At 52.8% G+C, this 52,217-nt stretch carries 83 protein-coding genes and 1 other annotated feature (1 of these 84 running past the window's edge); of the genes, 3 read left to right on the top strand and 80 right to left on the bottom strand.

The window, feature by feature from the left end:
- From P159_RS0107770 to P159_RS0107480, 57 genes are all read right to left on the bottom strand, one after another.
- Positions 1–58 carry the start of a phosphoribosylanthranilate isomerase gene (locus tag P159_RS0107770; RefSeq protein WP_029542952.1) on the bottom strand. It extends 557 nt beyond the left edge of the window, so the window shows 58 of its 615 coding nt (coding positions 1–58); its start codon is at positions 56–58; its stop codon lies off the left edge, out of view.
- Between the two features lie 113 nt (positions 59–171).
- Positions 172–435 (bottom strand) — a binding site (T-box leader).
- A 443-nt stretch (positions 436–878) separates the two neighbouring features.
- Positions 879–1,307 carry a hypothetical protein gene (locus tag P159_RS0107765; RefSeq protein ID WP_185753666.1) on the bottom strand — a complete coding sequence of 143 codons (429 nt, stop codon included), beginning with the start codon at positions 1,305–1,307 and terminating at the stop codon, positions 879–881.
- Between the two features lie 247 nt (positions 1,308–1,554).
- Positions 1,555–2,172 carry a hypothetical protein gene (locus P159_RS0107760; RefSeq protein WP_051650222.1) on the bottom strand — a complete coding sequence of 206 codons (618 nt, stop codon included), beginning with the start codon at positions 2,170–2,172 and terminating at the stop codon, positions 1,555–1,557.
- A 16-nt stretch (positions 2,173–2,188) separates the two neighbouring features.
- On the bottom strand, positions 2,189–2,683 hold the full coding sequence (locus P159_RS0107755) for a peptidoglycan recognition family protein (RefSeq protein WP_318253540.1): 495 nt from the start codon (positions 2,681–2,683) through the stop codon (positions 2,189–2,191).
- Complete coding sequence (locus tag P159_RS20605; protein WP_185753665.1) at positions 2,680–2,820, bottom strand: hypothetical protein; 141 nt, start codon at positions 2,818–2,820, stop codon at positions 2,680–2,682. The genes P159_RS0107755 and P159_RS20605 overlap by 4 nt, the downstream gene beginning before the upstream one ends.
- A complete protein-coding gene (locus P159_RS0107745; protein WP_051650221.1) occupies positions 2,817–3,251 on the bottom strand; it encodes a phage holin family protein in 435 nt (144 codons plus the stop codon). The genes P159_RS20605 and P159_RS0107745 overlap by 4 nt, the downstream gene beginning before the upstream one ends.
- A 1-nt stretch (position 3,252) precedes the next feature.
- Positions 3,253–4,302 (bottom strand): RNA-directed DNA polymerase, encoded by a 1,050-nt coding sequence (locus tag P159_RS0107740; protein WP_029542871.1) that lies wholly within the window; start codon positions 4,300–4,302, stop codon positions 3,253–3,255.
- A 322-nt stretch (positions 4,303–4,624) separates the two neighbouring features.
- Positions 4,625–4,999 (bottom strand): diversity-generating retroelement protein Avd, encoded by a 375-nt coding sequence (gene avd, locus P159_RS0107735; protein ID WP_221174084.1) that lies wholly within the window; start codon positions 4,997–4,999, stop codon positions 4,625–4,627.
- Positions 5,000–5,066: 67 nt separating this feature from the next.
- On the bottom strand, positions 5,067–6,467 hold the full coding sequence (locus P159_RS0107730) for an SUMF1/EgtB/PvdO family nonheme iron enzyme (protein WP_029542948.1): 1,401 nt from the start codon (positions 6,465–6,467) through the stop codon (positions 5,067–5,069).
- Positions 6,468–6,872 carry a hypothetical protein gene (locus P159_RS0107725; protein ID WP_029542947.1) on the bottom strand — a complete coding sequence of 135 codons (405 nt, stop codon included), beginning with the start codon at positions 6,870–6,872 and terminating at the stop codon, positions 6,468–6,470. It abuts the gene before it with no gap.
- A gap of 16 nt (positions 6,873–6,888) precedes the next feature.
- On the bottom strand, positions 6,889–7,326 hold the full coding sequence (locus tag P159_RS0107720; RefSeq protein WP_029542945.1) for a hypothetical protein: 438 nt from the start codon (positions 7,324–7,326) through the stop codon (positions 6,889–6,891).
- A 17-nt stretch (positions 7,327–7,343) separates the two neighbouring features.
- The gene (locus tag P159_RS0107715; RefSeq protein WP_029542943.1) at positions 7,344–7,790 is read right to left on the bottom strand and encodes a phage tail protein; all 447 of its coding nucleotides are present in this window, start codon (positions 7,788–7,790) and stop codon (positions 7,344–7,346) included.
- A gap of 13 nt (positions 7,791–7,803) precedes the next feature.
- Complete coding sequence (locus tag P159_RS19325; RefSeq protein ID WP_051650234.1) at positions 7,804–9,564, bottom strand: phage tail protein I; 1,761 nt, start codon at positions 9,562–9,564, stop codon at positions 7,804–7,806.
- Positions 9,557–10,675, bottom strand: coding sequence for a baseplate J/gp47 family protein (locus P159_RS0107705; RefSeq protein WP_029542941.1), 1,119 nt, complete (start codon positions 10,673–10,675; stop codon positions 9,557–9,559). Before P159_RS0107705 ends, P159_RS19325 begins: the two co-directional genes overlap by 8 nt.
- On the bottom strand, positions 10,672–10,980 hold the full coding sequence (locus P159_RS0107700; RefSeq protein WP_221174085.1) for a GPW/gp25 family protein: 309 nt from the start codon (positions 10,978–10,980) through the stop codon (positions 10,672–10,674). The genes P159_RS0107705 and P159_RS0107700 overlap by 4 nt, the downstream gene beginning before the upstream one ends.
- Positions 10,977–11,516, bottom strand: a complete 540-nt coding sequence (locus tag P159_RS0107695; RefSeq protein WP_051650233.1) for a phage tail protein — start codon at positions 11,514–11,516, stop codon at positions 10,977–10,979. The genes P159_RS0107700 and P159_RS0107695 overlap by 4 nt, the downstream gene beginning before the upstream one ends.
- A 4-nt stretch (positions 11,517–11,520) precedes the next feature.
- Positions 11,521–11,811, bottom strand: coding sequence for a PAAR domain-containing protein (locus tag P159_RS19915; protein ID WP_029542936.1), 291 nt, complete (start codon positions 11,809–11,811; stop codon positions 11,521–11,523).
- 14 nt (positions 11,812–11,825) lie between these two features.
- The gene (locus tag P159_RS0107685) at positions 11,826–12,242 is read right to left on the bottom strand and encodes a phage baseplate assembly protein V (protein ID WP_029542855.1); all 417 of its coding nucleotides are present in this window, start codon (positions 12,240–12,242) and stop codon (positions 11,826–11,828) included.
- Positions 12,232–13,245: a contractile injection system protein, VgrG/Pvc8 family gene (locus tag P159_RS0107680; RefSeq protein ID WP_029542934.1), complete on the bottom strand. Its 1,014-nt coding sequence runs from the start codon at positions 13,243–13,245 to the stop codon at positions 12,232–12,234. Before P159_RS0107680 ends, P159_RS0107685 begins: the two co-directional genes overlap by 11 nt.
- A 3-nt stretch (positions 13,246–13,248) precedes the next feature.
- Positions 13,249–13,455, bottom strand: coding sequence for a tail protein X (locus P159_RS0107675; RefSeq protein WP_029542932.1), 207 nt, complete (start codon positions 13,453–13,455; stop codon positions 13,249–13,251).
- Positions 13,452–17,621, bottom strand: coding sequence for a phage tail tape measure protein (locus P159_RS19320; protein ID WP_051650232.1), 4,170 nt, complete (start codon positions 17,619–17,621; stop codon positions 13,452–13,454). Before P159_RS19320 ends, P159_RS0107675 begins: the two co-directional genes overlap by 4 nt.
- Positions 17,622–17,996: 375 nt before the next feature.
- Entirely contained in the window at positions 17,997–18,329 is a 333-nt protein-coding gene (locus tag P159_RS0107655; protein WP_029542929.1) for a hypothetical protein, read from the bottom strand.
- A gap of 12 nt (positions 18,330–18,341) precedes the next feature.
- A complete protein-coding gene (locus P159_RS0107650; protein WP_029542927.1) occupies positions 18,342–18,869 on the bottom strand; it encodes a phage major tail tube protein in 528 nt (175 codons plus the stop codon).
- A gap of 15 nt (positions 18,870–18,884) precedes the next feature.
- Positions 18,885–20,330 carry a phage tail protein gene (locus P159_RS0107645; RefSeq protein ID WP_029542925.1) on the bottom strand — a complete coding sequence of 482 codons (1,446 nt, stop codon included), beginning with the start codon at positions 20,328–20,330 and terminating at the stop codon, positions 18,885–18,887.
- 16 nt (positions 20,331–20,346) lie between these two features.
- Positions 20,347–20,643: a hypothetical protein gene (locus P159_RS0107640; protein WP_029542923.1), complete on the bottom strand. Its 297-nt coding sequence runs from the start codon at positions 20,641–20,643 to the stop codon at positions 20,347–20,349.
- Complete coding sequence (locus tag P159_RS0107635; RefSeq protein WP_029542922.1) at positions 20,640–21,158, bottom strand: hypothetical protein; 519 nt, start codon at positions 21,156–21,158, stop codon at positions 20,640–20,642. The genes P159_RS0107640 and P159_RS0107635 overlap by 4 nt, the downstream gene beginning before the upstream one ends.
- Entirely contained in the window at positions 21,155–21,718 is a 564-nt protein-coding gene (locus P159_RS19315; protein ID WP_051650231.1) for a phage tail protein, read from the bottom strand. The genes P159_RS0107635 and P159_RS19315 overlap by 4 nt, the downstream gene beginning before the upstream one ends.
- Positions 21,715–22,065: a hypothetical protein gene (locus P159_RS0107625; RefSeq protein WP_051650230.1), complete on the bottom strand. Its 351-nt coding sequence runs from the start codon at positions 22,063–22,065 to the stop codon at positions 21,715–21,717. The genes P159_RS19315 and P159_RS0107625 overlap by 4 nt, the downstream gene beginning before the upstream one ends.
- Entirely contained in the window at positions 22,065–22,403 is a 339-nt protein-coding gene (locus tag P159_RS0107620; RefSeq protein WP_051650229.1) for a DUF2190 family protein, read from the bottom strand. Before P159_RS0107620 ends, P159_RS0107625 begins: the two co-directional genes overlap by 1 nt.
- 19 nt (positions 22,404–22,422) lie before the next feature.
- Positions 22,423–24,333 (bottom strand): prohead protease/major capsid protein fusion protein, encoded by a 1,911-nt coding sequence (locus P159_RS0107615; protein ID WP_051650228.1) that lies wholly within the window; start codon positions 24,331–24,333, stop codon positions 22,423–22,425.
- On the bottom strand, positions 24,299–25,738 hold the full coding sequence (locus P159_RS0107610; RefSeq protein ID WP_185753670.1) for a phage portal protein: 1,440 nt from the start codon (positions 25,736–25,738) through the stop codon (positions 24,299–24,301). Before P159_RS0107610 ends, P159_RS0107615 begins: the two co-directional genes overlap by 35 nt.
- 95 nt (positions 25,739–25,833) lie before the next feature.
- Positions 25,834–26,046, bottom strand: a complete 213-nt coding sequence (locus P159_RS18565) for a hypothetical protein (RefSeq protein WP_051650226.1) — start codon at positions 26,044–26,046, stop codon at positions 25,834–25,836.
- 54 nt (positions 26,047–26,100) lie between these two features.
- The gene (locus P159_RS0107600) at positions 26,101–27,921 is read right to left on the bottom strand and encodes a terminase gpA endonuclease subunit (protein WP_051650225.1); all 1,821 of its coding nucleotides are present in this window, start codon (positions 27,919–27,921) and stop codon (positions 26,101–26,103) included.
- A complete protein-coding gene (locus P159_RS0107595; protein ID WP_029542908.1) occupies positions 27,890–28,411 on the bottom strand; it encodes a hypothetical protein in 522 nt (173 codons plus the stop codon). The genes P159_RS0107600 and P159_RS0107595 overlap by 32 nt, the downstream gene beginning before the upstream one ends.
- A 129-nt stretch (positions 28,412–28,540) precedes the next feature.
- Entirely contained in the window at positions 28,541–28,765 is a 225-nt protein-coding gene (locus P159_RS20600) for a hypothetical protein (protein WP_185753669.1), read from the bottom strand.
- A gap of 306 nt (positions 28,766–29,071) precedes the next feature.
- The gene (locus P159_RS0107585; RefSeq protein WP_029542906.1) at positions 29,072–29,593 is read right to left on the bottom strand and encodes a hypothetical protein; all 522 of its coding nucleotides are present in this window, start codon (positions 29,591–29,593) and stop codon (positions 29,072–29,074) included.
- A gap of 223 nt (positions 29,594–29,816) precedes the next feature.
- A complete protein-coding gene (locus P159_RS0107580; protein ID WP_029542904.1) occupies positions 29,817–30,395 on the bottom strand; it encodes a hypothetical protein in 579 nt (192 codons plus the stop codon).
- Positions 30,385–30,636 carry a hypothetical protein gene (locus P159_RS0107575; RefSeq protein WP_029542903.1) on the bottom strand — a complete coding sequence of 84 codons (252 nt, stop codon included), beginning with the start codon at positions 30,634–30,636 and terminating at the stop codon, positions 30,385–30,387. Before P159_RS0107575 ends, P159_RS0107580 begins: the two co-directional genes overlap by 11 nt.
- A gap of 17 nt (positions 30,637–30,653) precedes the next feature.
- Positions 30,654–30,944, bottom strand: a complete 291-nt coding sequence (locus P159_RS0107570) for a dATP/dGTP diphosphohydrolase domain-containing protein (RefSeq protein ID WP_037377033.1) — start codon at positions 30,942–30,944, stop codon at positions 30,654–30,656.
- A gap of 130 nt (positions 30,945–31,074) precedes the next feature.
- Positions 31,075–31,356 carry a hypothetical protein gene (locus tag P159_RS0107565; RefSeq protein WP_185753668.1) on the bottom strand — a complete coding sequence of 94 codons (282 nt, stop codon included), beginning with the start codon at positions 31,354–31,356 and terminating at the stop codon, positions 31,075–31,077.
- Positions 31,337–31,651: a hypothetical protein gene (locus P159_RS0107560; protein ID WP_051650224.1), complete on the bottom strand. Its 315-nt coding sequence runs from the start codon at positions 31,649–31,651 to the stop codon at positions 31,337–31,339. Before P159_RS0107560 ends, P159_RS0107565 begins: the two co-directional genes overlap by 20 nt.
- Positions 31,652–31,999, bottom strand: a complete 348-nt coding sequence (locus P159_RS0107555; RefSeq protein ID WP_029542895.1) for a hypothetical protein — start codon at positions 31,997–31,999, stop codon at positions 31,652–31,654.
- A 12-nt stretch (positions 32,000–32,011) separates the two neighbouring features.
- A complete protein-coding gene (locus P159_RS0107550) occupies positions 32,012–32,263 on the bottom strand; it encodes a hypothetical protein (protein WP_029542893.1) in 252 nt (83 codons plus the stop codon).
- The gene (locus P159_RS0107545) at positions 32,260–32,529 is read right to left on the bottom strand and encodes a hypothetical protein (protein WP_029542892.1); all 270 of its coding nucleotides are present in this window, start codon (positions 32,527–32,529) and stop codon (positions 32,260–32,262) included. The genes P159_RS0107550 and P159_RS0107545 overlap by 4 nt, the downstream gene beginning before the upstream one ends.
- 147 nt (positions 32,530–32,676) lie before the next feature.
- A complete protein-coding gene (locus P159_RS20595) occupies positions 32,677–32,832 on the bottom strand; it encodes a hypothetical protein (protein ID WP_185753667.1) in 156 nt (51 codons plus the stop codon).
- A gap of 19 nt (positions 32,833–32,851) precedes the next feature.
- Positions 32,852–32,974, bottom strand: coding sequence for a hypothetical protein (locus P159_RS21225; RefSeq protein WP_318253541.1), 123 nt, complete (start codon positions 32,972–32,974; stop codon positions 32,852–32,854).
- A 2-nt stretch (positions 32,975–32,976) separates the two neighbouring features.
- The gene (locus P159_RS0107530; RefSeq protein ID WP_029542890.1) at positions 32,977–33,177 is read right to left on the bottom strand and encodes a hypothetical protein; all 201 of its coding nucleotides are present in this window, start codon (positions 33,175–33,177) and stop codon (positions 32,977–32,979) included.
- Positions 33,170–33,391: a hypothetical protein gene (locus P159_RS0107525; protein WP_029542888.1), complete on the bottom strand. Its 222-nt coding sequence runs from the start codon at positions 33,389–33,391 to the stop codon at positions 33,170–33,172. Before P159_RS0107525 ends, P159_RS0107530 begins: the two co-directional genes overlap by 8 nt.
- Before the next feature lie 26 nt (positions 33,392–33,417).
- On the bottom strand, positions 33,418–33,819 hold the full coding sequence (locus P159_RS0107520) for a single-stranded DNA-binding protein (protein WP_029542886.1): 402 nt from the start codon (positions 33,817–33,819) through the stop codon (positions 33,418–33,420).
- A gap of 95 nt (positions 33,820–33,914) precedes the next feature.
- The gene (locus tag P159_RS0107515) at positions 33,915–34,190 is read right to left on the bottom strand and encodes a hypothetical protein (RefSeq protein ID WP_029540357.1); all 276 of its coding nucleotides are present in this window, start codon (positions 34,188–34,190) and stop codon (positions 33,915–33,917) included.
- 13 nt (positions 34,191–34,203) lie between these two features.
- Entirely contained in the window at positions 34,204–34,803 is a 600-nt protein-coding gene (locus P159_RS0107510) for a DUF5651 domain-containing protein (RefSeq protein ID WP_029542884.1), read from the bottom strand.
- 45 nt (positions 34,804–34,848) lie between these two features.
- Positions 34,849–35,403 (bottom strand): Holliday junction resolvase RecU, encoded by a 555-nt coding sequence (locus P159_RS0107505; protein ID WP_051650223.1) that lies wholly within the window; start codon positions 35,401–35,403, stop codon positions 34,849–34,851.
- Positions 35,384–35,545, bottom strand: a complete 162-nt coding sequence (locus P159_RS20590; RefSeq protein WP_185753553.1) for a hypothetical protein — start codon at positions 35,543–35,545, stop codon at positions 35,384–35,386. The genes P159_RS0107505 and P159_RS20590 overlap by 20 nt, the downstream gene beginning before the upstream one ends.
- Positions 35,546–35,923: 378 nt before the next feature.
- A complete protein-coding gene (locus P159_RS0107495; RefSeq protein ID WP_029540359.1) occupies positions 35,924–36,748 on the bottom strand; it encodes a hypothetical protein in 825 nt (274 codons plus the stop codon).
- A 136-nt stretch (positions 36,749–36,884) separates the two neighbouring features.
- Positions 36,885–37,121 (bottom strand): hypothetical protein, encoded by a 237-nt coding sequence (locus tag P159_RS0107490; protein WP_051650011.1) that lies wholly within the window; start codon positions 37,119–37,121, stop codon positions 36,885–36,887.
- Between the two features lie 13 nt (positions 37,122–37,134).
- Positions 37,135–37,311 carry a hypothetical protein gene (locus P159_RS20585; protein WP_185753554.1) on the bottom strand — a complete coding sequence of 59 codons (177 nt, stop codon included), beginning with the start codon at positions 37,309–37,311 and terminating at the stop codon, positions 37,135–37,137.
- The gene (locus tag P159_RS0107480; RefSeq protein WP_029540362.1) at positions 37,311–37,811 is read right to left on the bottom strand and encodes a hypothetical protein; all 501 of its coding nucleotides are present in this window, start codon (positions 37,809–37,811) and stop codon (positions 37,311–37,313) included. The genes P159_RS20585 and P159_RS0107480 overlap by 1 nt, the downstream gene beginning before the upstream one ends.
- Before the next feature lie 75 nt (positions 37,812–37,886).
- Here P159_RS0107480 and P159_RS0107475 point away from each other — a divergent pair, with 75 nt between their 5' ends.
- The gene (locus tag P159_RS0107475) at positions 37,887–38,102 is read left to right on the top strand and encodes a hypothetical protein (RefSeq protein WP_051650012.1); all 216 of its coding nucleotides are present in this window, start codon (positions 37,887–37,889) and stop codon (positions 38,100–38,102) included.
- On the opposite strand, the gene P159_RS0107470 is transcribed toward P159_RS0107475, so the two are convergent.
- A complete protein-coding gene (locus P159_RS0107470; RefSeq protein WP_029540364.1) occupies positions 38,094–38,354 on the bottom strand; it encodes a hypothetical protein in 261 nt (86 codons plus the stop codon). The two genes, P159_RS0107475 and P159_RS0107470, sit on opposite strands and share 9 nt — an antisense overlap.
- A 257-nt stretch (positions 38,355–38,611) precedes the next feature.
- On the opposite strand from P159_RS0107470, the gene P159_RS19310 reads away from it, so the two are divergent.
- Together P159_RS19310 and P159_RS0107460 are read left to right on the top strand one after the other, a co-directional pair.
- A complete protein-coding gene (locus tag P159_RS19310; RefSeq protein ID WP_029540365.1) occupies positions 38,612–39,115 on the top strand; it encodes a helix-turn-helix domain-containing protein in 504 nt (167 codons plus the stop codon).
- Between the two features lie 272 nt (positions 39,116–39,387).
- Positions 39,388–40,410, top strand: coding sequence for a tyrosine-type recombinase/integrase (locus tag P159_RS0107460; protein WP_029540367.1), 1,023 nt, complete (start codon positions 39,388–39,390; stop codon positions 40,408–40,410).
- A gap of 369 nt (positions 40,411–40,779) precedes the next feature.
- Here the strand turns inward: P159_RS0107460 and P159_RS0107455 are convergent, their stop codons facing one another.
- The 22 genes from P159_RS0107455 to P159_RS0107360 all read right to left on the bottom strand — a co-directional run bounded on the left by P159_RS0107455 (position 40,780) and on the right by P159_RS0107360 (position 52,109).
- Entirely contained in the window at positions 40,780–41,208 is a 429-nt protein-coding gene (locus P159_RS0107455) for a hypothetical protein (protein WP_185753666.1), read from the bottom strand.
- Between the two features lie 247 nt (positions 41,209–41,455).
- The gene (locus P159_RS0107450) at positions 41,456–42,073 is read right to left on the bottom strand and encodes a hypothetical protein (RefSeq protein WP_051650222.1); all 618 of its coding nucleotides are present in this window, start codon (positions 42,071–42,073) and stop codon (positions 41,456–41,458) included.
- A gap of 16 nt (positions 42,074–42,089) precedes the next feature.
- Positions 42,090–42,584: a peptidoglycan recognition family protein gene (locus P159_RS0107445; protein ID WP_318253540.1), complete on the bottom strand. Its 495-nt coding sequence runs from the start codon at positions 42,582–42,584 to the stop codon at positions 42,090–42,092.
- Entirely contained in the window at positions 42,581–42,721 is a 141-nt protein-coding gene (locus P159_RS20580) for a hypothetical protein (protein ID WP_185753665.1), read from the bottom strand. Before P159_RS20580 ends, P159_RS0107445 begins: the two co-directional genes overlap by 4 nt.
- On the bottom strand, positions 42,718–43,152 hold the full coding sequence (locus P159_RS0107435; protein ID WP_051650221.1) for a phage holin family protein: 435 nt from the start codon (positions 43,150–43,152) through the stop codon (positions 42,718–42,720). The genes P159_RS20580 and P159_RS0107435 overlap by 4 nt, the downstream gene beginning before the upstream one ends.
- A 1-nt stretch (position 43,153) precedes the next feature.
- Positions 43,154–44,203, bottom strand: a complete 1,050-nt coding sequence (locus P159_RS0107430; RefSeq protein ID WP_029542871.1) for an RNA-directed DNA polymerase — start codon at positions 44,201–44,203, stop codon at positions 43,154–43,156.
- A gap of 321 nt (positions 44,204–44,524) precedes the next feature.
- Complete coding sequence (gene avd / locus P159_RS0107425; protein ID WP_221174084.1) at positions 44,525–44,899, bottom strand: diversity-generating retroelement protein Avd; 375 nt, start codon at positions 44,897–44,899, stop codon at positions 44,525–44,527.
- Positions 44,900–45,031: 132 nt separating this feature from the next.
- Complete coding sequence (locus P159_RS19305) at positions 45,032–46,366, bottom strand: SUMF1/EgtB/PvdO family nonheme iron enzyme (protein ID WP_029542867.1); 1,335 nt, start codon at positions 46,364–46,366, stop codon at positions 45,032–45,034.
- Positions 46,363–46,578, bottom strand: coding sequence for a hypothetical protein (locus P159_RS0107415; RefSeq protein ID WP_029542866.1), 216 nt, complete (start codon positions 46,576–46,578; stop codon positions 46,363–46,365). Before P159_RS0107415 ends, P159_RS19305 begins: the two co-directional genes overlap by 4 nt.
- A gap of 211 nt (positions 46,579–46,789) precedes the next feature.
- On the bottom strand, positions 46,790–46,999 hold the full coding sequence (locus P159_RS20995; protein WP_221174082.1) for a hypothetical protein: 210 nt from the start codon (positions 46,997–46,999) through the stop codon (positions 46,790–46,792).
- Positions 46,996–47,220 (bottom strand): hypothetical protein, encoded by a 225-nt coding sequence (locus P159_RS20990; protein ID WP_221174081.1) that lies wholly within the window; start codon positions 47,218–47,220, stop codon positions 46,996–46,998. Before P159_RS20990 ends, P159_RS20995 begins: the two co-directional genes overlap by 4 nt.
- 17 nt (positions 47,221–47,237) lie before the next feature.
- Positions 47,238–47,678 (bottom strand): hypothetical protein, encoded by a 441-nt coding sequence (locus P159_RS0107405; RefSeq protein ID WP_029542864.1) that lies wholly within the window; start codon positions 47,676–47,678, stop codon positions 47,238–47,240.
- A 20-nt stretch (positions 47,679–47,698) separates the two neighbouring features.
- Positions 47,699–47,935: a hypothetical protein gene (locus tag P159_RS0107400; RefSeq protein WP_029542862.1), complete on the bottom strand. Its 237-nt coding sequence runs from the start codon at positions 47,933–47,935 to the stop codon at positions 47,699–47,701.
- A gap of 91 nt (positions 47,936–48,026) precedes the next feature.
- Positions 48,027–48,233, bottom strand: a complete 207-nt coding sequence (locus P159_RS0107390; RefSeq protein ID WP_029542860.1) for a hypothetical protein — start codon at positions 48,231–48,233, stop codon at positions 48,027–48,029.
- A complete protein-coding gene (locus tag P159_RS0107385) occupies positions 48,205–48,681 on the bottom strand; it encodes a hypothetical protein (RefSeq protein ID WP_185753664.1) in 477 nt (158 codons plus the stop codon). Before P159_RS0107385 ends, P159_RS0107390 begins: the two co-directional genes overlap by 29 nt.
- Positions 48,642–49,439: a phage tail protein I gene (locus tag P159_RS19300; protein WP_051650220.1), complete on the bottom strand. Its 798-nt coding sequence runs from the start codon at positions 49,437–49,439 to the stop codon at positions 48,642–48,644. Before P159_RS19300 ends, P159_RS0107385 begins: the two co-directional genes overlap by 40 nt.
- Positions 49,432–49,797, bottom strand: a complete 366-nt coding sequence (locus P159_RS21220) for a baseplate J/gp47 family protein (RefSeq protein WP_318253539.1) — start codon at positions 49,795–49,797, stop codon at positions 49,432–49,434. Before P159_RS21220 ends, P159_RS19300 begins: the two co-directional genes overlap by 8 nt.
- A gap of 67 nt (positions 49,798–49,864) precedes the next feature.
- Positions 49,865–50,059: a baseplate J/gp47 family protein gene (locus P159_RS21215; RefSeq protein WP_318253538.1), complete on the bottom strand. Its 195-nt coding sequence runs from the start codon at positions 50,057–50,059 to the stop codon at positions 49,865–49,867.
- A 14-nt stretch (positions 50,060–50,073) separates the two neighbouring features.
- Entirely contained in the window at positions 50,074–50,301 is a 228-nt protein-coding gene (locus tag P159_RS21210) for a baseplate J/gp47 family protein (protein WP_318253537.1), read from the bottom strand.
- Between the two features lie 258 nt (positions 50,302–50,559).
- A complete protein-coding gene (locus P159_RS18540) occupies positions 50,560–50,850 on the bottom strand; it encodes a hypothetical protein (RefSeq protein ID WP_080705951.1) in 291 nt (96 codons plus the stop codon).
- Positions 50,847–51,386 carry a phage tail protein gene (locus P159_RS18535; protein ID WP_051650219.1) on the bottom strand — a complete coding sequence of 180 codons (540 nt, stop codon included), beginning with the start codon at positions 51,384–51,386 and terminating at the stop codon, positions 50,847–50,849. The genes P159_RS18540 and P159_RS18535 overlap by 4 nt, the downstream gene beginning before the upstream one ends.
- 306 nt (positions 51,387–51,692) lie before the next feature.
- On the bottom strand, positions 51,693–52,109 hold the full coding sequence (locus P159_RS0107360) for a phage baseplate assembly protein V (protein WP_029542855.1): 417 nt from the start codon (positions 52,107–52,109) through the stop codon (positions 51,693–51,695).
- Positions 52,110–52,217: the final 108 nt, after the last annotated feature.

The following is a 52,217-nucleotide window of genomic DNA, read 5'->3' as shown; positions in this document are numbered from 1 at the left end:
CAGCTTCTGCCGCCAAGGCAGCCTCCTCTGTCTTCATCCCGCATATCTTGACTATCATCTCACAGCCTCCTCCCCCTTCCGTCAGCCCTGCGGGCTGCCACCTTCCCCGCAAGCGGGGCAGGCTAAGAGGAATTATAAAAAACAAAAGCCCCGGCAGGAAATATCTCTTCCTGCCGGGGCGAAATATCTTCGCGGTGCCACCCGATTCAAACCTAAAGAAAGGCTCCTCATTTCAGGCACGGAGAAAAGCTCGATGCCCTAGCCCTGTAACGGAGGCAGCCGTCCCAGCCTACTGGCATTTATGCAATGCTTTCGGTGAGCTCTCACAGAACCATTCATCAAACCTCGTCCATCGGGCCTCCCACCTCCGGAAAACCGGTCCCCGACTCGCTGAAGGACTGCAATCTGACTACTCTTTCTGCTCTACGATTTAAACGCTGTAAAGTTGTAACTCCAACTGATGGTCTTTATAATACCTGCCTTCACCCCTTTTGTCAAGGATTAATTTTTGTAAATAGATGTAGATTCTACAAAAACATTCGTCATCATGCACAACAACCAGCACTGACTGCCATCGCTCCATGGCCTGACAAGCATAAAAAAACCCCGCCAAACCATGTCTGACGGGATCTTGCAATATTCTCTTGTAAGCGGATTAACGCTTGGAGAACTGGGAGCTACTATTTTAATGGGATTATCGCCATTTTTGTAACTTGTGTGTAACTTTCTAGACTATTGATACTGTACGCCATTTATATATAGGAAGTTACTTCGCCACAGCCCACACTCCACACGCAATAGACAATATCTGCCATAGGGTCTTCTGCTGCCTAAGGCGTTTTTCGGTCTTTTCCCGGGCCTGCCGCTCTGCTTTGATTTCATCTGTCATACTTTGCAAATATAGATTCGCTGCTTCTAATGAGTTCTTCGCATTCATCTGCGAGGCCTGCAGCTCTGTCAATTGCTTCTGCAGCTTCTCCGATAGCTGCTTCTGCTCTGCCAGTTCCCTCTCTAGCTCCATCGTTTGCGATTGAGATACTGTGAGTGAGTTCCTGACTATGGTCAATTCGCCCCGCGAGGTCTGCAGCTGTTCCCTGGCTGTCTGCAGCTCTTTCGATAGCTTCATCAATAGCTCCTGCTGCTTCCTGCTGTTCTCTCTCAAGGTCTTGAATTCGCTCATTGACAGGGTCACTTGTTCCGGGATCTGTTCTGATGTCTCCGAACAATAGCCAAAGGGTGCCAGCCAGAGCAAGGATAACAAGCACAACAGCAAGGCCCGCCCCAATAAATTTAGTTTTCTCATTCAATTTCCTGCCTCCTTTTCGTAAAGAGTTCACGCAAAACGTAAATTCTCTTACCTTTTGGTGTTTACGTTTTACGTTATGCTCTTGACTTTTCGCCTAAATGCTCTTACTGGCTTTACTTTTCAGGTCAAGTAAGGGCACGATTTCCCGGTAAAAGTAAAGTGACACCTAAGCGACATTTTCTGTCACTTTAGAAAATCGCTGGAATGTGTCAAATTACTTTCACCGGCACCTTTGAAAGCGGCGTGGCTCAGCGTCCGAAAGGCCCCTCACCGTAGACGGGCACGCCGTAGGGCGTGGAGAGGTCTATGGCTGCCACGTACTGGAAGGTGTTTTCTGCCCTGTTGGCATAGCCTTCATAGCAGTTTCTGGGAATGCAGGCAGCCTGGGCATATTCATCACGGAACATATCCCGCAAGGTTTCCAGGCTCCTGATGTTATAGCCGCGTTCCTGCCGCCGCCGGATGAAGCGGGCCACCACGCTGGTGCTGGTAGGGCACCACATACCGGCGTAAATGATGCAGCGGCTATCGTCAAGGAAAACTATGCCCTGCAGTGTGTCTACATAATCCAGGCAGTCTTCCTGTAGTTTTTGCCGCTGTACCTCCTGCCCTGCTTCACTGCTGATAAGCTGAGCCAGCTCCTCCAGTTCGCCCGCCGTCGCAATGTCGCTATAGGATCTGTCCACGAATTTTTCCCCGCCGGGGATTCTGTCGAGAAGGTCATCCGCCCTGTCACCCTCCCACTGGCTGCAGCCCAGGGAGGGATAGTCTCCCCCCGTGCTGCAGCTGATAGCGTCGAAGCCGCCCTCTATGCCGGTCTCGATAAGTCCTTTTGCGATTTCTAAAGCTATTTCCTGCCGCGTCATTTAGTCTGTGCCTCCGTCACTGTACTGCGTAGTAGATTGCTTTGCCGATAATCAAATCAAGCATATTATAAAGATTGTCTCCGGGGCAGCTGGTGGCCATGAGGTCACGGTGTCCCACAATATGTCCCCTGTCGATAGGCAGGCCATAATCCGTGCAAAGGTTTGCCAGCAACATGGCCACGCTCTCAATCTGATCGCAGGTAGGCTTTGCTTCCATGAAATCCCCGGAAAGGTGTATGCCGATGGTGTGGGAATTCTCCCCGTAGGCATGCGCTCCTACCGTCCAATGTGGGCGGCCCTGTTCTATGGTGCCATTTTTGCGGATCACGTAATGGTAGCCGATTCCTGCCCAGCCCTGCTGGTTGATATGCCAGCCGTGAATCTGCTGGGCGCTTGCGTCGATATCATTGCGGCCCGTGTGGTGAATGACAATCATGTCTGTCTTATAGCGGGTTTCGAGGTCTCTCACGAATTCAAGCCCCGTGTCTATGACGTTCGCTCTTTCCATCATTCCCCTGCCTCCTTCTTTTTCTGGGCCTCCTGCTTAGCCTTGATTACCAGGTTATCGTCCTCCGGCTTTACCTGATTGTATTCCGGCACGGTTCTGGTTACATTCTGATTCTGTTCCTTGTTTTTGCTGTCGCTCATGGTTCTCTTTCCTCCTCATGCAGCTGCTTCAAAGATTCCTTGAGCTTTTCCGGCACGGGAACGCCTGCCTTGGCGGCGTTCTCTATGATGGAAAGGCCCTCATTGCCGAAATAAAACCACGTCACGATAAGGCTTATAATTTCCTGCCCCGTGGCTCTGTCAAGGAAATGAGCCAGGGAAACAAGGGCAAGTATCATGAGTTTCTTGCCTATGCCCTTAAAGCCAATCCTTGAATCAAGTTTCAAATGCGGGTTGATATACGCTGCCAGTACCCCGGTTAAGTAGTCTATGGCCATGGCCACCACCAGGGCCTCCAGTGAAGCGCTCCACCCGCCAAACAGATATGCTATTACCATTCCACATGCCCCCAGCAGGCTGCTGCCTGCAGCGTTTGCCCTTGTGGGCAGAACGCCAAAAATAAAGTCATACATATCATTCTTCCTTTCTCCTGAGCACAATGCCAAATTTCTCCCAGGCCTCCTGCTCAAGCCAGTCTTTCAAATTCGGCACGTCTGCCCGCTGGGCATGGCCGTACCATGAAGCTATTACCGATTGGATATGTTCCTGAGGATATGCGTCCCTGTGCTTAGCCAGGTATTCCATCCCTCTCCTCATGCGAGTTATGCACTTCTTGCGAAGCAGCAGCTTGTAAGGCCAAATCCTATAGCCCAGATAATCTATGCCCTGATTGATGGGAAAGACGGATGTTTTGCCATTGAGTTTCAGCAGCAGCCTTTCCTCAAGGTACACCCTGATTTCTCTCAGCCATTCATGGAGCTGGGCCTTGTCCGGGTGCAGCAATATGAAATCATCCATATAGCGCAGGTAGTGTTTGCACTTCAGCTCCTGCTTCACAAAGTGATCCAATTCATTGAGATAGATATTGCCGGACAGCTGACTGGTGAGATTCCCCAGGGGAACGCCCACGGCCCTGCCTTCTCCACTTACGGCGCTGTAGAGAATGATATGGAAAAGCCACTGAGTTTCCCTGTCCCATATCTTCTTCCTGATAAGCCCCTCCAAAATGGAGCAGTCTATGCTCTGGAAGTAATGATGGATATCACACTTTAGGGCGTAGACTTTGCCATGTTCGGCCTGCATCTTCCTTAGAAAATATACAAGCCTTTCCACGCCCTTATGTGTGCCCTTGTTATTCCTGCAGGCGTAGCTGTCAGAAATGAAGGTGCTGTCAAAGATTGGCTCTATGAGATTGCACAAGGCATGGTGTACCACTCTGTCACGGAATGGCGCTGCCAGCACCAGCCGTGTTTTAGGGTCATAAACATAAAACTCTCTGTATCTGCCAGGCTCATAAGTCTTGTAGATCAGAGAGTTTTGTATATCTATCAGGTTTTCTTCCAGGTGCTCTGTGAATTTCAGCACCTCCGGCCTGTACCTCTTGCATTTTCTTGCCTTCTGGTAGGCCAGCAGGAGATTCTGAAAGTCATAGATTTTAGGATATAGGTCGTTGTATGTTTTCATAGTTCTCCCAAATAAATAGCGCCCGCTTTTCGGTCTTTCTGCCTACTAAGCGGGGGCGTGATAACTTATTTTTGCTTTTTTCAAAACAAGGACGTATGCTCCTTTGTCTTAGTTCCGGGATTAGGGCCAGCATTGCCCTAAAACTTCTGACGTAAAGACAGAGCGGCGCGGAAGCCGATGTTAGCGTTGCGATTCGACGGCGCGTTGTTCAGGTTCAGGTAGAAGCCAGAACGGGCATTGCCGCCATTGTTCCAGTTGCCACCACGGATGGCCGCCCGGGAGCCGGGCCAGTGCGCAGATACAGCATACGCCCTACAAGATATTATGATTGTATGCTTTTCATCCAGCCGCCAATCATACGGCCTATCTCGTCTATCTTGCCTGATAATACCTCATAGGGATGATTCTTCAGGAAGCCTAATGTATGCCCCAGCCTTACCATGGCCCGCAAAGTATCCAGCTGTATGTCCACATCCCTCATGGTGGTCTTCTTCATATAGTGCTTATTGCAGGATATGATAAGCTCCATCAGTTCCAGGGCCACTCTTTTAGTCTCTGCTGCCAATACGAATTTCTCAGATTTCGGATACTGCCTGAGCACTACATACATATACCCAATCATATCCTCTGTCTTCGTCTGGATTTTAAGTCCTTTAAATCCGCTTTTAGCTGGTGCGTTGCTGTTGTTTTCTTCCAATTCAATTTCTCCTTTGAGGTCAAGGCCTCGCTACCGCGAGGCCATCAGATTATCAGGCTGACAGATTTCAGATAGACAAAGCGGCGCGGAAGCCGATGTAAGCGAGGCGATCCGACGGCGCGTCGTACAGGCTCAGGTAGAAGCCAGAACGGGCATTGCCGCCAACGTTCCAGTTGCCACCACGGATGGCCGCCCGGGAGCCTTTGCTCCTGATCCAGAAGCCGTCCTTCCATTCCTCAGTACCGACACCTACAGCCTTAGGAAGGGCAAGGGGTGCCAGGTCGGATTCAAACCGCATGGTGTTAATCTTGGCGTACTGGTAGGCATCGCCTGCAGGGTCACTATTATTCATCTGCGGGGAAATCTTAGTGAAGCCGTCTCCAGTGGAATGAGCGATGGCAGTGCTGCCATTTGCGCCACGGCTTACGGTGAGGGTGTTGCTCTCCACCGCCGTGACAACGGCCTGCTCAGTGCCCATCTGCAGGGTATCACCTACGGCAAAACCGTCATTGTCCGGGCCATTGACAAGGCCGGAGAAGGCGAAGGAGGTAGCAGAAGCAGAAATGTCTGCCGTGAGATAAGCGGTTGCGCCACCGGGGATTACACAGTAATCCGTAAGCTGGTAGACGGTAACATCATTTGCGTGGGTGGCTGCCGTGGAACTTTTTGCCCCACGGGTGCAGCCGGACAGCACAGCCGTGGTAGAGGTCTGCTTGTCGATGGCACCATAAGTGATGTACTCACTGCCGATAAGGATGAGGCCGGTTTCAGGCCATGCGTCGATATCTTCCACGGTGTCGAGGGTAATGGTGGTATCCACAGCCGTGATACCATCTGCATCGTTGATAAGGGCAGTTTTCTTGTGGGTGTAGATACCGTCGGTGATGTTGAAGTCCATCCACTCCCAGACATTGCCCACGATATCAAACACGCCCTTGCTGGTGCCGTCACAGCTCCAGGAGACAGGGCCGGTGCCGGTGAGTACGCGCCCGTCACAAGTCTTATCAGGTACGCCATAGTTACCCCAGGCGTTGCTGTCGCGGTAATCCTTGCCATAGTTGTTATTGCCGTGGATATCATGCCCCAGCAGCTTAGTCAGGAAGCAGACAGTTGCCCATTCCTTCATAGTGGGCAGGTGGCAGGCCACGCCGTTGATAAGGCGGGCAGCGCAGGCCGTCTTTGCCTCAGTCTGGTTGACATTTGCCCAGGGAATACGCCCCGGCAGGGATACGGGGATATTGGCATTATCGCCGGTCTGGTGAGAACACTGATACTTGTCGATGAAGAAGCCACCCAGGTTCAATGCCTCAGCAGGAAAAGCGCCGCCATCATAAGCCCCTGCCGGAATAGTGAATTTCGGAATATACACCATTTCCGTGGTGCCGCCATCGTCTGTCACAAAGGTAACATCACGCATGCCGGATGTAATCTGCTCACGAATTGCTTTCAGGGAAAGGTCTTTGATCATTTAGTTTTCCTCCTCATTGTCGTTCTCAGTTTCCACGGGGCCGGGGATAGGATAAAGCAGGATCCGCGTGTCAGACAGGTCAGGCCAAACAATTTCGGTTTTGGTGATTTCCTGCCCGCCGGCATCGCGCTGGCCGGTGGGAACATTCCTGGTGTCGATTTCCGGCACATAGATTTCTGCCAACATAAAGGGGTGATCCACGGTGTTATCCATGGAGAGGTCACCATTGTACTCGCAGAAAATGCGGGCAATGCCGCCCCAGTAGTCCCTGAGGTCAAAGCTCCGCCCCCTCACCCTGAGGTCGCCCAGGGTGAAATCATGGAGGTCAATAACGGAATGGTCTTTTTCATTCACGGAAAATTCCGCGTGGTTCATGTCAGGATTGATTACAACGATATCCAGCATTTCTATGCCTCCCTCATTAGTTCAAAATCTGATAACGGCCATTGCCCTTGTACCCGCCGGTGTTGTAGACGGTGAAGTAATAAGCGCCACGGGAAATATAGATATCTCCCAAATCGCCGCCGGTGCTTGCCGTGGCTGCCACATTGACAACATAATTCGTGTTGCCGATAGTATGGGAAACAGTAACGCCGGTGGTGCCATTGAAGGTGAAATCGCCCTGCTTGGAGGTCATTTCCAAAGCCTCGAAGCGGGCATTGAGGCTTGCCTTGCCGCCCCGGGCAGTCTGAATCTCATTCTTGATTTTGTCCTGCTCAGTCTTCAAGTACAGCGTGCGGCAGGCCAGGTCTTTGATGGCCTCATTCATCACGCCGTTAGCGCCGCCCAGCAAGGGATCTGTGGTCTCAAGCTGGTATACGCCGTTTTTCCACGTTGCAGATTCTGCTACATAAGCCATTTACTCTTCCTCCTGTGTCAGAAATAGATTTCCCAGTATCCAGTAATCTGGATATCGTCTTCCTTGCCGATGGTGGACTTTCTCACCCGGCGGGAAAAGAGAGTGCCATCACCAAAGAACAGGCCAAACTCACGGATTGCCAGCCCGTTGGCCACGTTGGTGCCTATCACAAAGTTGAATTTTACTTTGTTGTTGGCATATTCCACAGAAGACACATTGACTTTCACCGTATTGGTAAGGCCCGTATCTCCTGAAGCTGCCGCCGCTGAGCCGGTACCCACGCCCACCTGGGTGATGTGTCCCGTGTACCCGCCCCCCAGCATGCGGGCCAGCTTGGCACGGCCCGCCGCCACAATGAGGTTGTGGTCATCGTCTGCAAGGATAAGTTTCCCCGCCTTGTAGACTTCCAAATGCACCGCCCCACGCATTTCCTGCATGGTGTCGGCAAATCCCAGATTGTTCATCCTTTGCCTCCTTCTATGCTGCTATGTACTTGTAATCGCAGACAGCGCCGCCCCAGCCGGTGATATGCTTGCCATCTGCCTTGATGGTGCCATCTGCATTAAATCTGGCATTGTAAATCTGTGCCGGGAAGGTGCTGCCGTTGGCCCTGTAGGCCCCGTCTGCCCTTCTGGCCCCTGCCGCGTTGGCCAAATACCTGCCGTTGGCCACAAGTCCCATCCCCACGGTGATGGAGATGGCGTCTTCCATGGCAAAAGCCATCATAGAGCCATCTGCCCTGCTGGTGCCGTCAGCATAGATGGTGCCGTTATTGTCTGCCAGCCCTACGGCGTGGGCAAGGCTCAGGCTGTCTTCCATCATGTGCCCGCTGGCCTTATGGCTGCCGTTGGCCACGGCCTGCCCGTCTGCCAGGGTGCCAGTGTCCACGGTGTCCATGTGAGGTGTGACCACGTTGGTTGAATTTCTTTCGGTGGTGCTGCAGGTTTCTGCCGCCACTTCCTCAGTTGTCAGAACTATCCTGCTGCTGAGGTTTTCATCACTGTTGGCGCGGGCATTGATAGCCACAGCCGTGGGTTTCTCCGCCCCGTTGGCCTTATACTGCCCATTGGCCAGCTTCGGTTTCCGGGGTTCGCTGGTGAGGCCGTCAAAGGCATCTGCCAGCATAAGGCCTCCGGCGTAGTGGCTGCCATCTGCCGTGATAGGTTTCCCGGGATAGAAAGCACCGTCTGCATAGAACAGTTTCACCAGCCCTACTTCTTCAGCCTCATGGGTGGATAATGTTCCCCCGGATGTTTCAGTGACGTTATCGGTGTCGCTGATAGCCAGCGCCGTGGTATCCGTGAAGGCCTCTGCAATGGGGTTGTCCCAGCCTGCTGTGAAGGTGCCATCTGCCTTGAATCTGCCATCTGCCCAGATGTTTATTCTGTAGAGGTCAGACAGGAAGAGATTCACCAAATCCACGAAAACTTCCATGCCTACAGAGTTGGCATAGATAAGCCCCGTATGGTTCCAGCACTTGGCGTAAATGCTGCCATCCGCCTGGTATTCGCCATTGGCGATATTCGGCCACACCTGCTGGGGATTTTGCTCCCCTGGTGCTGCCCCGTTGGCCCTGATGGTTCCATTGGCCGTGTAGGCGCCATCACAGAAGGCTGCCCCATGCTCCCCGCCTGCCAGATAGGCACCGTTTGCGAACCTGCCCACCCATGGGTAACGTTCGATAAAGCCGGTTTCTTCCAGCAGGGCCAGCAGGTCGCTGGCAGTGAGTTCGTCCTTCAATACCAGCAGATAGCGCAAAGCATCCAGCCAGGAACGTTCGTTCTTGGCGCTGTTGATGGCCGCCAGTATGTTGGCCTGTTCCTCCGGGTCAGTGATTACGTCTGAGATAGTCACCCGGAAATAGCCGGGGCTGCCGCCGTATTCATACCACTCTTCCACCCAGGATTCCACGAAAGCCGCTGCCAGCACTTTTTCCACGGCTGCAGGGGTGCCCTTGATACGGTGCCAGGCTATGGATTCACGGATAAGCCGCCGTTTGGTGTCTATATCCATGCCCAAGGGCCTGTAGAAATCTACATGCCATTGCCAGGCCAGCAGGTCAAGGACACGCTCCGGCAGTTCATCAATCCTGCTTATGAGCAGGTTTTCTTTGATGTCTGCCGTGACGGCCTGCAGTTCTGCATCCAACGCGCTGGCCGCCGCTTCAATCTGAGGATCCCCCCTGATACTTTCAGGGAGGATTTCCAGAAGGCTCAGGGTCTTAAACTCTTTAACCATCTTCCAATCCTCCAAAGTTCACCGTGATGGTGTTTTCTATGGCCACCTCACTGGCAGCCACGGCGGCAAAGACAGGCTCAGTAATCACAGCCCGCTTTGCTCCTGCCGCCCTCACCCTGTAATAGAGTTCCGTGGGGTTGATATCCCGCCCCAGGTGCTCTTTCTGCCAGGCTACGAATTCAGAGACAGCACTTTGCACAGCAGCCTGTATGGCCACGGCGCTGGTGGCATCGTCTGAATCTATGTAGTAGGTGAGGGTGACATTATAGCTTTTCACCGTGGGGGCCAAAACGCTCACCTGGTCGGTGAGAGGCCTCACGGTTCTGGCATTCAAGGTATTGCTGACTAAGGTCAGCATTTCCGCCCCCGGCAGCTGCCCGCCCTCCAGCAGAGGATAAACATTCACCTCACATGGGTTAGGAGAAATCACTGCCACATCTGAGATAAGGGCTGAGGCCGTCTTTGTCCAAAAGATATAGGCCCCCTTGCTCCCAGCGCAGGAATAACTTTCTGGGGCCTGCTGGATTCGCAGACGGTATGAATCATCCGTCTCCACATCAGCCCCGCCTGCCGTGGCGGTGAGGTTGGTCACACTGGCCACAAATGGCAGGGGGTCAACCATTTTGGTCAGCTCCCCTACGGCGTAGCTGTTGCCCTGTGTTCCCTTAATGGTACAGGTGGCCGCCACATCCCCCGTGGTCTGCCCGGCAGCTATGGAAAGTGCCTCTGTGGTGGCGAAATATACGCCATCCCCAGCCGTAACGCGGTTCCCTATAGGAATGAGTGTGGCCTGCTCCCGTGCTGCCGAAAGGGTATACCTGAGGGTTGTATTGGCGGCAGTTGCCTGCAGCCGTTCACAGCCCACCAGTATGCCGATATGGTCAAGATAATCCCCCACAGCGTAGGCCAGCAGGTTCATCTTTGCCGATTGGTCTATGATTTCCCGCTGCTGGATAATGACGGATTCAAGCCCCAGTAGGAAAAGCCTCAGAGGGTCAGCCCTTGCCAGCTTCCTGCCCAGGATTCCTTCTGCTATGGTTATGACATTGGATTCAATGTCTGCAGGGTCTCTATCCGCAAAGGACAGGTCTGCTAAATTTTGTAGGTTCATTGTATCTTTATCCTCACTGTAGGCTGCAGGGTGCCGTCCATTTCCTTGCCCTCATAGGCCACAGATACAACTTTGGCCCGCGGCTCGTACTTGCTGACTGCAGCCACGATTTCGCCGGTGATTTTCGCCTGAGCCGCTGCAATGGGCAAGTCTATGACTTCACCGTTAATGCCAAATTCTCTGTCCATGGGCACGGTTTTCTTGAGGGTGTTGATGATGGTGCGCACGTTCTGCAGAATCTCTTCATACTCTGAGGCAGGAACAAAGTTGATGTCCTTCATTTCTGCCGTCACATCGATTATCAAGCGCCCTCACCTCCTCCCATAAGGGGCACATATTCCTTGAGTGTTACATCAACCTCTGAGACGATTACCCGCCCCATGTTATCCACGGATACCAGGGATTCACCCACGCTTTCGATTACCCACATATTGGCTCCCACGGTCTGATTGCCAATAATCAAATACATGGCCTCGCCCTTCTCGCACAGTTCCCTGAGCTGCTGGGCCTGCGCTGTAGGATCCACGCCCCAGCTGGTGGAAAAACGCATGGTGAAGGTTATTTCCTCCCCATCCGGGCCGAGGTATTCAAGCAAAGGTTTCTGGCCGTTGATTTCATGTGTGCCAAAGCGGGCTTTGGTGGTGCGCTTGAGGCCATCGAAGGTGATAACCTCGCGGCTGGATACCTGAAAGACGATATCTCCCAGGCTACCCAGGGGCATGGACAGGCCAAAGGAAGATAGTTTTCCCATCACCTGGGAAAGCACCCCCTGGGCCATGTTGTTCAAGCTCCGTTGCAGTCCTTTGGCGTAGCTTCCCGCCACGTTAGAAAGAAATGACATTCCATCAGCCCCCTGTGATTACATTAGGGCTGCCCACGTCCACGCTGCCCCCGCATGATACAGGGTCACCTATTCGCCCAGCCGCCTTATTGTTGATGAATACGGTGCTGCTTCCTGCATTTATTACACCACTATGTGGAGGGTGTGCGGGGCAGGAATGGGCAGGGTAGCTATCTCCTACACGCCCCGCCGGTTGGCCGTTCACAATAACATCCGGGCTGCCTGTTGCCAGCCCTCTGGGCGGGCAGGCATCATGTCCCGTATCGTTGTCCCCCAATCTTGTCTGTGGTGGCATTTACACCGCCTCCTTTAGCAGTTCAGATTGATAACTGAGCCATTTATATTTATTGGCCCTGTGATTTGCACATTGAGGGTGTGGCTCTTTCGGTTGTACTCAAAATATGAGCCATCCGAAAAATCGAAGCGCATGATATCCAAATTCTGTACCTGGGGCGGCTGCTTCTCGTTGAAGTAGCTGCCCAGTATCCAGCCGGTAGAGAAATTCTTGTCATTGTTGTTGAAGATACATAAAACTTGATCGTCAATATCCGGCACCCAGTAATCCTTATTTTTCCCTGAGCAGCGGTGTAATATATGTAGTTCCGGGCTTACGATTCCGTCCTTATCGTCAAATCTCACCCGGGCCGTATTGTTGGCCACGTTCACGCTGGTGACGGTACCAGGTCTTACCATTCCCCTCAACAGGCGTTCCGCCTCAGTATCCATCAATCACCCTCCTTAAATCCACTTTCGTGGTGTAGCCATTGCCCACTTCATGGGAGCTTTTGGTTATGAGATACTTGCCATCGAAGCTGCGGAAATTCTTCAGCTCCACAGTGTTGGAGGCCAGCAAGGCGAAATTGCCCGCCATGGTGAGGCTGACAGATGTTTCTTCAAGATTCTTCTCATGGAGCTTCTTCTTGGCCAGCTTCTCAGCCTCAGCCACGGATTCAACTTTTTCGTTGATTTCCAGTGTTTCGCCCTTCTCCCTTTTGGGGTCTGTAAAAGTAAACTCTATGAGTTCATCTTTCTTTGAGTGCTTATATTTGACATGGCAGGCCTTATAGATTTGGTGGACAGTCTGCCTACACTCAAAGGATTTCACCGCGCTGGTGCCGTTGACGATGGTCAGCACCGGGTCTTCCTTCTCATACTTTGACACATCGAAGATAACTATTTTGTTATCCGTGACTTTGAGGGAAAGGCCTGCGTCCTTGCATAGCTTCTGCAGGAAGGAAAGGTCTGTCTGCTCTGACTGCTCTGCCCTCTCCTGCATGGGGTCTTCCTCTGTGTCGTAGTAGAGTTCCATGCCTACCCCGCCTGCCACGTCCTGAGCAATGGCCGAAAGTTTCACTTTCTCCCACGCCCTGGTGCGCTTGACGGAATTTATCCCGCCGGTGACAGGTACGGAAATCAACTTGATTTTGACTTCATGGGGCCAGCCGCTTATGGAGATTTCATCCACATCGAACTTGCCAAAAGGCAGCTCCCTGGTATCTCCCTCACCCTCCCAGTTCTGAACCTGCAGGGTGATGTCCATGGTGGCCCCCAGTTCCGGCATCCAGTCCCCCATCCATAACTCTTCCCGGTCATGGAGGGAGATTTCTGCTTCATCTGCCTCCCCGCCCAGCACCTCATTGATAGTGAAGGATTTGAGGAAAGCGGCTATGTCCTGGGATATATCCTGTGAATCATACAGGCATTTGATATTTGTGCGCCGTACCTCCATGGCCTACCTCCTCCACGGGGGCAGGCTCTTCACTTTGTTATCCTCTGTGATTTCCGGCAAAGTGAGAACTACCCCGGCTGAAAATATGCCCGTGTCAAGGTGCCGGGGATTGGCCTCCATCAATTGATTGACGTATTTACAATCCCCCAGCTGTTCATAGGCTATCAAGTCCCAGATATCGCCACTTTTGGTGGTGTATGTCCTGCTCAAAAAGCCCGCCTCGCTTTCATCCTGCTGAATTCTGCCATCTGCTCTTCAAAGGAACGCTGTACCTTCTGCCCTGCATCCAGCACGGCCTGCTTGATGGGGCCAGGCTCTGCATTACCATTTACTGTGAGGTTGATGGTAATGGCCGGCGGGGTGATTTCGGTGGTAGTGCTGTTATTGTTGGTGGTGAAGCTATCACCGCCACCAGCGCCATCAAAGCCGAAAATATCCGCCGCTTTGTTCCATAAGCCCGTAGGAAGTGCCGGGGTTTCCTGTGTTTGAGGAATGCCTGCCCCCAGCGCCGCCCCCAGATTCTCCCAAAGGCTAGGGATTCTTTCTTGAGGCTTGCCATCTTTCTGCTTAGGTGGTGTTGCCTGGAACATACGCCCAGCGTCCTGCCACGGATTCACGACAGGCCTTGAAGATTCGTTTCTTTCCGGGTTCCTCTGAGGCCTGTCCTGTCTGTGGGGAGGTATGCCCAGCAAAGCCCCTGCCTTTTCCCAGATGGTAGTATGGCGGCGGGTCTGGCCTTCCTTCTCCTGCTGGGGTGGCGCTACGTTTTGGAACATACGCCCTGCGTCCTGCCAGGGGTTAATGGCAGGTTGTCTGTTTTCCTCTTCCTGCTTTCTTTGGGCGGGTATGCCCAGCAGCGCCCCAGCTTTCTCCCAAATGGTGGTGTGGCGGTGAGGCTGTTCCTCTTTCGCCTCCTGTACGGGGGCTGCAGTCTGGAACATACGTCCAGCGTCCTGCCAGGGGTTAATGGCAGGTTGTCTGTTTTCCTCTTCCTGCTTTCTTTGGGCAGGTATGCCCAGCAGCGCCCCAGCCTTCTCCCAGATAGTGGTATGGTGGCGAGGTTTATCCTCCTGCTGTGGTGCTGGTGCCGTGGTCTGGTACATACGGCCTGCATTCTTCCACGGGTCAGCGGTGGGCTTCTGGTTCTCTTCCTGTCCGGGGATTTTTATTCCCAGCATTTCACCAGCTTTTTGCCACAAAGCAAAGGCTCTCTGCGAACCATCAAGGGGAATAGCGGCCTCAGGGGATTCTTCTGCAAAAGTGGTGAGGAAAGCACCTTTGCGATAGATACCGCCTCTTGCATTGGCAGGTATTTCACTGCCGCCCCCACCGCCAAAGCCAGCCACGCTCTTAATGGAGCTGATAATGCCATTGACAGTGTTCTTTATACCGCCCAGCACACTGTCAGCGATATTGCCCAGGGTGCTGAAAATGCTCTGGAAGATGTTCACAATGCCGCTCCATGCGGTCTGCCAATCAAGGGCAAATACGCCGGTGATGAATTGAATCAGCCCACTGAATATGCCGATAGCGCCGGTGATGACGGAGGCCACGATACCAATAGCCGTGGTGACGGTTCCCACTGCCACATTAGCAAAGACGATAAAAGCCCCCACCAGTGCGCCGCCGAAAATGGTGGCCAGCATTTGCGCCGCCTGAATCAGATATTCAAAGACACCACTGCTGGCAATGGCTTCAAAGGTCGTCATAATGGTCTGCCCCAGCTGAGTGAGAACAGGCCCCATGGATACGGCCAAATTACCGATAGTTACACCCAGCTGGGCAAAAGCAGGGGCTATGGCAGCTATGATATTGCCGAAGGTTGTGCCCAGCTGGGCAAAGACAGGCTGCAATGCAGCCCATGCGTTGGCAAATAAGCCCATCAATCCATCAAACGCCGCCCCCAGTTGTGCCAAAGCTGGCTGTATCATTGTCCAGGCATTGCTGAAAGCCTCAGTTATCCGCCCCCATAGCTCCATAAAGAAGGGGCCAACTTTATCCCAGTTTGAATAGATAAGATAGGCCGCCCCCGCTATGGCCATGATAGCCACGCCCAGGGGTGAGAACATTGCCGCAAGGCCTGCCCTGCCTACACTGAGGATTGCTGCCCCCATCCGCTTCAGCCCCTGTGTCGCGGCTTGGACAGCGTTGCCTATGTTGAAATTCCTCACCATGTTCATCACGGCGGTTCCAGCGCTTGCCGCGTTTCTCTTTATGGCGGCTGCACCATTGGCAAAGGCTTGGCTGGCAGCGCCCATATTTGTGGCCACCGCCTGCTTGAGGCTCTGCCACCTGCCCTGCACAGCCGTGCCAGCTGACTGTGCTGTACCAGCCAGGCTGAAATTGCTCATTCTGGCGGACAAAGCCTGCCATTTTCCCTGTATGGAGGCTATGGCTCTATCTGTAGCCGCCCCCATGCTTGCATAAGCCTTTTCCATAGAGGTGGTCATACTTGTGGCAATGTCTCCCCATTTGAGTGCTTTCATGCGCCCCATAAGAGCCACAGCCTGAGCGCTCACATTGTTGAATGCAGCTGCAGCTTGAACGCCGATGGCTCTGAATGTGGTCATTGCCTGGGTGCCAATACTACGGAACACGTTCGCCGCCTGGGTGCCCATGCTGCGATACATATCCGCATTCATTGCCGCCCGCAAGATAGACATAGCCCTTGCCTGTGCCGTGGTGGCCAAAGTCAGCAGCTTCTGCCCCCCTGTCGTTGTGCGCAGTACACTGCTATACAGCTCAAAGGAACTTGACACAAGATCCACAGCGGCCTTGCCCATCTGAAAGGTTTTGAAGAAAACAAAGGCCGTCGCCAATCCTGCACCTATCTCACCGATTGACTTTACCAGCCCCTCATTTTCCTTTATCCAGCCCGATGCACTCCCTGCCGCTTCTGCCATGGTCTTAATACCTGTGGTGATTGCCGGCAGGAAGATGGTACCTAAGGAGATTGCTACGCCCTCCAGGGCGCTCTTGAATTGCGTCCATGCTCCTTTAGCGTTGTCCTGCATGGTCTTGGCCATCTGTTCGGCCCTACCGTCGCAGTTCTCCATTTCATTGACCAGGCTTTCGAATACCTCCGGGCCAGCTTCCAAAACGGACAGCCAGCCGGTGGCTGCCTCAGTACCAAAGATAGCTTTAAGACGTGCCAGGCGGTCTTCTTGACTGAGGCCATCCATCTTGGCTCTCAGTTCTGTGAGGATTGCCCCCATCTTTTTGGGCTTGCCTGAGAGGTCTTCCATTTCAATGCCCAAATCTTTCAAGGCGGCTGCAGCTTCCTGCTGCTGGGCCTGCGCTTCTGACAGGGATATACCCAGTTCATCCATAGCCTTGCTGGCTGCCTTCGGCGGCCCTGCCAGTCTCAAAAAGCCAGAGCGCAAGGCTGTACCTGCCTGACTGGCTTTAATGCCACTGTTAGCCATGATACCTGCAAGGGCTGCCGTCTCTTCCATGGAGGCCCCAAAGGCTTTAGCCACCGGGGCAGCGTACTTCATGGTTTCGCCCAGCATTTCCACGTTGGTGTTAGTCTTCGTGACGGTGACGGCAAATACATCAGCCATGTGTCCTGCCTGATCAGCAGACAGGCCAAAGGCGGTCAAGTCATCAGAAATAATATCCGCTGTGCGTGCCAGGTCTGTGCCACCTGCTGCCGCAAGGGCCAGCAGTCCGGGCATGCCGCCGATTATCTGATTAGTATCCCAGCCCGCCATGCCTAAATAAGACATAGCCTGTGCCGCCTGGGTGGCACTAAACTGGGTTGTTTCGCCCAGCTTGCGGGCCGTATTGGTGAGGGCTATCATGCGCTCGTCCGCTTTATCCGTGATTCCCGTGATAGCCTGTACTTTGGACATGGCTGCCTCGAAGTTTGCCGCCGTTTCCACGGCACCAATAACAGGCGCTGCCACCATGCCAGCCGTGGCAAAGCCACTCTGCATGCCAGCCCAGGCAGCACTCATTTTGGCGCTTGCCGCCATCCTGCCCGCTTGTGCCGCTTCAAGGCGTTTGGCTGCAGCCTGGGTCTGGTTCATTTCTGCCTTGAGCCGTGCCAGGTGTCCACGATAATCCTCAGCACTCATGCCCGCCTGTCTCATGCTCTGAGAGATGCGCTGCATGGAATTCTGGTACTGGCTTTCGGATATCTTGCCCTGACTGTACTGGGTCTGCAGGCTCTGCATTTGGCGGGAATAGGCCTTTATTTGATTCTGTGAATCCTGCCAGGCTCTATCCAGGCGTTTCTGCGCGGCATTGATTTCTTTCGTCTTTTCGCTGAGCCGTTGCATAGCTGCCCCGCCCTGGTTCATGGCTGCAGTGAATCCCGCCCCCATCATGGCGTTTATGGCGAAAGATATAGCAAATATTTTTCCTGCTGCCACTCCCAAACCGCCTCCTTTCTGGTATAATAAAAGCAAGATAATTTCAGCAACATAAGGGGGTCAGGAACATGATTGGTATCACACTTTTCCTAGCTCTGATAATCGGTGCAGCTGTTCTTGGGTTCGCTGCCGGTATTGCTTACAAACTTATCTGCTTGTTTTTCAAAACTGCCTGATGTTTCCCCGCCTTTCGGCGGGGCTTTTTTATTGCCTATTTTTTGGCCTCCTTCAGCACTTCCATCCAGTCCCCAAACTCCCTAAGGGTCTGGTTCTGCCAATATTCCATGCTGCCGGTCTCCCGCAAGGCAAATATGATTTTTCTCAGCTTGTGGGTGGGGCTGTCTTCCTTTGGGAGGAAAATGGCCTCAGGGCTGATTACCCTTCGCCATTCATCAGCTTGGCGGCCGAAGACGACAATAAAAAATTCAGCACCCTTGCCGTGATTTCTGCAAATACGGGAATGGGCAAATTCTGAATTTCCTTGAAGTCCACGCCCAGGGCGCGGGCTGCCAGCCTTGCTCTGAATCCGGCGCTATAGGTGATGTCCGGGGTTGCGTCTGCTTTCATGCGGCAGGCGCGCTCTGCATCCATGAAGGCCTGGGCGTTGAGTTCGCCCAGCTTGGCTTCCAGATCTGAGAAGTCAAGTTCCTTCTTCTCTTCCTTCACAGTCTCTACAGCCTCCACGTCCTTAGTCTCTTTTTCTGCCATGTTATCCTCCTATCACAGGCCCAAATCACTCTTTACGCTGGCAAGGAAGTCCACGCCATCCACAAAGTGAATGTAATTGAGCTTGTCGATTTCCAGCACCACTTTGCCAGCCACCGCAATTTTGATATAGATAATCTCAAGGGTGGATTTGGTGTCAGTGTGATCAGCAGGCTTGTAGCTGCCTGTGTCGCTCTTTTTGGGCAGAGTGCGCACGTTGATTTTGACGGCCTCACTCTTGATTTCCCCGGTACCTGCATCATACTGCTCATTGGAGCCTCTGATTTCCAGATCATGGGCCTTCATGGCCAGCAGTTTGGTCACATCCTCATTGAGAGTGCGCCAATTGATTTCCAGCTCCATGCTGGCGGTGTGGCCCGGGGTGGGCATTTCAATCTCACCGCCGATACCAGCGCCGGACAGGGTAGCAGTCTTATACTCGATGCTGGGCAGGGTGATGTCTGCCATGCCCAGCTTGCGGCCACCAGCGATAAAGACTTCAAAGTTGATGAGTTTATCGCGCACAATGTTAATGTTTCCCATTGCTTTCTCCTTTCATCACGCGAACAGGGTGGAGATATAATCCGGGTCATACTCCTGCACGAAATGAATCTCACGGGCAGGAGACGGCGGGGTGATGTAGACATGGAAGTAGATAATGCCATCCATCAGGCCGGTGGTGGTATTTTCATCCTCGCGGAATTCTACACGCCCGCCCAGGAGGGCACCTTTCGCCGTGAGGCCGTTCAGCCAGATGTTGGCGCTGTCCACGATGGTCTCAATGAACCTCTTGTTCATGGGGTCATCAATCTTGTTCCAGAAGGTGGTGATCAGCGTGTTGCCAATCCAGTTGAACATACGGCGGATAGGAATGAAGTTGTCCTTCACATCAGTGTTGGAGGGGTAGGCCGTGGTACGGTTGCCCCAGGACTTCCAGCCGCCGATAAAGTTCAGCGCTGTTACTACACCCTGCCCGTTGAGGTAGGCGGCCTGGGCATTGTTCAGGTAGATTTCCGTACCATCTGCCAGGCAAGCGCCATTGGCCTGCAGGGACTTGTTAGACGGGGAATAATAAGGGATATCGTCGTGCTGCGCGTCGGTGTAGTTCATCACGCTGGCCAGCTGGGTGGACAGGTGGAATACTTCATCGCCCTGCTTCAAGAGAGGCCAGCAGAGAATGCAGTCCTTGTCAGCGCCGATGTTGGCATTCTTCCATTCGCTGGCGGCGGTGTAGGTCTTCACCGTCTCAGTGGGAATGTCGCAGATGGAAATGGCGTTGAAGTGACCACAGATGTTATGCTCTTTGGCCTTCATCACTGCTGCCACGTTGACGTTGCTGCTCCAGCCGGGGGCAATGATGATACCCGGCACAAGGCCAAAGCGGGGATAGATTTCATCAATCAGCTCCAGGCCTTCTGCCTTGTTGGTCGCAATGTCGATACCGCCGATGATATCGGCAGGCACCACGGTGGTAGGGGTCAGTTTCGTGTAGGAAACGTACACTTTGGAAGCGCTTGCGATCGCGCCGCCGGAGAGGGCCGTGATGATGAGATTGCCGTCATCGTCATGGGCGGCGGTGTAGTCGGTGTCTGCCACCAGCTCTTCACCGTCGGTGGCGGCGTAAACCTTGATACCTTCCAGCAGGGCGGGGTCTGTGATGGTGCCCACCTTGTCGGTGAGATTGCACTCTGCCTGGGTCACAGCTGCCTTGTGGCTGTCCTTATCCAGGACGTTCACCAGCACGATGGGAGCCATGTTGAACAGGGCAAAGTGGGTTTTCATAACTTCGCAGAGGGTGTACTTGTCCCACTCAGCGGAATAGCCAAAAGCTGCCACTGCCTCAGCGTAGGTGTAGCAGAGTACAGGGGTGTTCACCGCTGCCGGGTCGCTTGCCAGGTGTACCGGGGCCGTACCGAAAGCGATAATCAGGCCGCTGTCAGTCTGGGTCATGGGCACCAGGCTGGTGGCCACTTCGCCGGTGTAAATACCATGCTTGTAAGACATATTTTTCTCCTTCCTCTTACTGCTTCATTTCCTTATATGCCAGGTTGATGGGGGTGCCCTTCTTCTGGATATCCGCCATAGCCTGGGTTGCTGCCGCCACGGGAACAAAGAGCCGGTTGATGGTCTTGAATTCTGCCTGCAAGGACAGAATCAGTTCAGCAGGCTCCTGCTTGTAAACCGTGTAGGTCTTCAAACCTTTGGAAAGGACGTTAGGGCCGAGATACATAACAGGCGCTTCCGCCTGCTGCACCTCCTGCTTTTCCTGAGCAGGCGCTTTTACTTCCTGCTCTTTGGCTTCCTGTCTTTTGCTCATGAGATATACTCCTCCATAATCTTGTACCAGTCTGCTTCCATGTGCTGATCCGGCTGGCCCACCTGATACCTCAGGGTTGCATAGCCAAACCAGAAGGGAATGGGCTGGGCTTCAATGGTCTCAAACTTCGCGGGAAGGGTAAGGCGGAAGCGATTGTCCAATATGCGGAAAATCAGCAGGCGCTGCCGTACCCGCTCCATGATTGAAAGCAAGTCCTGCCACGCCCCCGGGCCTCTGCCGTCTGCTCCTTCCCCATCTGTCCCCTGCCCGTCTTCACCGTAAATACCAAAGGTGAGGCCTATGACGGCTTCTGAGCCGTCTTCTGTATCCTCCGTACCTTGCCAGCTTACGATTACAAGCGGGTAATAGGTGTCGTTCTCGAAGTCTTCATCAGGGATATGCTGAGTATAGACAGAGACGGTTTTGTCTTCCTGTCCTTCAGCCTTCATTTTGTAGTCCTTCACGGCTTCTTTTATTTCTGCCGTGACGGCCTGTACCAATCTTGCCGGGGTCATCTTCTATAGCCCATAAGGAAGGCTCTCACCTCTCTATCCAGTTCCTTACTCAGCCTCTCCTGCGCCTTAGTCTCTACAAACTCACGCACAGAGGGGCTTTCCAACATTTGCGGGGTCGATGGGCCGGACAGCTTGGCAATAGGAAGGCTGCTGCTTCCTGCCGTGCGCCGGAACACACCCACATGGCCAGATTTCATCTTAGCCAGGAAGGCATGGGCAATGGTGCCGCCCTCCCCCTTCACCACTTGGCTGTAAAGGTAATTGCCCCGTGGGGGCCGTCTCTTTGGTACAGCCGTGGGCTTATGCTTGAAATATGCCAGGTCGTTCACCCGCCCCCGCGAGGTCAGCACAGCGCCGCCCCCTTGGAAAGATACCTTCATGGTTCTCGTGATGTAGGTGGGTTTGATGGTGTAGCGCTCTTTTGCTTTTTGGGTTGCGTCCTTCTTGGCTCCCCGGATACTTTTGCGGATTGCCGTATTAGCCGCCTTCTGAGCCGCCCCCGGCAGCCCCCGCAATAGTTCTTGAGCCTTTGCGATTTCGCTGGCATCTATTTCAATCATGCAAATGCGCCGCCTCTCATGCGATAGGCCCCCAGTTCGATGGTCAGCATGCCCATATCTTCGGTGCATTTATCCACCACATAGCGCTTGCCATCCATGCGGAACGGGGTGCCCTCTGCAGGAATTTTGCTAAGGTCTGAGGTTTTCACGCAGACAGTGACATAATCGCCATGAAGGCCCTCCGGGGTGCGTTTTCCGCCCTGGACATTTGCCTTCCTGTCCCCGGTCAAGTCCCCAGAGACTACACAAATACATTCCTTGCCTTCAAGGGTGTGGGTCTCCCCGAATTCGTCCGGGTTGAGGAAGACGGCAGAAATATCTGCCGCCACCATATCCTTGAAAGACATCACCCCAGCCTGACGCTGGTGTAGGCAGTGCTGACAGTGTCGGCAGTGGCAGGCTTGGCAATGACGCTGTAGCCAACAAAGGTATTGCTGGAAGACGTGGCGGTGACCACCTCGTTAGTGCCATCCCAGTACACCTTCTCGCCCTGCTTGATTTCGCCGGCCCCGGCAGGCATCTTAAAGGTGCCCGTCAAGGTGATGGTGCCGGTCTTCCCGGCAGGGATATCCTCAAGGGCTACGCCCACCCTGTCTTCCAGAGGCACAACGTCCATGTAGCCCACATCAGAAGATGCAGTGAAGTCGATATTATCGCCTTTCTGCGTGTAAATTGCTTTTGCCATGTTTTCTTCCTCCTGTTCCTTAGCTGATAACGCTCTTCTGGATTCCGCGATAGTCAAGCAGGTTCACGCCCACATCGTGGTAAATACGCCACTTAATGCCCAGGGTGTCAAACTGCACGGCGCTCTCCATGGTGGGGGTCTCATTGCCGTTCAGGCTGGTGACTTCCACGGTGGGAATGAGGCCTGGAGCTGCCACAAGGTAGAATTCATTTGCCGTAGCCAGCTCAGGGTCAGCAACCACAGACAGCTTGTTGGCGAAGGGGTTCACGGTGGCGTTGTTCTTGCTGGGATCCACTACGGAATGAATCAGCTGGGCCGCCGTAACTTCCAGCTCCACGGGCACAAGGATATAGGCAGGCTGGATATTCAGGAATTCCTTGCCGCCGATATTCTTCTGCTTGGCCATAGCTGCCTTGATGGTGCCCAGGCCTGCCACGGTGAGGGCTGCGCTCTGCAGATTGCCATGGCCTGCATGGAAGAGGGTCTTACCTTCAATGACGGGGTTGTCTGCCAGCAGCTTGTAGACCATCTGGTTAATCATGCGGCGGCAGGCAGCGCCATAGATAGAGGGCAGGGTTTTCAGTGCGCCCAGGTCATCGTTGATAATGGCCTGCCGGGTGAGGCTGAAAGTCTTGCCATAGGTGGCAATAGAGGTCTTCACAGAGTTTTCCGTGAGGTCGCCGTGCTTGAATTCACCGTTCTCGTTCACTTTCTCAAGTGTATCGGCTTCACTCAGGCGATAGCGGGTAGCGTCCTTGAAGTCGGAATTGCTGCCCTTGGCAGTCCAATACTGGTAGGTGGTAGGCGCTGCCTGGTATGCCTGAGCCATGGACTTGTTGGCCACGTTGGAGAGGATACCGGGGAAAGCGCCGGTGCCGGTCAAGGCATCACGCACAAGGTCTTCATCCTTCATGCGGCTGGTGTTCTTGCCAGCCTCGCGCTCGATGCACTCTGCAGCCAGGCGAAGCATACGCTTGCCCTGGAATTCATCAGCACCGGCAGCAGGCTTCTCGATGGCAAGGCCCGCCCTCATGGCAAGGCCATCAATGGCAGCGGAACGGAATTTGTCCATTTCGTCTGCCTGTACGTTTACCTGCTGGGGCTTGCGCTCATTGGCCAGCTGTTCCAGCACGGCGGCGCGGGCAGCTTCCACGGTGGTGCCCTCTTCGATAAATTTGGCAGAATCCATGCCAAACTGACGGCAAAGGCCATCAATCTCCTTGACGCGCTGACGCTCTGCCTGTACGGCTGCGCTCTTTACTTCCTCCTCATTTACCTGGGGCTGGGGCTGAGGCTGTGCCTGTGCTTTAGTCTCCGGTTCCCCCTGGGTGGGATTCTTCATGTTTTCGTCCATTTTTGCATCTCCATTTCTTTCTTCAGGCTCATTATCCAAACTTCGTCCTACACCTACGGTGGGATCAGCAGGCACGGAAACAATCGAAAGCTCATAGGGCATCCATTTCTTGGCAATGTAGCAAGGGCCCTCGAAACGGCCATCTTCGCTCTTTTTATCTTCCTGGACTTCTTCCCATTCCTCCACCATGTAGCCAACAGATACGCCCTTGAGGGTGCCGCTCTTAACCTTCTGGTAGATTTTCTCGCTTTCCTCGTCTTCATCAAACTGAACCACCGCCCTCAGCTTATGCTCTCCTTCATCCAGCTCCACGGAAAGGATTTTTCCTATTACGCTGTAGGAATTATGGTTGAAAAGCATAACGCCGATTTCCTGCAGGCGGGTGAGGTCAATGGCTCCCGCTTCATGAAGCAGTATCTCATTACCAAACCAGCGCCTATAGGGTTCTTCGCTGGAAAGAGACAGGTCAACGGTGCGGTTGTCCTGTTCTTCCCCCGCCGCGCGGCAGGAGATTTCCCCGCGAAAGTCACGGGTCAACGGCTCATTCTTGTTCCTGGTCTTCGCTTTTGGTTCCATCGTCTTCCTCCTCACTTTCTTCCTCGCCGCCCCCGGCGGCATTCGCATGGTTGCTTAAAGCTGCCTGAACGGTGATAGGCGTATGAATTGCCAGGGTAAGGCCCATAGCCTCTGCCGTTTCCTTCTCCAGTGCCATCTGTTCAAGCTGTTCGCGCCAATCGTAACCACGTTCTGCACACCACTGGGCAAGGGTTTTGCCCCCGTTCTGCAGGGCTATGATATCGGCATTGACTTCCTTGCTGGGGTCTATCCACGCCCAGCCGGGTGTCACCCAATCGCAGGCCTGATACTTCTCCCTGTTCTCGTAGTAATCAGGGATTTGCAACAGGCCAGCCATCACGCACAAATCCAGCCATTCCCGATAGACGGGAGCACACAGGTGCTCTGCCAGATAGCGCTGCATAGGCTCAAAGGTCTTGCGGTCTTCAAGCATTCCCTGCCGTGCGCTGGAAAAGCTGGCTTTGTCGAAGTCCCGGCTCATGAGTTCATAGCTCATGCCCAGGCCCGCCCCCGCCAATCGCTCCTGGATAGCAACATAATCCCTCGCGTTGGCCATGCCACGGGAAGGGTTGGCAGTTTCCACCTTCTCCCCGGGCGCCAGGTATTTGATCATACCGGGCCGCAAGGATTGCAGTTTCTTGTTTTCCGGGTCTTTGGTGTTGCCGATACGGCCAATTTTGCCAGCCGTGCCGTCCTGAGTGGTGATAAAGACGGAAAAACAGGCGGCGATTCTTGCCGCCACGGTCTCAGCGTCCAAATAATCCTGTGTATCCTTGAGCCGCTTGATGATGGGGGCTAAATCTGAGATTCCACGGATTTGGTCAGGCTGTTTCCGCGTCCACAGGTGGATTATTTCCCCTGCCGGAATGCGGTCTGGGTCATACTGGATAAAGCCATCAGGGCTTTTCTTGTCTATCCAGTAGGCCACCGGCTTCAGATAGTTGTCCAATTCCACGCCGGAACGGATAACATTGCCCGTTTTGGGGGCTGTAATCATGTACTGGCTCAGCAGGTCAGACTTGATTATCTGCAGCCTAAGGGGGAATTTACCCCGGCGGTTCACGGTTTTCTTGATGAAAATCTCCCCGTCAACCACTTTCCGGCGCAAAAGCAGGGCTTGCAGCTCTTCAAAAGTCTGCTGCCCGGTAATGTCGCAGTTTTCCGCCCTGCACCACTCAGCCCACAAGGCTTCTATCTGCTTGTTGAGGTCATCGTCACCGGTGCGGGCCTGGGGTTTGATACCCGTACCCACCACATTGCGCACAATACCGCCAATAGCCGCCCCCGCTATGTCGCTGTTGTCTTCCAGATAGCGGGCACGGGCTTTGATGAGGTCGCGCTGGGATTTTTCGCTGTTTTCCGTGTCAGTGTTGACAGGTATCCAGCCATCATTGAACCGCGACACCTCCCCGGCCTCGTAACTTCTGAGGCTTTCAGCGTAAAACGCCCGCTGGCAGGCCCACTGTGGCGAAATTAAAGCTATAGCTTTCTCAAGAATGTTCATAGCCGCCCCAGTTCAGCGAAATACACCCCGCCGTCTTCCAGGCGGGCAATGCTGGCCTTTAGTTCTGCCTCACGCTTATATAGTGTGGCCAGGTCAGCCTTGCTGATCCGGCGGTTAGCTATCTGGTATTCCTGGGCCCCGCCCTCAATGGCAGCAATGGTTTCCCTCACGCTTGCCAGCTGGCCCCGTAAAATTTCCAATTCCTCCAAACTGTTCACCCCCTTTCATGGGCATAATAAAAAGCCGCCCACTACAGGCGGCTCTCATAGCCAATCTTCTCGCACTCCCAGCCAGTCCTGGGGTTCTTCTTCGGTTTCTTCTTCCTCTGCCTCTATCTCCGGCTCTATGAGGTATCTCACTCCTATGATTTCGGCAGCCAAAATGTTGTTGGTCTCGCAGTCCAGCAGATGGTTGGCGGCGTGGGAGCTGATTTTCTCCCAGCCTATGGAGACACGGCCTTTTTTATCCTTGCGCTCCACCCTCTGCTCTGAACAGATTTGGTCGCAGTATTCGCGGTCAATGTCACGGTAGACATTCCAGCTGCCGTGCGCTCCGGCATCTATGCTCATACGTGAGGCCACAAAGTTCTTTAGTTGGTCTGTGTCCATGGTATAGAGCCTGAGGCCAAAGCTGGACACGCTTTTATCCAGAATCGTGACATTGTAGCGGGATTTCAGCGGGTTGCTGGCACCTTTGGTGGGCACCAGCACGTCCATGTGATGAGCGCAGAAGGCATAAACCTCGTCGGTATTGTAGCCTGAATCCATGCAGGCCAGATTGATGTTGTGGATTTCCCCGTTTGTATCCGGGTAATTCCTATCCAGCATGGCTTCTATGTCTGCCCAGGTCTCCAATCTCCCATAATCCACCAGCCAGCTGGTGAGGTGCGGCCCCCAGGCGCGAACGGAATACCAGAAGTGATCCAGCTGCACGTCAATGCCAGCTGTCAGAATCTGGGCTTCAGCAGGCATTGTGCCCCGCTCATAAGGCAACTGCTTTTCCATGACCACATCCGAATGCAGACGGCTGGATTTGTCCACCCACGGCTCTGCCAGCCATGAGTTGATAAAGTTCATGAGCAGGGCAGGTTCATCCTTGCTTGCAATGAACTTCGCCGCTACATCGCCAAAGTTCAGCCAGGGGGAATAGATGCTGTTGAGGTGGAAGGCCACTTTCACGGCCCGCCCGCTCTTTTTCCTCTCCCCCCGCCACTCCCCGGCTCTGAGCATGGCAGGCTTCTGGCGGTCATCTATAGGCTCATGGCAGTGCTTGCATTCGTAGTAAGCCGCCATTTTGGCCTCGTTTTCGTCCGCCCCCTCCGGCCACTTCACCTGCCCAAATTCAAGGGCCTGCATTTCTCCGCAATGAGGGCAGGGCACAAAATACTTATACTGTACATCTGCATTCAGCCAGCCTTGCCAGATGTTGCCAGTTTTCAGTGTGGGGGTGGAGACTTTCACAATCTTGAAGTTGTAAAATGTCTTTGTGCGCTCTGCTGCCAGTTCCAGGGGGCCAGCTTCCGCCCCCGTCCATTTCGGAAATTTGTCGATTTCGTCAAAGAACACATAGCGCACAGGGCGGCTTGACAGGTCTGAGGGGCTATTTGCCCCGGTGAGGGCAATATACATACTGTCAAAAGCCAGCTCCAAATCCTTGCTTTCCCGCTCCTTGAAGTGTTGTGACAGGTCTGGGCTTAGCTGGATCAGGGGCTGCAGTCGCTTTTCTGAGGTGAATTTTGCCAGTTTTTCCGATGGGTAGACTATGAGCATAGGCCCGGGGTCTTGCGCCACGGCATAGCCTATCATGTTTTGCTCTGCCGATGTCTTTCCCAGCTGCGAACCGGCGCAAAAGGTGATATCGTGAACAAAATCATCGTTGAAAGCGTCCATCACCTTCCTGAGGTACGGGGTCTTGCTGGTGCGCCAATGCCCAGGGGACGCGCTATCCAGTTCTGAGAGGACACGGTATTTATCCGCCCACTCTGAGACGGTCAGCTTTTCCGGGGGTTTCAGCATCGCCAGGGCGTTCATTATCCACTCAGGATATTCCAGCTCATTTCTTCGCTTTTTTCTTCGCCCTGCCACGGTACAGCCTCCCTTCTGACAGCTCCAGCAGCGCGTCATTTATGCGCTTGTCAACTTCGTTCTTTGCGATAGTTACTACTTCTGCATCTAAAGCGGCCAAATCTGCCGCCACATTGTGGCCCACCACCAGCAAAGACTTCTTCACGTTGGCCAGCAGGCGGGTCAGCTCACTCTGAACCAGCGCGGCGGGGATAAATTCGGTTTTGGTCACGCCCAGTTTGATTTTTTCCTGGGCGGCCTTGGCCTCCTTCAAATCCGCCTCAGCCTTGAGCTTGCGGGTTTCCGGGCTTTCTACGTGCTTGCCGGTGTAGCGCCATTCCATGAGGGCCTTGATGTTCCATTTTCCCCGGCCTTCCTTGGGAGCGCCCTTTTTCTGCCAGGCTGACAAAGTTTCCCGCGAGATTTGGAAGAATTGGCAGGTGTCGTTGGTTGAGAAAATAAACTTTTCTTCTTCTGTTTCGCGCGCGTGCGAACCATTTTCATCTGGCACCCTGCCACCTCCTTTCCTGTTGGTCAGATTGTCAACCAGATTTTTTTGATTTCGCGCAGAAAAGGCCCGCGACTCGCAGACCCGTGTGGCTGATTGGCCCCAGGAGGACCCGCGACACCCGGGGGGTGCCTAGCGAATCCGTTTCACGCGGTCAGACTTGTATTTCCCGCCGCCGTGCTTGTGGCAGCGTGCCTTGAAGTCTGGCTGCATCAGCCCTGCTGTCTCACCCTTTCGTGAGTAAGTCATGCAAAGCCTGTTCTCATAGGTCACGCACTCACTGCAGCACATATCTGCTGCAGTGTCGTGATAGATACACTTCCTGTTGTCACAGTGAACCTCCAAAGCACGCTTCACCGCCTTTCAGCCAAAGAAAAAGAGCACAGATTTCAAGTCTGTGCTCTTCTCCATATCCTTTAGGGAGCAGAATCGATGTCTCCAAATGGCTACACTTTTTCCACACCCCTAGTATATCACAGTTTTTTTCACATGTATGTTGCATGATTTCTCAGCAGTGTGTTGCAGCTAACTTGCCTGTAACTTGCCGATTCCAGTCTTTCGCTTCCACCAGCCCGCATAAGCGCTGGAGATTTTAACTTGCTGGTAACTTGCCTGCAGCTTGCTTCTGGGTGTGCAAGCTGAAAGCAAGCCTTGAATCAAGCCTCAGAGTGCATCTGCCCCATAGAGGACTTCGCTCATCCTTGCCACCAGCACCTTGCGATTCCTCCAGATGGTTGATCTGTCACAATGCAGCTCCACCTCTATTTCCTTCTGGCTCTTGCCCTCGAAGTAAATCATGGGCACAATGCGATAGTATTCCTGATTCTTGATATAGTCCAAAGCGGTCTCTATCTCCCCCACCTCCCGGCTATCCCGGTATAGGCGTTCTGTGAGGGAGAAGATTTTCTCCCGGCGAAGTTCTTCCAAATCCCGCTCCGGGGCTTTCCCGCTATGGGACTGGAAGATAACGATATCTGCTGATTTGCCCATATCCTCCCGGGCAATATCTTTGATGTCTGCTTCATAGCGCTGGATATTGTCCTTGAGGGTGGGGTAGGCTCTCAGCCGCCTTTCGGTGGATTTGTATGCGCTCCTGTCTGCCTTGCGCCCCTCGTTCATGATTCTCCTGCCCACCTCTTCGATGGTCTGGGTTATCTGCTTCAAGTCCTTTTCCGTCAATGCCATTTTGATTCCTCCGATAGTCTCCCTGAAAAGATAGGCTGTTTCTCAGTGGTGCTAATCGGTCAAATCCGCCCCCGGCGGCGGTCTCTCTCCTGGGCGGCGCGTTTCCGCCTTGCCCTGGCTCTGATATGCCGCAAGGGCTGAATCCTCATAAGGATTCTCTTTGGCAATAATTTTACTATTATATTGTACATTTGTCGAACTGTCTGCCTCGATTTCTGTTTATTTATTCGTCCGGGTAGGTGACGGTGGTATTGCTTTCATGGCAGTATTTGCACCTCACGTATGTCCACCGCTCATGGATATCGGCTTCATAATCTGCCCCGCAATTGTGGCAGGTAACTTCTCCCCGCCGCCATCCATTGGAGCGTTCTTTCTTCTTATATGAAGGAACAGGCCTCTGGGGTTCGCGGTCTTCTTCCGCCTCTTCGTCAGCTGTGGCTTCCAGATCATCACTGGAAATAGATGCTACCTTTTGTAAATCCACCTCCCACAGCCCGCCCCCGGGCAGATTACAAGCAAAAACAGGCGGGTTGCTGTGCCGGAACTTCTCCACCAGCTGCATGGCGCTGTATTTATCCAGCTCCATAATCTGTATAGGCAGGCCCGGAATGGAGAGGTCTACCGTGACGGTGTTTTCGTCCCGCTTTTCCTCCTGGGGTTCCGGCATGGTGGTTTCCTCTATCATAGGCCTCAGGAGGGATATGGCCTTGATGCAGGATTCTTTATGCTGTTTATTGAGGTTATTCCTCTCAGACAGTGCCTGCAGATCATGTATTATTGCTTCTATTTCCTCATTGGTCATTTTGCAGCCCCCTCACGAATTTCCTGATAGCCTTGGCTTCTGCCTTGCCTATCAGGGTTGAGATTCCATCTTTATGGACATAGATTTTATAGCCCATGTCCATGATTTTCTGATTGATGAAGTGTGTCTGATTGGTTCTCACCAGCGCCCGGTGCATCTTGACGGCCTCGTTTGCCTCCCAGAAGGTCACAAGGCCATCACTGGGCATGCCATTTACATAAACGTGGATTTCTCCCTTCATACTCCCGCCTCCCCTTGCTATTCGCCGCGTTCGTTCTTGCTGGTGGCGTAGGCCATCATGAGCCTCATGCTGGCATTTATCAGATGGGGTTCGCTTCTGTCTCCCATCCGATAAAGATTGATGTGCCTCATGGCGCGGGCAAGGTGTTCATCCGCGGGAATGGTCTTCCATGTCTCCCCGGGGTGTTTCACCGCCCCCGCCGTGAGGCCTGTGGCGATTTCATCCAGCCACGGGGCTGAAAGGTACCTGTATTCGTTGTTTTCGCTGTCCTGGGGAAAGTCTTTCTGCATTTCTTTTTCCAAAACCATTTTCTACCTCGCAAATTCCACAAATTACCTAGCAACTATCTAACCTGGCGAAAAATCTAGTAAGTTTTAGATAGTTTTATATAGTTTTTGTCTAAACCTAGCAAATTTCACGATTTACCTAGCAAAATTATTATTCTTCGTCATCGTCAGCCCATGGGGTTTCATATTTGCTTCCCGCGCCCACAATTCTCAGGGCATGCTCCCCACACTCGCATATAAGATGTGTTACCCAAAATTTTCCCAGCCATACTTCCTTTCCTGTCATTTCAGACATAGGCCTCTGGCATTTTGTGCATCTGGGTTTCCCATGTTTATCGCAGTGTAGGTGAAGGAACGCATAGAGATACTGCCCGGTATCAAAACTTTCGGCTTCTTTATACTGCCTTCTCTTTTTATTCTTCCTGCCCATCATTTTCCTCCTCCAATTTGTCCAATTTCCCGGATAGCACCAGCAAGACAGCTTCACAGATGATGGTGAATTTCACCCGCTCCAAATTCTCAGCCACGCTTATATCCTTTGACTTGTACTTCCTCCCAGATAATGGGGATTTCTGCCCGGCGCTTTTCTGGGTAGTCATCTGGCAGAGGTCACGCACGGCATCTTTGAGCGCCTGCAGGTTCGATTCCGGCTTTTTGCCTCCTGGCTGGTTCCAGCTCCATAGGATCATGGTGGTAAAATCCCTCATTACGGGGTCTTGCTCCATCATTCAGCTTTCCTCCCATGGCTTATCACACACCGGGCACCTGCTGCCGCTCATGTCTCTTTCGTGGCCACAGATAGGACAGCAGCCATCGCCGCTGCCGCCATTGTAGCCCCAGAATTCGACAACTTTGTTCTTCTCATTATCGTTCCAGCCCTGATACCCGCTCTCGGCAGCGCTCCCCTTTATGGCGCACACCATGAAGTAATCATCAATCTCATACTGCAGATTATTATCCACGATGAATTCTTCTATTTCATCCAGCGTGGGCTGCCGCTGGGTGCCGATGAAGCGATATATGGCACGACATGCCTCATCATAATCTTTTTCAAAGGTGATTTTGTTCCTTGCCATTGTTCCGCCCCCTCATTCGTCCCTGAATAGATTTTCCTGCTTGTACTCTTTTACCTCCCAGCACCGCCCCATAACCAGCGGCTCCAGAAAATACTCTGCCGGTTGCCACATCCTGCCGTCATAGCGTTCGATGCAGCCATGATAGGAAAATCTGATTTCGGCAGGCTTATAGCCGGTGCCATCGTCCACCACAAAAGACACCCCGGGCTTTTTGCCAAACAGGGCCGCGACTTCCTCAATGCGGTTCCTCTTTAAGTCGGTCATTTCTCCACCCCCGCCCTGGTATTCCAGTTCAGCACAGCCCACTCTATCGACTGTGCCCCAGCTCCTGCTGCAGAGCAATGCGGGCATGTAATCCGCCATTCATCACTACTTAGCCGCCACTTTTCAAGAAGCGCCCAGCCGTCTCCCTTTTCTATCTTGGCCCCACAGAATGGGCAGGGCAGGAGGTCTTGGGTCAGTTCCTTCTTCAAATCGAAAAGAGCTATGCGCTTTTCCATCTGACGGCGCTGATTTTCATCGTCCCACATGGTTGTTTCTCCTTTATTTGCAGGATTTTTGATGATTTCGCACGATTTATCCCGCATGATTGCTGACTTCGCGGGGTTTATCGCACGTTTAACGCATTATTCGCGTTAAATTTCGCACGATAAACACTCGCGCGTGTTAAATTCGCGTTAATTCAGCCAGCCTCTCTGTCTGCCCACCAGTTCCAGCAGCTGGATAATGCCTTCATCCAGCTTATCGCTCACCATGAGCGTCTGCCATTCTTCGCGGGTCATTTTGTCGAGGCTTTCAATGAGTTCGCCCAATGCGGTTTTCTTTTCGGTCATGATATCCGCCCCCTGGCTGTTATTTCAGTCTTACGCTGATGATGAATTCTGTGGTTTTATCCTCATACTGGATTTTCGTTACGGCGGTGTTACCCTTCATCCAGCCCATGAGCCGGAGGATCTTCTTTCCCCTGTAGGTCATGGCTATTTCCCCCTTTTGGTCATTGCCAGCCTGTCCGGCGTGGCCTTCCAGTTCTCAATCCTCATGTTCTGATTCTTGATTTTCTCTTCCACGCGGGAGTGGTGGCCTGATACTATGCACAGGCCCATAATGATGAACACAGCCAATGTGGAGAACGCCCCCGCAAAAAACCAGATAATCGAATTCATATTAAACTCAAGCACCGTCTTCACGCTCCTTTACTTTGAAGGTCTCATAAAACTGATGCACGGTCATGCTGATAGCAACGTCCTGCCCCCTGTCCACCAGCAGGCGGTCTTCATGTTTCCTATCCTGGTGGAAATGCCATTCTTCCCCGGGGTTGAAGTGAATTGCTATCCCGCCCATGTCCCCCATTATGGAAACGCCGTCACATATCGGCTCACAAATCCCTCTCATTGCTCTGTCTCCTTCTGCGAATAGGCTTAGAATGGTATCTCTTCATCTGAAATATCCCCGCCAAATCCTTCCCCGGCAGGTGGTGCGCCGGCGGGGTTCTGGCCCTGGGGCTTGCTGCCACAGAATTCCATTCTTTCCAGCACCACTTCTGTGGTATAGCGCTTGATTCCGTCCCGGTCTTCATATTGGCGGGTTTGCAAGCGCCCCCTCAGGAGGATTTCCCTGCCCTTCACCAGATTGTTGCCGATTGTCTCAGCCAGTTTGTCCCAGGCTACGCAATTGTGAAAGTCTGCCGTGGGGCCGTTCTGGTTTTCCTGCCGGTAGGGCTTATCGGTGGCCAGTCCGAAGGTGGCCACGGGCTTACCGCTTTGGGTGTACCTTATTTCCGGGTCTTTCGTAAGTCTTCCCTTGAGTATCACTAAATTCATTCCTGCTTTTCCTCCTGAGTAATTCACCTATTCCCATTACTGCTGCAAATCCTGCGAGTGACACCAGCACCCCTGCCAGTATCGCCACTACTGCATCATACATTCATTGCCTCCCATCTTATCGGATAGCCTTTGAGCAGGGCCACATAATAGCCGTAGCTGAGGCCGTGCGCTCTGGCTTCTCTTGCCAGCTGGTCGAGCCTTGCCATGCTTGCCTTTCTTTTCCTGTCCCTGCGGCCGTACACCATTTCTCTGTATGCGTTGCTGTGATGGATAGCCATCCTGCATTCAGGGCAATACTTGGCGTTGCTTTTTTTGCTGGTGACTGTGAAGGTGGCACCGCATAGCTGGCAGGTCATTATCCTTTCCATGTGCGCCCCTCCCTCAGACAGCAGCTTCCTCCGGGGTCTCATGAACTTCTCCGTCTGATTCCCACATATTTTCTGAATCATACTTCATGCCGTTGGCCTTGGCCCATTCCTTGGCCCACTCTTCCAAATCTATGCCCGCTTCAAGGTAGCTATAGGGGCAGTTCTTGGCATTGTTGTTGACTGTCTCCACGCCGTACTTTCGGAAAATCTCGCGGATCAGGCATTTCTTCCAGGCTTTCTTATGGCATTTGCCACAGGTCTTGGGGATAAAGCCGGAATAGAGCTTGGCGAAGTCATCAGCGTTCATGCAGATAGCCCCCGCCATGTCCTGCACTATCTTGTAGTAGTGCTGGGCCTTGTCGTTTGGCACAAAGATGATGTCCATGTGGTGAATGTGCCGGGTGAAGTCCTTGGCTGCGTCGAGGTCGAGGAAATCATAGCGCCGTTTGATGGCTTTCTTGCCCCAGGTGCGACAGGTGCGAAGGTCTTTCATAAATTCCGCATCCACACCCTTGGCCTTCTGGTAGTCTGCTATTACCTGGTCGAGCAAGTCCACCAGCAGCATAATCCGCGTCATGCTGACTTTTTCCGGCTTTGAAAGGTAGTTGTTCATGGTTGTTTCTCCTTTTGGTCATGTGATTGTTTCCGGCAGGCGTGGCTATGCCATCAGGTCTTCCAGCCTTGCACCGCTGGGGCCTATGTAGTCGAGGAAATGAATCACCATATCGGCCTTCACCTCATAGGGGTTCAAATCCTCAGCCGTGGCGTACTTATGGCCATAGATTTCCTTCATGTAGATCCATGTTGCCCAGGGCACCATAAAATACTTTAGTTCGTATCCCTTGCCTATGCCACAGCAGATAAAAGCACCCGCCCCCGCCTTATAGTATTTGGTGAGGATTTCCGCCTGTGTTTCGGTGACGGCGCTGTACTTTATGCGGTCTGTCTGGGTATACTTGGCTTCTATGGCGATAAGACGGCCTCCCCTGAGGCAGCCAATGAAATCGGGGTGCGCCCTAGCGACGAATTGCACCTCTGCCCGCCCCCGGGCACGGTCAAGATTCTTCACCACGCGGAAAGGTTCGCTTTCCTTGTGCAGCACCAGACGGCCCTCCTGTTCATACTTCCTTGCCGCCCCCATTATCATGTCTTCCATAATTCGGCCCTGGCTGTTGTTCACTCTGCTGATGTAGCTACGCCCTGCGTCTGGCATCTAAATCCTCCCTCAGTTTCCGGCAAAACTCCTCCTTGGTCATGATGTGAAAGTCCTTCTTTGGATTCCAGTAGGTCTTTGGCTCATGCCAGCGGCGTGTGGTGTGTGGCGACTCTATTCCGCCGATTCCTCTTAGCCTCATATTTCTTCCCCCTCAGGATTTTCTTTTTCAGGCATTTGCGCACGGGATAAAGTTTCGTACTCAATCCCACCAGCCATGTCAGAGATATTTCTTGAATGTACCTGAAATAGCGCCAATGGTGGTCTGATACCCGCTCACATTTGCCACAGGTCTGGTAATGGCAGTCTCCTATCACGCCCGTGTCCTTGCACCAGGCGAAATTAGGGCAATACCAGCAACAGATAGGCCGCTTTTTGTGGGATAGCTTGCATTTTTCATCCTTGCAGTAGTAACGGGTCACGGCTTTGCCTCCTTTGTGGATAAGTATGTGAATAACTCTGTTTATTCTGTGGATAAAACTGTGAATAAGCCTTTATCCTGTGAATAACTTTATATTGTCTACCCGTCACGCTCATAGACAGCGTGCTGGTAGGGGTAGCCGTCTATTGTATAGCCGTTGTAACTCAATTCCTTTACGACATGGTAGCCTTTTGGGGCTTTGATTTTGTCGCTGTAGGTATCATGGCGGGTTATCTGCTGGGTGACAGCCCTGGTGCGGATAAGGTTCTTGCTGGGGCAGATGCGGGAACGCTTTGACTTGATTTCTTTTATCTCTGCATCCAGCTTCTTCACATCCAGCCCCGCCTTCACCGCCTGGGCTTTCGCATTCAGTTTGGTGGTCAGCACGTCTTCTTTTGTCATGTAGGCCGCCAATCTTGCCGCGTCCATGGCCCGGGCCTCATAGGGCTTGAAGTGACAATCTCCCAGCCCCCATGCCTTTTCCATTTCGGCCTTCATCTGGGGGAAGGGCACCCCCGGCAGGAAAGGGAGAATGATATGGCCATGGAGCCTGCCCTTGCCTGTGATGTTTTCGTGTACGGCTATGTATTTCAAATCCTGCCCGTGCTTCTTATAGAAGGTGCGCAGATTTCTGATCATCTTCGCGTACTCTGCCTTGAATCTCTCCACAGGGACTTTTTCAGACAGAGTAAAGGAGGCCCACCAATCCCCGGGCTTGAAATTGTCCATTATTAGGCGGGTCAGTTTCTCCGTCCTGTGTCTGAGGTTTATCTTCTCCTGGGTTTCGGTTGTGCTGCCTCCTGCCCTGGGCCTCCTCCTCTCTCTCACCAGAGGATTCTTTGGCATAGCCCGGAGGGAGTGGTACTTGTCCTCTATGAAAATACTTTTATCGTGGGATACCCACCTTTTCTTCATGTAGGCCATGGCTGTTTCTCCATCTGTTTTTGGCTGTGAGATTCCTTGATTTCTGCATGGTTATACAGGATATTTGTCGTAATACTAATTCCTTAAACAAGCCCGGAAAGCGGTGCAAAACACCGCCCTCCGATTTGCCTGCCGGTCAGAGGGAATAGCCTCCCTTGGCTGCTGCTTCCCTGATTTGTGCTTCAGTGAATCCTGTGTACTCCATAAATAATTTGGGGCTGATGTAGTAAGAGAATTTCGGTTTCCTGCCGGTGGTGCCAGTGGGCACCGCCTGGCCGAAGGGCAGGAGGTTTCTCTGCAAGCCGATGCGGATAAATTGCGGCCCCTTGCCCATCATGGAGGCTGCCAGCTCCGGCATGATTTTTCTGATCATAGCGCTCCCTCCCTTAGGCCGTGGCGCTCTTGAAGTTCAGGGGCGTGGCGGTGAGTATGGCACCTGCCAGCCTCAGAATGGTAGCCTCCCCGCCCATTTTGCGAATAGCCTCGATGACTTCCATGGTTTCCCGGCGGGCCTGTTCGTTCTTCAATGCTTCACGCAGGGCATCTTCTGTGGACACATACATCAGTTATCGCCTCCCTCTTCCTTTTCAGATTCTTCTTTCTGTTCAAATTCCAATTGTTGCTGGGCACGCTTGCCCTCTGCGTAGAGTATGATTTCATCACAGAGGAGCTTTGCCACGGCGCTGCATTTCTCTGCCCAGGTCTGGGCGTTCTCCAGCGTGTATTTCTCCATGTGGAGAGGCACCGCCGGGGATTCAAAGTCGAAGTCCAGGCCGTTCTCCAGTCCCAGGCTCACGCCCAGGGTCAGAGTGGGGTTGCCAGCCTTAGGATATTTGATGCTGGCACCGGCTATGGTGGTATAGTTGATTCTGCTTGCGGGGATAAGGCACAGGTAGGGGATAAACTGTCCAAATGCTTCCAGTGTGCCCTCCAGCTCCGGGCGGGGGAATTCCCTGCTCTTGCATTGTCTCTCTTCACCGCCATATTCTTCCCATCTGACTATGTAAACTTTCGTGCCGTCTGCTTTCTCACGTATCGACACACCTAATGCTCTTTTGCCCATAGGCATCCTCCCTTCCATGGCAGGAACGCCCCGCCCCCTGTCGAATACCTCCCCCATAAAAAGGAGGTGATTGAAATGTTCTTCTATGATAGTCCTGCCGGCCTTTTCACTATTCAGCTGGAAGATGGTCGCTACACCTTGCGACTGAATGGCGAAATTTTAGGCCGTTACCATGCCCCCCATGCGGCGGCAGATGATGTCTACACGCAACATACGGGTGAAAGCACCTGGGATAATATCCCACTCCCCATTGATACCCCTACAGGAATAGATGAATGGGATTCAACGTAAGGGGTCAGTATCCGGCTTGTGAGTGATGGAAATACGGTAATTGCCACACTCGCAACGGTAGACAAGTGTCTGTCTTTCTTCTCCATGAATAGCAAAAACCGTTTTGGCCTTGTATGCTTCATGACATTTGGAGCACGCAAGGCCCCCTTCTTCTGTCTTGATGGTTCCATACCACTCCTGCAGGATTCCATCCCCTACTATGCGGGTGACTTTATCCTCATGGTAATAGTTCGGTATCCCCTCAAATACCATCCGCCCCCTCCTTTCCGTCAGCGCCACTATTCTAAGAATAGTGCTATACTGGCCCTTTAGGGCCAGTATAGCACTATTCTTAGAATAGTGCTATACTGGCCCTTTAGGGCCAGTTCGCAAACTCAGTTACAGTTTTTGTAACTCAGTAATCTTTATACAGCTATATTAAATCACTCAGTTACTTATGTCAAGATATTTATCTTGATTTATGTCACTCAGTAATATAAAATATTTTTCAAAGGAGGTGAAAAATATTTATGGAAACGTCAAATATCAACACTCGTATAGAGGTTTTACGCAAGTCACTAAGGTATAACCAGGCAACTTTTGGCGAAAAAATCGGCCTTGGTGGCGGTGCCATAGGCAAGATGGAGCGCGGGGGCACCGTCACCGACCAAAACATCAAGCTGATCTGCGAAAAGTTCAACGTGCGCCGCGCATGGCTGGTGGACGGTGAGGGGGATATGTACGATTCCCCGGAAAACTCCCTGTTCGCCAACTTCGCCAAAGAGTTCAATCTGAATCAGGCAGAGCAAAACCTTGCCCGCTTCTTCCTCACCCTGCCAGCAGAGGAACGGCGGCAGATGCTCAAATATGTCACCATGCTGGCCGATGCCATCCAGGGGAAGGAAGCCCCGCCCCCAGGCAGCGACATTGAAGCAGAGGTGGAGGCCTACCGCAAGGAGCTGCAGGATATCCACGCCGCTGGCGCTCAAGGCAAGCAGCCCCCCTCAGAAGATACCGCGCCCAAAAGGGCATAACAAAAGAGCCGCCTGCCAAAACAGACGACCCCGCCATTATTTTCCAATTCCCAAAAGAAAAGAGCCGCCCACAGCCATAGGCGGCTCTTTTAAGAAAGGAAGTTATGCCAATACCCTCCATCCATCTAAGCAAAAAGCCCCAGCAGTGGAGATTTGCTGGGGCTTTGTACGAACCTCATGACCGATAGGCTCGCAGAGAAACAACCTAAGGATATTATAGCCCACTCTCTGCAGCCTGTCCCACTATCAAACAAAAAAGGGACGGTGATTTTATGAGATTGCCAAATTCTTCCGGGAGCGTCACCAAATTGCCCGGCAAAAGGCGCAAGCCTTACGCTGTCCGGGTCACAGCCGGCTGGACAGATGATGGCAGGCAGATACAAAAGTACCTGGGATATTACGCCAAACGTACTGAGGCCATTGCGGCCCTTATGGCGTACAACGAAAATCCTTATGATCTGGACAGCCACAAGGTCACTTTTGCCGAACTATATGAGCGCTGGGGAGAGAATAAGTATTCCGGGGATATTCCAAACTGCTACAAGGCCGCCTATAAGCGTGTCCCCCATCTTCATAAAATGGCCTTTGTGGATATCCGCAAGCGCCACATTCAGGGAGAGGTGGATGCGTGTGAGTTGGGGTATTCCACAAAGAAGAATATCAAGACGTTATGCAACAAACTCTGCAACTTCGCCATTGATTTGGAGCTGGTGACAGCCAATGTGGCCACCACCGTGGAGCTGCCGCCCTCTGAGGATAGCGACATGCACAATCCTTTCACTGATGCAGAACTGGCCCTACTCTGGCAGCACACTGATGATGAAGGTGCCAGGTTCGCGCTCATCCTGTCCTATACCGGCCTGCGCCCCACTGAGCTATTGAAAATCAAGGTAGCAGACGTACACCTGGACGAAAGGTATATGATGGGTGGCCTGAAAACCCCCGCCGGCAAAAACCGGGCCATTCCCATAGCAGAGAAGATATTCCCCTTCATTGCCGAAATGTATAGTCCTGATAACGAATACCTGGTCATTGATAGCCGTGACGGAAAGCCAATGAAAACCTATGACAGGCTCCGTGACCATATCTGGGAGAGGTCTCCCATCATAATGGGCCTGCCCACTGAACACTTGCCTGGTGATGGCCGTCACACTTGCGCTTCCCTGCTGGATAACGCAAAGGTTGACTTGAAAACCATGCAGTTAATTCTCGGCCACCGCTCCGCCAATATTACCCATCGTGTCTATACCCATAAGACAATCCAGCAGCTGGTTGAAGCTATAAACCTAATCTGATTTGTAACTTGTACGTAACTTGTGTGTAACTTTTAGAGTAAAAAATACCCCTCTGTATTGATACACTATTTCTTTACAGAGAATTGAAAAAGCCCGCCACCATTGAGGTGACGGGCTTTTGTAACTTTCCCTTCGTGCTGTATAAATCAGCGCTTGGAGAACTGGGAGCTACTATTTTAATGGGATTATCGCCATTTTTGTAACTTGTGTGTAACTTTCTAGACTATTGATACTGTACGCCATTTATATATAGGAAGTTACTTCGCCACAGCCCACACTCCACACGCAATAGACAATATCTGCCATAGGGTCTTCTGCTGCCTAAGGCGTTTTTCGGTCTTTTCCCGGGCCTGCCGCTCTGCTTTGATTTCATCTGTCATACTTTGCAAATATAGATTCGCTGCTTCTAATGAGTTCTTCGCATTCATCTGCGAGGCCTGCAGCTCTGTCAATTGCTTCTGCAGCTTCTCCGATAGCTGCTTCTGCTCTGCCAGTTCCCTCTCTAGCTCCATCGTTTGCGATTGAGATACTGTGAGTGAGTTCCTGACTATGGTCAATTCGCCCCGCGAGGTCTGCAGCTGTTCCCTGGCTGTCTGCAGCTCTTTCGATAGCTTCATCAATAGCTCCTGCTGCTTCCTGCTGTTCTCTCTCAAGGTCTTGAATTCGCTCATTGACAGGGTCACTTGTTCCGGGATCTGTTCTGATGTCTCCGAACAATAGCCAAAGGGTGCCAGCCAGAGCAAGGATAACAAGCACAACAGCAAGGCCCGCCCCAATAAATTTAGTTTTCTCATTCAATTTCCTGCCTCCTTTTCGTAAAGAGTTCACGCAAAACGTAAATTCTCTTACCTTTTGGTGTTTACGTTTTACGTTATGCTCTTGACTTTTCGCCTAAATGCTCTTACTGGCTTTACTTTTCAGGTCAAGTAAGGGCACGATTTCCCGGTAAAAGTAAAGTGACACCTAAGCGACATTTTCTGTCACTTTAGAAAATCGCTGGAATGTGTCAAATTACTTTCACCGGCACCTTTGAAAGCGGCGTGGCTCAGCGTCCGAAAGGCCCCTCACCGTAGACGGGCACGCCGTAGGGCGTGGAGAGGTCTATGGCTGCCACGTACTGGAAGGTGTTTTCTGCCCTGTTGGCATAGCCTTCATAGCAGTTTCTGGGAATGCAGGCAGCCTGGGCATATTCATCACGGAACATATCCCGCAAGGTTTCCAGGCTCCTGATGTTATAGCCGCGTTCCTGCCGCCGCCGGATGAAGCGGGCCACCACGCTGGTGCTGGTAGGGCACCACATACCGGCGTAAATGATGCAGCGGCTATCGTCAAGGAAAACTATGCCCTGCAGTGTGTCTACATAATCCAGGCAGTCTTCCTGTAGTTTTTGCCGCTGTACCTCCTGCCCTGCTTCACTGCTGATAAGCTGAGCCAGCTCCTCCAGTTCGCCCGCCGTCGCAATGTCGCTATAGGATCTGTCCACGAATTTTTCCCCGCCGGGGATTCTGTCGAGAAGGTCATCCGCCCTGTCACCCTCCCACTGGCTGCAGCCCAGGGAGGGATAGTCTCCCCCCGTGCTGCAGCTGATAGCGTCGAAGCCGCCCTCTATGCCGGTCTCGATAAGTCCTTTTGCGATTTCTAAAGCTATTTCCTGCCGCGTCATTTAGTCTGTGCCTCCGTCACTGTACTGCGTAGTAGATTGCTTTGCCGATAATCAAATCAAGCATATTATAAAGATTGTCTCCGGGGCAGCTGGTGGCCATGAGGTCACGGTGTCCCACAATATGTCCCCTGTCGATAGGCAGGCCATAATCCGTGCAAAGGTTTGCCAGCAACATGGCCACGCTCTCAATCTGATCGCAGGTAGGCTTTGCTTCCATGAAATCCCCGGAAAGGTGTATGCCGATGGTGTGGGAATTCTCCCCGTAGGCATGCGCTCCTACCGTCCAATGTGGGCGGCCCTGTTCTATGGTGCCATTTTTGCGGATCACGTAATGGTAGCCGATTCCTGCCCAGCCCTGCTGGTTGATATGCCAGCCGTGAATCTGCTGGGCGCTTGCGTCGATATCATTGCGGCCCGTGTGGTGAATGACAATCATGTCTGTCTTATAGCGGGTTTCGAGGTCTCTCACGAATTCAAGCCCCGTGTCTATGACGTTCGCTCTTTCCATCATTCCCCTGCCTCCTTCTTTTTCTGGGCCTCCTGCTTAGCCTTGATTACCAGGTTATCGTCCTCCGGCTTTACCTGATTGTATTCCGGCACGGTTCTGGTTACATTCTGATTCTGTTCCTTGTTTTTGCTGTCGCTCATGGTTCTCTTTCCTCCTCATGCAGCTGCTTCAAAGATTCCTTGAGCTTTTCCGGCACGGGAACGCCTGCCTTGGCGGCGTTCTCTATGATGGAAAGGCCCTCATTGCCGAAATAAAACCACGTCACGATAAGGCTTATAATTTCCTGCCCCGTGGCTCTGTCAAGGAAATGAGCCAGGGAAACAAGGGCAAGTATCATGAGTTTCTTGCCTATGCCCTTAAAGCCAATCCTTGAATCAAGTTTCAAATGCGGGTTGATATACGCTGCCAGTACCCCGGTTAAGTAGTCTATGGCCATGGCCACCACCAGGGCCTCCAGTGAAGCGCTCCACCCGCCAAACAGATATGCTATTACCATTCCACATGCCCCCAGCAGGCTGCTGCCTGCAGCGTTTGCCCTTGTGGGCAGAACGCCAAAAATAAAGTCATACATATCATTCTTCCTTTCTCCTGAGCACAATGCCAAATTTCTCCCAGGCCTCCTGCTCAAGCCAGTCTTTCAAATTCGGCACGTCTGCCCGCTGGGCATGGCCGTACCATGAAGCTATTACCGATTGGATATGTTCCTGAGGATATGCGTCCCTGTGCTTAGCCAGGTATTCCATCCCTCTCCTCATGCGAGTTATGCACTTCTTGCGAAGCAGCAGCTTGTAAGGCCAAATCCTATAGCCCAGATAATCTATGCCCTGATTGATGGGAAAGACGGATGTTTTGCCATTGAGTTTCAGCAGCAGCCTTTCCTCAAGGTACACCCTGATTTCTCTCAGCCATTCATGGAGCTGGGCCTTGTCCGGGTGCAGCAATATGAAATCATCCATATAGCGCAGGTAGTGTTTGCACTTCAGCTCCTGCTTCACAAAGTGATCCAATTCATTGAGATAGATATTGCCGGACAGCTGACTGGTGAGATTCCCCAGGGGAACGCCCACGGCCCTGCCTTCTCCACTTACGGCGCTGTAGAGAATGATATGGAAAAGCCACTGAGTTTCCCTGTCCCATATCTTCTTCCTGATAAGCCCCTCCAAAATGGAGCAGTCTATGCTCTGGAAGTAATGATGGATATCACACTTTAGGGCGTAGACTTTGCCATGTTCGGCCTGCATCTTCCTTAGAAAATATACAAGCCTTTCCACGCCCTTATGTGTGCCCTTGTTATTCCTGCAGGCGTAGCTGTCAGAAATGAAGGTGCTGTCAAAGATTGGCTCTATGAGATTGCACAAGGCATGGTGTACCACTCTGTCACGGAATGGCGCTGCCAGCACCAGCCGTGTTTTAGGGTCATAAACATAAAACTCTCTGTATCTGCCAGGCTCATAAGTCTTGTAGATCAGAGAGTTTTGTATATCTATCAGGTTTTCTTCCAGGTGCTCTGTGAATTTCAGCACCTCCGGCCTGTACCTCTTGCATTTTCTTGCCTTCTGGTAGGCCAGCAGGAGATTCTGAAAGTCATAGATTTTAGGATATAGGTCGTTGTATGTTTTCATAGTTCTCCCAAATAAATAGCGCCCGCTTTTCGGTCTTTCTGCCTACTAAGCGGGGGCGTGATAACTTATTTTTGCTTTTTTCAAAACAAGGACGTATGCTCCTTTGTCTTAGTTCCGGGATTAGGGCCAGCATTGCCCTAAAACTTCTGACGTAAAGACAGAGCGGCGCGGAAGCCGATGTTAGCGTTGCGATTCGACGGCGCGTTGTTCAGGTTCAGGTAGAAGCCAGAACGGGCATTGCCGCCATTGTTCCAGTTGCCACCACGGATGGCCGCCGGGAGCCGGGCCAGTGCGCAGATACAGCATACGCCCTACAAGATATTATGATTGTATGCTTTTCATCCAGCCGCCAATCATACGGCCTATCTCGTCTATCTTGCCTGATAATACCTCATAGGGATGATTCTTCAGGAAGCCTAATGTATGCCCCAGCCTTACCATGGCCCGCAAAGTATCCAGCTGTATGTCCACATCCCTCATGGTGGTCTTCTTCATATAGTGCTTATTGCAGGATATGATAAGCTCCATCAGTTCCAGGGCCACTCTTTTAGTCTCTGCTGCCAATACGAATTTCTCAGATTTCGGATACTGCCTGAGCACTACATACATATACCCAATCATATCCTCTGTCTTCGTCTGGATTTTAAGTCCTTTAAATCCGCTTTTAGCTGGTGCGTTGCTGTTGTTTTCTTCCAATTCAATTTCTCCTTTGAGGTCAAGGCCTCGCTACCGCGAGGCCATCAGATTATCAGGCTGACAGATTTCAGATAGACAAAGCGGCGCGGAAGCCGATGTAAGCGAGGCGATCCGACGGCGCGTCGTACAGGCTCAGGTAGAAGCCAGAACGGGCATTGCCGCCAACGTTCCAGTTGCCACCACGGAGGCCGCCCGGGAGCCTTTGCTCCTGATCCAGAAGCCGTCCTTCCATTCCTCAGTACCGACACCTACAGCCTTAGGAAGGGCAAGGGGTGCCAGGTCGGATTCAAACCGCATGGTGTTAATCTTGGCGTACTGGTAGGCATCGCCTGCAGGGTCACTATTATTCATCTGCGGGGAAATCTTAGTGAAGCCGTCTCCAGTGGAATGAGCGATGGCAGTGCTGCCATTTGCGCCACGGCTTACGGTGAGGGTGTTGCTCTCCACCGCCGTGACAACGGCCTGCTCAGTGCCCATCTGCAGGGTATCACCTACGGCAAAACCGTCATTGTCCGGGCCATTGACAAGGCCGGAGAAGGCGAAGGAGGTAGCAGAAGCAGAAATGTCTGCCGTGAGATAAGCGGTTGCGCCACCGGGGATTACACAGTAATCCGTAAGCTGGTAGACGGTAACATCATTTGCGTGGGTGGCTGCCGTGGAACTTTTTGCCCCACGGGTGCAGCCGGACAGCACAGCCGTGGTAGAGGTCTGCTTGTCGATGGCACCATAAGTGATGTACTCACTGCCGATAAGGATGAGGCCGGTTTCAGGCCATGCGTCGATATCTTCCACGGTGTCGAGGGTAATGGTGGTATCCACAGCCGTGATACCATCTGCATCGTTGATAAGGGCAGTTTTCTTGTGGGTGTAGATACCGTCGGTGATGTTGAAGTCCATCCACTCCCAGACATTGCCCACGATATCAAACACGCCCTTGCTGGTGCCGTCACAGCTCCAGGAGACAGGGCCGGTGCCGGTGAGTACGCGCCCGTCACAAGTCTTATCAGGTACGCCATAGTTACCCCAGGCGTTGCTGTCGCGGTAATCCTTGCCATAGTTGTTATTGCCGTGGATATCATGCCCCAGCAGCTTAGTCAGGAAGCAGACAGTTGCCCATTCCTTCATAGTGGGCAGGTGGCAGGCCACGCCGTTGATAAGGCGGGCAGCGCAGGCCGTCTTTGCCTCAGTCTGGTTGACATTTGCCCAGGGAATACGCCCCGGCAGGGATACGGGGATATTGGCATTATCGCCGGTCTGGTGAGAACACTGATACTTGTCGATGAAGAAGCCACCCAGGTTCAATGCCTCAGCAGGAAAAGCGCCGCCATCATAAGCCCCTGCCGGAATAGTGAATTTCGGAATATACACCATTTCCGTGGTGCCGCCATCGTCTGTCACAAAGGTAACATCACGCATGCCGGATGTAATCTGCTCACGAATTGCTTTCAGGGAAAGGTCTTTGATCATTTAGTTTTCCTCCTCATTGTCGTTCTCAGTTTCCACGGGGCCGGGGATAGGATAAAGCAGGATCCGCGTGTCAGACAGGTCAGGCCAAACAATTTCGGTTTGGTGATTTCCTGCCCGCCGGCATCGCGCTGGCCGGTGGGAACATTCCTGGTGTCGATTTCCGGCACATAGATTTCTGCCAACATAAAGGGGTGATCCACGGTGTTATCCATGGAGAGGTCACCATTGTACTCGCAGAAAATGCGGGCAATGCCGCCCCAGTAGTCCCTGAGGTCAAAGCTCCGCCCCTCACCCTGAGGTCGCCCAGGGTGAAATCATGGAGGTCAATAACGGAATGGTCTTTTTCATTCACGGAAATTCCGCGTGGTTCATGTCAGGATTGATTACAACGATATCCAGCATTTCTATGCCTCCCTCATTAGTTCAAAATCTGATAACGGCCATTGCCTTGTACCCGCCGGTGTTGTAGACGGTGAAGTAATAAGCGCCACGGGAAATATAGATATCTCCCAAATCGCCGCCGGTGCTTGCCGTGGCTGCCACATTGACAACATAATTCGTGTTGCCGATAGTATGGGAAACAGTAACGCCGGTGGTGCCATTGAAGGTGAAATCGCCCTGCTTGGAGGTCATTTCCAAAGCCTCGAAGCGGGCATTGAGGCTTGCCTTGCCGCCCGGGCAGTCTGAATCTCATTCTTGATTTTGTCCTGCTCAGTCTTCAAGTACAGCGTGCGGCAGGCCAGGTCTTTGATGGCCTCATTCATCACGCCGTTAGCGCCGCCCAGCAAGGGATCTGTGGTCTCAAGCTGGTATACGCCGTTTTTCCACGTTGCAGATTCTGCTACATAAGCCATTTACTCTTCCTCCTGTGTCAGAAATAGATTTCCCAGTATCCAGTAATCTGGATATCGTCTTCCTTGCCGATGGTGGACTTTCTCACCCGGCGGGAAAAGAGAGTGCCATCACCAAAGAACAGGCCAAACTCACGGATTGCCAGCCCGTTGGCACGTTGGTGCCTATCACAAAGTTGAATTTTACTTTGTTGTTGGCATATTCCACAGAAGACACATTGACTTTCACCGTATTGGTAAGGCCGTATCTCCTGAAGCTGCCGCCGCTGAGCCGGTACCCACGCCCACCTGGGTGATGTGTCCCGTGTACCGCCCCCAGCATGCGGGCCAGCTTGGCACGGCCGCCGCCACAATGAGGTTGTGGTCATCGTCTGCAAGGATAAGTTTCCCGCCTTGTAGACTTCCAAATGCACCGCCCCACGCATTTCCTGCATGGTGTCGGCAAATCCCAGATTGTTCATCCTTTGCTCCTTCTATGCTGCTATGTACTTGTAATCGCAGACAGCGCCGCCCAGCCGGTGATATGCTTGCCATCTGCCTTGATGGTGCCATCTGCATTAAATCTGGCATTGTAAATCTGTGCCGGGAAGGTGCTGCCGTTGGCCCTGTAGGCCCGTCTGCCCTTCTGGCCCTGCCGCGTTGGCCAAATACCTGCGTTGGCCACAAGTCCCATCCCCACGGTGATGGAGATGGCGTCTTCCATGGCAAAAGCCATCATAGAGCCATCTGCCTGCTGGTGCCGTCAGCATAGATGGTGCCGTTATTGTCTGCCAGCCCTACGGCGTGGGCAAGGCTCAGGCTGTCTTCCATCATGTGCCCGCTGGCCTTATGGCTGCCGTTGGCCACGGCCTGCCGTCTGCCAGGGTGCCAGTGTCCACGGTGTCCATGTGAGGTGTGACCACGTTGGTTGAATTTCTTTCGGTGGTGCTGCAGGTTTCTGCCGCCACTTCCTCAGTTGTCAGAACTATCCTGCTGCTGAGGTTTTCATCACTGTTGGCGCGGGCATTGATAGCCACAGCCGTGGGTTTCTCCGCCCGTTGGCCTTATACTGCCATTGGCCAGCTTCGGTTTCCGGGGTTCGCTGGTGAGGCCGTCAAAGGCATCTGCCAGCATAAGGCCTCCGGCGTAGTGGCTGCCATCTGCCGTGATAGGTTTCCCGGGATAGAAAGCACCGTCTGCATAGAACAGTTTCACCAGCCCTACTTCTTCAGCCTCATGGGTGGATAATGTTCCCCCGGATGTTTCAGTGACGTTATCGGTGTCGCTGATAGCCAGCGCCGTGGTATCCGTGAAGGCCTCTGCAATGGGGTTGTCCCAGCCTGCTGTGAAGGTGCCATCTGCCTTGAATCTGCCATCTGCCCAGATGTTTATTCTGTAGAGGTCAGACAGGAAGAGATTCACCAAATCCACGAAAACTTCCATGCCTACAGAGTTGGCATAGATAAGCCCGTATGGTTCCAGCACTTGGCGTAAATGCTGCCATCCGCCTGGTATTCGCCATTGGCGATATTCGGCCACACCTGCTGGGGATTTTGCTCCCTGGTGCTGCCCCGTTGGCCCTGATGGTTCCATTGGCCGTGTAGGCGCATCACAGAAGGCTGCCCATGCTCCCCGCCTGCCAGATAGGCACCGTTTGCGAACCTGCCCACCCATGGGTAACGTTCGATAAAGCCGGTTTCTTCCAGCAGGGCCAGCAGGTCGCTGGCAGTGAGTTCGTCCTTCAATACCAGCAGATAGCGCAAAGCATCCAGCCAGGAACGTTCGTTCTTGGCGCTGTTGATGGCCGCCAGTATGTTGGCCTGTTCCTCCGGGTCAGTGATTACGTCTGAGATAGTCACCCGGAAATAGCCGGGGCTGCCGCCGTATTCATACCACTCTTCCACCCAGGATTCCACGAAAGCCGCTGCCAGCACTTTTTCCACGGCTGCAGGGGTGCCCTTGATACGGTGCCAGGCTATGGATTCACGGATAAGCCGCCGTTTGGTGTCTATATCCATGCCCAAGGGCCTGTAGAAATCTACATGCCATTGCCAGGCCAGCAGGTCAAGGACACGCTCCGGCAGTTCATCAATCCTGCTTATGAGCAGGTTTTCTTTGATGTCTGCCGTGACGGCCTGCAGTTCTGCATCCAACGCGCTGGCCGCCGCTTCAATCTGAGGATCCCCCCTGATACTTTCAGGGAGGATTTCCAGAAGGCTCAGGGTCTTAAACTCTTTAACCATCTTCCAATCCTCCAAAGTTCACCGTGATGGTGTTTTCTATGGCCACCTCACTGGCAGCCACGGCGGCAAAGACAGGCTCAGTAATCACAGCCCGCTTTGCTCCTGCCGCCCTCACCCTGTAATAGAGTTCCGTGGGGTTGATATCCCGCCCCAGGTGCTCTTTCTGCCAGGCTACGAATTCAGAGACAGCACTTTGCACAGCAGCCTGTATGGCCACGGCGCTGGTGGCATCGTCTGAATCTATGTAGTAGGTGAGGGTGACATTATAGCTTTTCACCGTGGGGGCCAAAACGCTCACCTGGTCGGTGAGAGGCCTCACGGTTCTGGCATTCAAGGTATTGCTGACTAAGGTCAGCATTTCCGCCCCGGCAGCTGCCCGCCCTCCAGCAGAGGATAAACATTCACCTCACATGGGTTAGGAGAAATCACTGCCACATCTGAGATAAGGGCTGAGGCCGTCTTTGTCCAAAAGATATAGGCCCCTTGCTCCCAGCGCAGGAATAACTTTCTGGGGCCTGCTGGATTCGCAGACGGTATGAATCATCCGTCTCCACATCAGCCCCGCCTGCCGTGGCGGTGAGGTTGGTCACACTGGCCACAAATGGCAGGGGGTCAACCATTTTGGTCAGCTCCCCTACGGCGTAGCTGTTGCCCTGTGTTCCTTAATGGTACAGGTGGCCGCCACATCCCCCGTGGTCTGCCCGGCAGCTATGGAAAGTGCCTCTGTGGTGGCGAAATATACGCCATCCCCAGCCGTAACGCGGTTCCCTATAGGAATGAGTGTGGCCTGCTCCCGTGCTGCCGAAAGGGTATACCTGAGGGTTGTATTGGCGGCAGTTGCCTGCAGCCGTTCACAGCCCACCAGTATGCCGATATGGTCAAGATAATCCCCACAGCGTAGGCCAGCAGGTTCATCTTTGCCGATTGGTCTATGATTTCCCGCTGCTGGATAATGACGGATTCAAGCCCCAGTAGGAAAAGCCTCAGAGGGTCAGCCCTTGCCAGCTTCCTGCCCAGGATTCCTTCTGCTATGGTTATGACATTGGATTCAATGTCTGCAGGGTCTCTATCCGCAAAGGACAGGTCTGCTAAATTTTGTAGGTTCATTGTATCTTTATCCTCACTGTAGGCTGCAGGGTGCCGTCCATTTCCTTGCCCTCATAGGCCACAGATACAACTTTGGCCGCGGCTCGTACTTGCTGACTGCAGCCACGATTTCGCCGGTGATTTTCGCCTGAGCCGCTGCAATGGGCAAGTCTATGACTTCACCGTTAATGCCAAATTCTCTGTCCATGGGCACGGTTTTCTTGAGGGTGTTGATGATGGTGCGCACGTTCTGCAGAATCTCTTCATACTCTGAGGCAGGAACAAAGTTGATGTCCTTCATTTCTGCCGTCACATCGATTATCAAGCGCCCTCACCTCCTCCCATAAGGGGCACATATTCCTTGAGTGTTACATCAACCTCTGAGACGATTACCCGCCCCATGTTATCCACGGATACCAGGGATTCACCCACGCTTTCGATTACCCACATATTGGCTCCCACGGTCTGATTGCCAATAATCAAATACATGGCCTCGCCCTTCTCGCACAGTTCCCTGAGCTGCTGGGCCTGCGCTGTAGGATCCACGCCCCAGCTGGTGGAAAAACGCATGGTGAAGGTTATTTCCTCCCCATCCGGGCCGAGGTATTCAAGCAAAGGTTTCTGGCCGTTGATTTCATGTGTGCCAAAGCGGCTTTGGTGGTGCGCTTGAGGCCATCGAAGGTGATAACCTCGCGGCTGGATACCTGAAGACGATATCTCCCAGGCTACCCAGGGGCATGGACAGGCCAAAGGAAGATAGTTTTTTCCCATCACCTGGGAAAGCACCCCCTGGGCCATGTTGTTCAAGCTCCGTTGCAGTCCTTTGGCGTAGCTTCCCGCCACGTTAGAAAGAAATGACATTCCATCAGCCCCCTGTGATTACATTAGGGCTGCCCACGTCCACGCTGCCCCCGCATGATACAGGGTCACCTATTCGCCCAGCGCCTTATTGTTGATGAATACGGTGCTGCTTCCTGCATTTATTACACCACTATGTGGAGGTGTGCGGGCAGGAATGGGCAGGGTAGCTATCTCCTACACGCCCCGCCGGTTGGCCGTTCACAATAACATCCGGGCTGCCTGTTGCCAGCCTCTGGGCGGGCAGGCATCATGTCCCGTATTCGTTGTCCCCCAATCTTGTCTGTGGTGGCATTTACACCGCCTCCTTTAGCAGTTCAGATTGATAACTGAGCCATTTATATTTATTGGCCCTGTGATTTGCACATTGAGGGTGTGGCTCTTTCGGTTGTACTCAAAATATGAGCCATCCGAAAAATCGAAGCGCATGATATCCAAATTCTGTACCTGGGGCGGCTGCTTCTCGTTGAAGTAGCTGCCCAGTATCCAGCCGGTAGAGAAATTCTTGTCATTGTTGTTGAAGATACATAAAACTTGATCGTCAATATCCGGCACCCAGTAATCCTTATTTTTCCCTGAGCAGCGGTGTAATATATGTAGTTCCGGGCTTACGATTCCGTCCTTATCGTCAAATCTCACCCGGGCCGTATTGTTGGCCACGTTCACGCTGGTGACGGTACCAGGTCTTACCATTCCCCTCAACAGGCGTTCCGCCTCAGTATCCATCAATCACCCTCCTTAAATCCACTTTCGTGGTGTAGCCATTGCCCACTTCATGGGAGCTTTTGGTTATGAGATACTTGCCATCGAAGCTGCGGAAATTCTTCAGCTCCA

Origin of the sequence: Selenomonas sp. AB3002 (assembly GCF_000702545.1) — a bacterium.
Lineage (GTDB): Bacteria > Bacillota > Negativicutes > Selenomonadales > Selenomonadaceae > Selenomonas_B > Selenomonas_B ruminantium_A.
The sequence above is the reverse complement of the archived record's forward strand: the minus strand, read 5'-3'. Positions and strand labels throughout refer to the sequence as shown.

Coding starts and splice junctions, on each gene's coding strand:
- P159_RS0107760 (WP_051650222.1), bottom strand. CDS start 2,172: ATGACGCGGCAGGAAATAGCTTTAGAAATCGCAAAAGGACTTATCGAG.
- P159_RS0107755 (WP_318253540.1), bottom strand. CDS start 2,683: ATGATGGAAAGAGCGAACGTCATAGACACGGGGCTTGAATTCGTGAGA.
- P159_RS20605 (WP_185753665.1), bottom strand. CDS start 2,820: ATGAGCGACAGCAAAAACAAGGAACAGAATCAGAATGTAACCAGAACC.
- P159_RS0107745 (WP_051650221.1), bottom strand. CDS start 3,251: ATGTATGACTTTATTTTTGGCGTTCTGCCCACAAGGGCAAACGCTGCA.
- P159_RS0107740 (WP_029542871.1), bottom strand. CDS start 4,302: ATGAAAACATACAACGACCTATATCCTAAAATCTATGACTTTCAGAAT.
- P159_RS0107730 (WP_029542948.1), bottom strand. CDS start 6,467: ATGATCAAAGACCTTTCCCTGAAAGCAATTCGTGAGCAGATTACATCC.
- P159_RS0107725 (WP_029542947.1), bottom strand. CDS start 6,872: ATGCTGGATATCGTTGTAATCAATCCTGACATGAACCACGCGGAATTT.
- P159_RS0107720 (WP_029542945.1), bottom strand. CDS start 7,326: ATGGCTTATGTAGCAGAATCTGCAACGTGGAAAAACGGCGTATACCAG.
- P159_RS0107715 (WP_029542943.1), bottom strand. CDS start 7,790: ATGAACAATCTGGGATTTGCCGACACCATGCAGGAAATGCGTGGGGCG.
- P159_RS19325 (WP_051650234.1), bottom strand. CDS start 9,564: ATGGTTAAAGAGTTTAAGACCCTGAGCCTTCTGGAAATCCTCCCTGAA.
- P159_RS0107705 (WP_029542941.1), bottom strand. CDS start 10,675: ATGAACCTACAAAATTTAGCAGACCTGTCCTTTGCGGATAGAGACCCT.
- P159_RS0107695 (WP_051650233.1), bottom strand. CDS start 11,516: ATGTCATTTCTTTCTAACGTGGCGGGAAGCTACGCCAAAGGACTGCAA.
- P159_RS19915 (WP_029542936.1), bottom strand. CDS start 11,811: ATGCCACCACAGACAAGATTGGGGGACAACGATACGGGACATGATGCC.
- P159_RS0107685 (WP_029542855.1), bottom strand. CDS start 12,242: ATGGATACTGAGGCGGAACGCCTGTTGAGGGGAATGGTAAGACCTGGT.
- P159_RS0107680 (WP_029542934.1), bottom strand. CDS start 13,245: ATGGAGGTACGGCGCACAAATATCAAATGCCTGTATGATTCACAGGAT.
- P159_RS0107655 (WP_029542929.1), bottom strand. CDS start 18,329: ATGGCAGAAAAAGAGACTAAGGACGTGGAGGCTGTAGAGACTGTGAAG.
- P159_RS0107650 (WP_029542927.1), bottom strand. CDS start 18,869: ATGGGAAACATTAACATTGTGCGCGATAAACTCATCAACTTTGAAGTC.
- P159_RS0107645 (WP_029542925.1), bottom strand. CDS start 20,330: ATGTCTTACAAGCATGGTATTTACACCGGCGAAGTGGCCACCAGCCTG.
- P159_RS0107640 (WP_029542923.1), bottom strand. CDS start 20,643: ATGAGCAAAAGACAGGAAGCCAAAGAGCAGGAAGTAAAAGCGCCTGCT.
- P159_RS0107635 (WP_029542922.1), bottom strand. CDS start 21,158: ATGACCCCGGCAAGATTGGTACAGGCCGTCACGGCAGAAATAAAAGAA.
- P159_RS19315 (WP_051650231.1), bottom strand. CDS start 21,718: ATGATTGAAATAGATGCCAGCGAAATCGCAAAGGCTCAAGAACTATTG.
- P159_RS0107625 (WP_051650230.1), bottom strand. CDS start 22,065: ATGTCTTTCAAGGATATGGTGGCGGCAGATATTTCTGCCGTCTTCCTC.
- P159_RS0107620 (WP_051650229.1), bottom strand. CDS start 22,403: ATGGCAAAAGCAATTTACACGCAGAAAGGCGATAATATCGACTTCACT.
- P159_RS0107615 (WP_051650228.1), bottom strand. CDS start 24,333: ATGGAACCAAAAGCGAAGACCAGGAACAAGAATGAGCCGTTGACCCGT.
- P159_RS0107585 (WP_029542906.1), bottom strand. CDS start 29,593: ATGGCATTGACGGAAAAGGACTTGAAGCAGATAACCCAGACCATCGAA.
- P159_RS0107580 (WP_029542904.1), bottom strand. CDS start 30,395: ATGACCAATGAGGAAATAGAAGCAATAATACATGATCTGCAGGCACTG.
- P159_RS0107575 (WP_029542903.1), bottom strand. CDS start 30,636: ATGAAGGGAGAAATCCACGTTTATGTAAATGGCATGCCCAGTGATGGC.
- P159_RS0107570 (WP_037377033.1), bottom strand. CDS start 30,944: ATGGTTTTGGAAAAAGAAATGCAGAAAGACTTTCCCCAGGACAGCGAA.
- P159_RS0107565 (WP_185753668.1), bottom strand. CDS start 31,356: ATGATGGGCAGGAAGAATAAAAAGAGAAGGCAGTATAAAGAAGCCGAA.
- P159_RS0107560 (WP_051650224.1), bottom strand. CDS start 31,651: ATGATGGAGCAAGACCCCGTAATGAGGGATTTTACCACCATGATCCTA.
- P159_RS0107555 (WP_029542895.1), bottom strand. CDS start 31,999: ATGGCAAGGAACAAAATCACCTTTGAAAAAGATTATGATGAGGCATGT.
- P159_RS0107550 (WP_029542893.1), bottom strand. CDS start 32,263: ATGACCGACTTAAAGAGGAACCGCATTGAGGAAGTCGCGGCCCTGTTT.
- P159_RS0107545 (WP_029542892.1), bottom strand. CDS start 32,529: ATGTGGGACGATGAAAATCAGCGCCGTCAGATGGAAAAGCGCATAGCT.
- P159_RS20595 (WP_185753667.1), bottom strand. CDS start 32,832: ATGACCGAAAAGAAAACCGCATTGGGCGAACTCATTGAAAGCCTCGAC.
- P159_RS21225 (WP_318253541.1), bottom strand. CDS start 32,974: ATGACCTACAGGGGAAAGAAGATCCTCCGGCTCATGGGCTGGATGAAG.
- P159_RS0107525 (WP_029542888.1), bottom strand. CDS start 33,391: ATGAGAGGGATTTGTGAGCCGATATGTGACGGCGTTTCCATAATGGGG.
- P159_RS0107520 (WP_029542886.1), bottom strand. CDS start 33,819: ATGAATTTAGTGATACTCAAGGGAAGACTTACGAAAGACCCGGAAATA.
- P159_RS0107515 (WP_029540357.1), bottom strand. CDS start 34,190: ATGGAAAGGATAATGACCTGCCAGCTATGCGGTGCCACCTTCACAGTC.
- P159_RS0107510 (WP_029542884.1), bottom strand. CDS start 34,803: ATGAACAACTACCTTTCAAAGCCGGAAAAAGTCAGCATGACGCGGATT.
- P159_RS0107505 (WP_051650223.1), bottom strand. CDS start 35,403: ATGCCAGACGCAGGGCGTAGCTACATCAGCAGAGTGAACAACAGCCAG.
- P159_RS20590 (WP_185753553.1), bottom strand. CDS start 35,545: ATGAGGCTAAGAGGAATCGGCGGAATAGAGTCGCCACACACCACACGC.
- P159_RS0107495 (WP_029540359.1), bottom strand. CDS start 36,748: ATGGCCTACATGAAGAAAAGGTGGGTATCCCACGATAAAAGTATTTTC.
- P159_RS0107490 (WP_051650011.1), bottom strand. CDS start 37,121: ATGATCAGAAAAATCATGCCGGAGCTGGCAGCCTCCATGATGGGCAAG.
- P159_RS20585 (WP_185753554.1), bottom strand. CDS start 37,311: ATGTATGTGTCCACAGAAGATGCCCTGCGTGAAGCATTGAAGAACGAA.
- P159_RS0107480 (WP_029540362.1), bottom strand. CDS start 37,811: ATGGGCAAAAGAGCATTAGGTGTGTCGATACGTGAGAAAGCAGACGGC.
- P159_RS0107475 (WP_051650012.1), top strand. CDS start 37,887: ATGTTCTTCTATGATAGTCCTGCCGGCCTTTTCACTATTCAGCTGGAA.
- P159_RS0107470 (WP_029540364.1), bottom strand. CDS start 38,354: ATGGTATTTGAGGGGATACCGAACTATTACCATGAGGATAAAGTCACC.
- P159_RS19310 (WP_029540365.1), top strand. CDS start 38,612: ATGGAAACGTCAAATATCAACACTCGTATAGAGGTTTTACGCAAGTCA.
- P159_RS0107460 (WP_029540367.1), top strand. CDS start 39,388: ATGAGATTGCCAAATTCTTCCGGGAGCGTCACCAAATTGCCCGGCAAA.
- P159_RS0107450 (WP_051650222.1), bottom strand. CDS start 42,073: ATGACGCGGCAGGAAATAGCTTTAGAAATCGCAAAAGGACTTATCGAG.
- P159_RS0107445 (WP_318253540.1), bottom strand. CDS start 42,584: ATGATGGAAAGAGCGAACGTCATAGACACGGGGCTTGAATTCGTGAGA.
- P159_RS20580 (WP_185753665.1), bottom strand. CDS start 42,721: ATGAGCGACAGCAAAAACAAGGAACAGAATCAGAATGTAACCAGAACC.
- P159_RS0107435 (WP_051650221.1), bottom strand. CDS start 43,152: ATGTATGACTTTATTTTTGGCGTTCTGCCCACAAGGGCAAACGCTGCA.
- P159_RS0107430 (WP_029542871.1), bottom strand. CDS start 44,203: ATGAAAACATACAACGACCTATATCCTAAAATCTATGACTTTCAGAAT.
- P159_RS19305 (WP_029542867.1), bottom strand. CDS start 46,366: ATGATCAAAGACCTTTCCCTGAAAGCAATTCGTGAGCAGATTACATCC.
- P159_RS0107415 (WP_029542866.1), bottom strand. CDS start 46,578: ATGGATAACACCGTGGATCACCCCTTTATGTTGGCAGAAATCTATGTG.
- P159_RS20995 (WP_221174082.1), bottom strand. CDS start 46,999: ATGACCTCCAAGCAGGGCGATTTCACCTTCAATGGCACCACCGGCGTT.
- P159_RS20990 (WP_221174081.1), bottom strand. CDS start 47,220: ATGGCTTATGTAGCAGAATCTGCAACGTGGAAAAACGGCGTATACCAG.
- P159_RS0107405 (WP_029542864.1), bottom strand. CDS start 47,678: ATGAACAATCTGGGATTTGCCGACACCATGCAGGAAATGCGTGGGGCG.
- P159_RS0107400 (WP_029542862.1), bottom strand. CDS start 47,935: ATGATGGCTTTTGCCATGGAAGACGCCATCTCCATCACCGTGGGGATG.
- P159_RS19300 (WP_051650220.1), bottom strand. CDS start 49,439: ATGGTTAAAGAGTTTAAGACCCTGAGCCTTCTGGAAATCCTCCCTGAA.
- P159_RS21220 (WP_318253539.1), bottom strand. CDS start 49,797: ATGCTGACCTTAGTCAGCAATACCTTGAATGCCAGAACCGTGAGGCCT.
- P159_RS21215 (WP_318253538.1), bottom strand. CDS start 50,059: ATGGTTGACCCCCTGCCATTTGTGGCCAGTGTGACCAACCTCACCGCC.
- P159_RS18535 (WP_051650219.1), bottom strand. CDS start 51,386: ATGTCATTTCTTTCTAACGTGGCGGGAAGCTACGCCAAAGGACTGCAA.
- P159_RS0107360 (WP_029542855.1), bottom strand. CDS start 52,109: ATGGATACTGAGGCGGAACGCCTGTTGAGGGGAATGGTAAGACCTGGT.